A 57,671-nucleotide genomic window follows, 5' to 3' on the forward strand; every position below is an offset into this window, starting at 1 on the left:
TACTGGATTGCCTCGTAGGCCAACAACGGGCCGCAACCGCCAACCAGCAGAATCCAAATCCAATCGGCCGGTGTCATCAACGCGGTGACCCGTGCGGACAGTAGCCGGATCAATCGCCCATGGCGGAACCGGTAAAGCCAGGCGCATCCGGCCGCGATGCCCATGAGCGAGAAGAGCCCGAGGTACAACAGTCTGCCGCCCCATGCGTGGTCGAACAGCCGGATCGGTTTCAACGATTCACCGTCGATCACAGGGGCGGCGTTGGCCTGGCGGGCGAACACAGGCAATATGGTAACCGAGAGCATGTTGCCGTGCTTGTCGGCGAGCTCTTCCAACGCGCTTGAGTCGATGAGCGGTCGTTTCTGGTAATCGGCTTCTATCGCTTCATACAACGGCTCCAGTGATTGTGAGGTTTCGCCCAGATCCAATCTACGGGCCGCCTCCCTGAATGCTCCCACGCAAGCCCTCGTGGTCGCATAGACCGCCAGAATGCCGGTCAGCTCGTTGGAGTCTGCGAGCATTCGCGGATTCAGATCCTTCCAGACCAGCAGGAGATCGTGGAGTTCCTCCTTCTTGTCTTCTTCTGCCAATCGTTGTGCCTGAGGTCCGATGACCTCGATGAGTTTCTGAGACCACAGTCCTGCCATGGGGGCTCTGGCGGCAATCGCAACCCGGTCGATGTAGGAGCCGAAATCGTTCGCGGGCGGAAGCAGCGCGATCCGTTCCGCAAAGCGCTCGTTGGTGTAGGATTCGAAGAGCGGAAGCGAGCGGGCTTTCACCAGAAGGGCCACGGCTTGATCCAAGCCGGCGGGATCGAGAATCTTCCATTGCTTCGGCTTCCGCGCCTTTTTCTCTTCCTCGGTGCGCGGCTCCGCTTTGACCGAACGGCTGGCGAGTATGGTGGCCGCGTGGGCCGGAAACCATCCATTGTCCGGATCGATCCGGGCCGCCGTCTCAAGGTAATCCGGAGGAAGCGTGCCGTGTTCCACCGTGTAGGCGCGCGCGTAGCCGGCAAGGTAGCAGGGGTTGTCCGGGTGACGCTGCCAAAGCTCTTCATCTGCCACCTTTCCCGAGTTGTCCGATGAGGTGCCGAACAGGATCAACCGCTGGTCCATAGTCATTCCTTTTGAAATGCGTTCCCGGATTTCAGCATGAGTCTCCGATCCACCGGAGCCATCAACGAGGGATTCCAGCGTTCCCTTGGCTTTGATAAGTTTTATCAGTCCGGGATAGAAGCAGGTGAAAAACGCGACAAGGATGAGGATCAGGAAAATGAAGCCGGCCTTTCCGCGCCACCATTTCCGATCGTGGTGCTGCAACCGTTCCGCCGCGGAGTCCCATGAGGGATTTTCCGTGGATGCGGGATCGATCCGCTCCTCCAACTCGCGCCGTGCGTGGATCTGCAGCTCCGGATTGTCCGAGAACGGACGGACGGCGGCGTCGAGGAAACGTTCGGCGGGAGAGGGCATGGGGCGCATCGATCTTTCCGTGCTTTCGCACGCTTCTTTCAGAAGAGCCTTTTAACGATCCGGCTCCAGGACGCGGAGTATCCCGAGATTCTGTTCCTTCATCCGTGAGGCGATTTCTCCTTCGTAGCGGGTGAAGGTCGGGGTGGGTTGCAGCAGGATGTCACGCGGTACCCAATAGCGCTCCCGTGCTTTGCAGATGGGAATGAGGACGACCACCGGCAGGAGCAGGAAGATCCATGCCGGAATCAGCAGGCGCGCCACGGTCTGTCTGCCGAGAGCGTGATCGTGGCGGGTGAAGACCGCGCGCATGAGACTGGAGAGCCACCACCACAGCAAAGGCAGCAGGATCACCGCTGCGATCACCGGCCATTCCATCCCGGGTGGCAGCCTGTAGATCTCATCGAAAAATTTCATCTCCACCAGGTCTTCCTCGTGTGGATGCAGGTAGTAGATCCCTGCGATGGCGGAAGCGATGCCACCCAGGATGACTACGATGCCCAGCACCAGTGGTCCGCGGTTGGCGATCGAGGCGCCGGGAAAGCGGCATTGCAGCCTCCAGCGGGCCGCGGCCACCGGGGCTGCCATCGTCATCAGAAGCCACGCTGTCAGTTGAACCGCCTGCGATACCATGCCGGGATTGGCTAGTCCCCAGTCCCGTCCCCCCAGTGGCGTCAAACCATGGAGGCCTGCGAAATAGACCGATGGCAGCAAGGCCGCGGCAAAGATCCACGTCCAGTCTTCCAGTGCTATTGCCTCGACCAATCTGCCCGACAGGCGACGGGCCAATCGTCCGGACCGGAATCGGTAGAGCGCGGCAACCCCGGCGATGAAAAAGACCACGGGGAAAACGGATGCGCAGAGGATGCGGTGGAAGATCGTGTGGTCGATCATGCGGCCCGGCTTCAGTTCGGCGTCTGTCGGCACGGGCGCGTTCTTCACAAGACGGGCCCAGACGGGGAGCATTTGGCCAAGGATCATGCTGCCATGGTTTGCCACCGCTGCCTCAATCATCTTGTCCGTCGCAACAGCGGCCCTGGTTCTCCGGGAATCACTGACGGCCCACGCCATACGGTTGGCTTCCTGGAGGCGGGAGGCTTCCGCGCTGAGACCGAGTCGTTCGGCTCCATCGGCCAGGTTCGGCAACGTGGCGGTGAGGTTGGCCAATGCGATCAGACCGGCGAGCGTACGGTCGTCCGAGCCGGCTTGTTGCCGCATCAGCCGCGTCCAATCCACCATCAGATGTTGGAATGCCTCCTTGTCCCCCTGGTTGGCGAGGAGCCAGGCCTTGGCGGCAACTGCCCGGGAAAGTGCCGGCAAAGAGAGCATTCCCCCGGAACCGTGCGAGGCGAAGTTGAGATTCCGCAGGCGCTCGGCGGTATCCGTGGCGGGCGGCAGCACGGCCAGCTTCTCCCCGGCCAGTTCGGTTGCGTAAGCATCGAAACGTGGAAGGGTGGCCGCCCTGTGCAGCAGTTCCAAGCACTCGGCCAGCCGGGGTTCATCCGATACGTCCCACTCCCTCGGAACATGGGCATCGGATTGGGCTCTGCTTTGCTTCCTCGATTTCACGACTCCGGTCGATTTCACGGCCGCTGCGAACATGGGAAACCAAGCGTTGTCGGGATCGATTCTTTCCGCCGTGGCGAGGAAATCCTTCGGCAGGTCCGACCGCTCCGAGGCATAGGCGTGGGCATACTGGGCGTAGTAGGCGGGTCGATCGGGAAACTTCTTCCAAAGGGCTTCCCACCTTCCGGCAGCGCCTCGTGCGGTTTCGCCGCAGAGAATCAACCGCTGTTCGGGCGAGAGAGACTCCGGGAGTTGCTGCTGGAGGTAATCCTCATTGAAATAACCTCCATAGATCCTGATCGCATTGAACGGATCCGCGCCAAGACGTTTGTAGAAGTATATCTCCCGGGCCATCGGAAGCAGGCAGGCCAGGGAGACCAGCAGCACCGTGAGCCACAGTCCCCATCGCCAGCGCCTCCGCCAGGGATGTTGGTTACCGGCATCCAGGGCTGCGGCGGGTGCGTCCCATGCTTCCGGATCGGTGGTGGTGGATGTCATCCGCTCCTCCATGGCCCGCCGGACGTGGATCTGTAGCTCCGCATTGTCCGAGAACGGACGGGCCAGAATATTCAGGAAGCGTTCGGCGGGTGTGGCCATGGAGCGCATCGATCTTTCCGTGCTTTCGCTACTTCTTCCAGAAGATCCTTCTACCGATCCGGCTCCAGAATCCGGAGGACATCGAGATTTTCTTCCTTCATGCGTGAGACGATTTGTCCTTCGTAGGTGGCGAGGTCGAGCCCGGGTCCCAACAGGGTGTCGCGCGGAATCCAGTAGCGCTCCTGGAGCTCGCAGAGCGGGATCAGCAGCGCCACGGGAAGGAGAAGGAAAGTCCAGGCGGGCACCAGCATGCGCGCCATCATCTGTCGTCCGAACGCATGACCATAGCTGGTGCATGCCGCCCGAAGGAGATGGGAGAACCACCACCACAGCAGCGGCAGCAGGAGCAGCGAGGCGATCGCCGGCCACTCCATGCCGGAAGGCAGGGAGTGGCTCAGGTTCAGGAACTCCACCTCAGCTTCCGGATAGGAGCACAGGTAGTAGATGCCCGCGATGCCGGAGGCGATATAACCCAGAGTGACAAGGATTCCCAAACCCAAGGGACGACGGTTGGTGATGGCGATGCCGGGAAGACGGCATTGCAACCGCCAGCGGGCGGCAACCACCGGTGTCGTCATCGTGAGCAGGAGCCAGGCTGCAAGTTGGACAATCTTGGTTACCCTGCCCGGATTGTCATATCCCCACTCGCGGCCACCCAAAGGAGTGAAGGAGTAGAGGATCGCAAGATGTACAAGTGGCAGGACCGCCGCGGCGAAGATCCATGCCCAATCGGCGGGACCAAGGGCATCGGTCAAGCGTGCGGAAAGGCGGCGCAGCAGGTGCCCGGAACGAAAGCGGTAGAGCGCACAGGCGGAACTCATGAGCAGGGCCACGGGGAACACGGCCACGCACACGATCCGATGAAAACGCGACTGATCCACCATGCGATCCGGCTTCAGCGCGGAAGCGGAAGGCACGGGCGGATCATCCACGAAGGCGGACGTCGGAGTGATGACTTCCCTCGCAAAGGCGCCGCCATGGTTTTTCAACGCCTGCTCCACCTCGGCAGGCGTTTCCCTGATGCGGCGTGGATCGCCAGCGGTCCGCGCTTGCTGAGCCGCGATCTTGAAGCGCGCCGCCTGTTGGCTGAAGCCGAGTCGTTCGGCTCCTTCGCCCAGGTTCGACAACGGGTTGATCAGATCGCTCCGCATGATCACGTTTTCCAGCATGCTGTCGCTCGATTCGGCCTGCCAGTGAGCCACGCGCGTCCAATCCGCCGCCAGTGTCTGGAATTCCTCCTTCTTTCCCTGGTTGGCAAGAAGCCAGGCTTGCGCGGCGACCGCGCGGTGGAGCATCTGGAACGGAATGGTCCCTGATCGCCCTTGTGAGACGAAGGATAGGTTCTGCATTCTCTCCACCGAAGTTGTGGCTGGTGGCAGGAGAGCCAGCTTCTCTCTCTTCAAGCGGGCGGAGTAGGAATCGAAGCGGGGCATCGAGGCGGCCTTGTGCAACAGCTCCATGCATGCCGCCAGCAGCGGGGCATCCAGGACATCCCATTCCTTGGGTGCATGGGCGAGGGTTTGAGCTTTGGTCTGCGCCTTGGAATCCACGGCTTTCCTGGATTTCACTGCTGCCGCGAAAGCGGGAAACCAGGCGTTGTCCGGGTCGATTCTTTCCGCAGTAGTCGTAAAGCCATCGGGCAGCGACCATGGAGCACGCGCGGACGCATACTGGGCGAGGTAGTCGGGGCGGTCGGGAAAGTGCTTCCAAAGGGCCTCCCACTTTTCCGCTCTACTGGTGAACCCACCACCGAAGAGAACCCGCTGCTGTTCCTCGGGGAGGGTTTTGGAGAGGTGCTGTTGGAGCTTTGCTTCGTCGAAGTTGTCCGGGCAATACCCTCGCATGAAAGGGTCTGAGGCAAGGTCCTCGAATTCGTCCATTTTCTCGATCATCGGACGCAGGCAGACCAGCGAGACCAGCAAAACCAGGACTCCCAGCCACCAGCGCCAGCGTCTGCGCCAGAGTTGCTTGTCGTGAAAATCGAGAGTGGTGGCCGGCTTGTCCCACGCGGCGGGATCTCCGGCTGCAGCGGTCATGCGTTCTTCCAATCCCCGCCGGACATGGATCTGGAGCTCTGCATTGTCCGAGAACGGACGGGCCAGAATATTCAGAAAGCGTTCGGCGGGGTCGGACATTAGGGGGAATTGAAAGCAGGAACCAATTGTCGGGTGGTTCGGAGCCTTGCTCCGGAATCCGCCGTTCCAGCTCACAGCAGGAATGCTTGTGCTACTATTTCTCCTCGATCACGAGGTTCTTGAACTCGCCGAGGTCATCGAAGGAGCCGATGCCGATCCTGCCGTGGTCGAGGGTCTTGTCCTTGGCGGTGAGGACGGGCTTGGTCATGTCATCGAACCAGACGGTGATGTCGCCGGTGGCGGTGTCGTGGACGAGCTTCACCTTGTGCCAGGTGCCGGGCTTCCACGGAATGCCGGTGCCGCGGGTGGCGGTGATGGCCTTGCGGTCGGCGTGGTCCACGAGGTGGATCTGGTCATGGACGTCATCGGCGCGGACGCCGAGGTGGGCGTAGTAGAAGCGGCTCTCATCCTGCTTCGCGAAGGCGATGCAGAGGTCGTTGTTGGTCTTGTCGAACTTGGTCAGCCGCGCATCGACGGTGAGGGTGAAGGATTTGAACTCCTTCGGCGTGAACCAAGCGAGGTTGAAGGGGCTGCGGACCTTCGGTTTGAAGTCGGAGGGCGTCTTGAGGGTGAGCACGGTGTCCGCGCCATCCTTGCCCCAGACCCAGGCTGCCTTGTCGCCGAATTCCCACGCGTCGGGTTTGTCGAGCGGCCGGACGGTTTCCCCGGCGAGAGCCGGGATTGCGAAAAGCAAGGCGAGGAGCGGGATTTTCATCGTGAAACGGGTTGCCGCAGGGACGCCCTTCGGTCAATGCTGCATTTGATGAGCAAGGATGGTCAACCCGGCCAAGGCGAGGTGGCGGAACGGATGGTGCTCGCGTTGAAAGCCTCCAACGAGGGGATCTGGGACTGGTACGTGGGGAGGAAGGAAATCTACTACTCGCGGCGCATTCTGGAGTTCCTGGAGTGCCCGGAGATGTCCGCGCCGAACTTGTTCCTGCCAGCCTACGATCATGTGCATCCGGAGGAGCGGATGGCGTTCGAGCGGGCGCTGCGGCAGGCGCTGGACGATGGCGGGCCGGAGAAGCTTTCGATCGATTGCCGCGTGCGCGCCGGCAGCGGCGTGTGGCGCTGGCTGCGCATCCGAGGCACGGTGGTACGCGATCGTGACGGGCACGCCACGCGGATCGCGGGATCAATGATCGATATCAGCCTGCGCAAGACCGCGGAGGCGCAGCTTGAGGAGGAGCGGCATTTGCTCAAGCAGCTCATCGACCACGTGCCCTTGCAGATCTATTTCAAGGACGTGGAGTCCCACTTCGTGCTGGCGAACCGCAAGATGGCGGACTGGATGGGCGTGGGTGATCCGCAGAATCTGGTGGGAAAGCACGACCGCGATTTCTTCAACGAGGCGCACTGGGGGCCTGCCGCGTACGATGAGAGGATGATTCTGGAAAGCGGTCAGTCGATCACCGACAAGCTCGAGCGCGAAACGTGGCGGCAGGGCGAGGAGACGTGGGTTCAGACCTCGAAGTTTCCGTGGCGCGATCATCTCGGGCGCGTGAAGGGAACCTTCGGTGTGTCCGGCGATGTGACCGATCTGGTGGTGGCGCAGAAGGAGGCGGCGAAGCTGGCGGCGGAGCTGTCCGTGCGGAACCAGGCGTATGAAGAGGAACTGCTTCTCGCCCGTGAGATCCAGCAGGCGCTGGCGAGCGGCCAGTTTCCCCAGGTGGAGCATCTCAAGTTCGGCGCGCGATACATTCCGATCTCGGGATTGGCGGGAGACTTCTTCGAGGTGATGCCGATCTCGGAACATTCGGCAGGGCTTTTGATCTGTGATGTGATGGGCCACGGCGTCCGCTCCGCGCTGGTGGTGGCGATGCTGCGCGGCCTGTTGGAGAAGCAGCGCGGTCAGGCGGGCGATCCCGGCGCGTTTCTCACCGGGCTCAATGACGGTCTGTGCTCGATCCTGAACCGCGCGGGCACGACGATGTTCGCGACGGCTTTCTACGCGGTGGTGGATCGCGCGGCGGGCACGCTGGCCTATGCCTGCGCGGGCCATCCGGGGGCGGTGGTTTCGGGCCAGGGTGGTGTCCGCCAGTTGGCCACGGAAAAGGCGGAGCGTGGTCCGGGCCTGGGCTTGATCCCGGCGGCGACCTATCCGGTGGGCAGCCTGCCGCTGGCGGAGGTGGACCGGCTGATCCTTTTCACCGATGGCATCCTGGAGGCGCAGAATGGCAGTGGTGAGGCGTTCTTCGAGAAGCGTCTGATGGAAAACGTGGCGGCTTCCAGCGGCCAGCCGCTCGATGCGATGCTCGATGCCATCCTCGGCAGCGTGCTGGCGTTTTCGGAGAGCCGCCACTTCGATGACGACGTGTGCCTGCTGGGCATGGAAGTGACGGAGTGAAGGCGGCTTTTCCTCCCTTCGTGCCTGTGTTAGACTCGCCGTCGGCCGCATGAATCCCATTCCGTTCATCGTCACCTGCCGGAATATCGCCCGGTTGTGGGAGCGGCACCGTCACACGGACAACGCGGCGGCGCTGGCCTTCTATGCGCTGATCTCGCTGGCTCCGCTGCTGCTGTTCGGGGTGACGGCGGCGGGGGTGGTGCTGGGGGAAAAGGCGGCCCATGGCGAACTGGAACGGCAGCTCAATGCGGTGATCGGGCCGGACGCGACGATGATCGTCGAGGGTATGCTGCAATCCGCGCGCATCGCTCCGCGTTCGCAACCGGTGGCGTTCGCCATCGCCATGTTCACCCTGTTGTACGCGGGATCGCACGTGCTCACGAAGCTGCGGCAATCGCTCAATCTGGTGAACGAGGCGGCTCCGGCCGATCCGGCGCGGCGCTGGCTGGGCAGGCTGCTGTCCCGGGCGTTGTGCGCGTCATTGATCCTGTTCTTCGGCGTGCTGTTGATCGCGGGCAGCGCGATGGAAGGCATCGCCGGCTACGTGACCAGCCAGATGGATTCGCCGTGGGTGGCGAAGTTCAATCTCCAGAAGGAATCACGCTGGCTCACGACCTTCCTGCTGCTCACCTTCGCCTTCACCATGATCCTGAAGATCCTGCCGCGGCGGCGTCCGCTGTGGCGGCATGCGTTTGTGGGAGCCGCGTTCGGCGCGCTGGCGGCGGTGTCGTTGAAAGGCCTGCTCGACCTTTACCTGCGCCATACCCTGTGGGCTTCGATCATCGGCAGCGGGTTGACGGTGCTGCTGTTCCTATTCTGGCTGTTCCTCTCGATCCAGGCTTTCCTCGCGGGTGCGGAATTGTCCGCATGGCTGGGCCGCCGCTCGGGCAGGCTCATTGACCGGCGCGAGCAGGAGACGCCACTGCCTTGAGAATCTCCTCCACTGGTGCCATGCGGCCGATGCCCTGGTAACCGCAGGCGAGATCGCCGGTATCCGGTCCCACGAATTCACATCCGTCCGCGCGCAGTTGCGCGACGTTGCGCTGCGTCGCGGGATGCAGCCACATCTTGCCGTTCATCGCCGGAGCGAGCAGCACGCGGGTGGTGCGTGGCAGTGCGAGATAGCAGGAGGTGAGGGGATCGGGCGCGAGGCCGTGGGCGAACTCCGCGAGCACGTTCGCACTGAGCGGGGCGACGAGGAAAAGATCCGCCGAATCCGCCAGCTCGATGTGGCCGGGTTTCCACGACTGCTTCTCGTCCTCCAGCGTGACCAGCACCGGCTGGCGCGTGAGCGTCTGGAGCGTGAGCGGGGTGATGAACTCGGTGGCGGCGCGGGTCATCACGGCATGCACCTCGTGGCCGGCCTTCACCAGTTGCGAGGCGAGGTCCGCGGCCTTGTAGGCGGCGATGGAACCGGTGATGCCGAGCAGGATTTTCATGGGTGGATGTGCCGGGCGGCGCGCAGACGCTCGGCGAGGAGCAGCGCCTTGAACCGCAGGTAATCTTCCTCGTGGGTGCCGGAGTGCAAGTGGAAGGTGTATTCGTGCTGGTGAGCGATTTCCTCCAGCGCGTTGCGCATGCGCAGGGCGATGACCTCCGCGCTGTCCGTTCCTCGGCCGGAGAGGCGGGCGTGCAGTTCGTCCTCGGTGGCGGGCATCACGAAGATATCCACCAGTGCGGCGCGGATCGCCGGGTCCTCGCAGGCGCGGACCTGGGCGGCTCCCTGGACATCGATGTCCATCACCACATCGGTGCCGTTGGAGAGATAGCCGAGCACTTCGGATTGGAGGGTGCCGTAACTGTTGCCGTGGACGGTGGCGTGTTCCAAAAACTCCCCGGCGGCGACGCGGTGGGAGAATTCATCCGGCGTGAGAAAATGGTAGTCACGGCCGTTCACCTCGCCCGGGCGAGGCGCGCGGGTGGTGCAGGAGATCGAGTAGTGTGCCTCATTCTCGCCGGACAGGCGGCGGCAGAGCGTGGTCTTCCCGGAGCCGGAAGGGCCGGAAACAAGCAGCAGGATACCGGTGCGGGCGGACATGGGAGGTGCGCCAAGGGAACGGAGGAGAGGGGGTTCCCGGCAAGGATAAAGGGTGGGAGTGATGGCCTGCCGACACCGCGAATCCGGTCGATCCCAGCGGTCTGCCGGAGCCTCCAACGAAAAAGCCGCCCGTGGGTCACACGGACGGCCGTTTTCCTTGAGGTGAGAGTTGTCGTTAGAACTTGAAGCGCGCGCCAAGTTCGAGGAGCGCCTGGCTGTCGAAGTCGAGGTCGCTGCTGCCGAAAAGCAGAGGTGTGCTCGGGGCCTCGAAGTCCACATAGATCCAACGGGCGCCGCCGTAGATCTGGAAGTCTTTGTTCACGTTGTAAGCCAGACCGATGAAGGCCTGGGCGGCGAAGGAGGTGTCGCTCTCCTTGACCTGGGCGATGGTGGAGCGGGATTCGAACTCCGTGAATGCCACGCCGAGACCCGCACCGATGAAGACATTGAGGTTGTCGGTGATCGGCCGCTCGAACTTCACGTTCAGGGTGAGCGGGATGACCTGGAGCTCTTCATCGAAGTTCACGAATACCTGCCGCTGGAAGTCGACGAGGCGGTTCGCGCTCTTGTCGGTGTAGCCGAGTTCCAGATAGGTGGCCATGCACCATCCGCCGAGATTGACCGGCAGGTCCCGGCCGAACTGCAGGGTGTACATCGGCTCCTCGAAATCCAGCAGGTAACCGGCGCTGGCTCCGACGAACCAATCGCACAGACAGGAATCCTGCGGCGGCGGGATGGGAGCTTTGGACGAATGGACTTCCCCGGCCCAAACAGGACCGGCCAACGCGATAAGCATGGGGATGGCTTTTTTCATGACAAGTAGCACGTTAGGTGACGTGAGTGGCAGAAAGCAATTCCTTTCTTGAAAACGCCATGGCTTCCAACAGGATGCATATGCCATGAGTAACATGCCACCACCTCCGCCGCCCGCGCCTGTTCAGAAGAAAGGTCTCCCCACGATGGCTTGGGTCGGCATCGGCTGCGGGGGTATCGTCATCCTCGGAATCATCGCCGCGGTCTGCGTGACGATGTGGGGCATCGGCAAAGTCAAGGACATGGCCAAGAACCCTAGCAAGGCCTCTGCGGAACTGATGGTGCGAGCGAACAAGGACTTGGAAAAAGTTTCCGAGAACGACGCCACCGGTGAGATGACCATCCGGGTGAAGAGCACCGGCGAGCAGATGACTCTCAATTACGATGATCTCGCCAAGGGCAGGTTCACCTTCAAGGACAAGGATGGCAAAGTCGTGCAGTTCGGCGGCGGCGATCTGTCCAAGGTGCCTTCATGGGTGCCGCGCTACCCGGGTGTAACGGATGAAACCCTGCCGATGGTCGCGGAGGAATCCACCCAGAACACGGGCATGCTTTCCTTCACCACCAGGGATCCGCTGGAGGATGTGAAGACCTTCTACAAGGCGGAGGCGGACAAGCTCTCCCTCAACTCTTCATCGGATTCTTCATTCGATTTGAATGGCGAAAGGAACCTCGCCATTCATTTCAGCGGCGGGAAGCGTGAGATCACCGTCAATGCCTTCGGCAAAACCGGAGAACCCCTCAACGTGCAGGTGTTCTACGTGGAGAAGAAGTGATGTGATGGCGAGGACCATTCCCTAACGAAACAGCCCGCCATCACCGGCGGGCTGTTTGTTTTTCCAAAGGCTGGTGGAGGTGGATTCAGAACGTGAAGCGCGCGCCGAGGTCGAAGCTGAAGTCGCTGTCGAATTCCAGGTCAAGCCCGGCCGGGGCGCTGTTGTCGGCATCGACATAGAGCCAGCGGGCACCGCCGAAGATTTCGAAGTTCGGGCTGAAGTTGTAGATCAGTCCGGCGAAGACCTGGGCGGCGAACACGGTGTCATCCTGCGAGACATTGAGACTCGGCACCGGTCCCGGCGAGAAGATCGCTGTGGCGGAGAAGTCGGTGAATGCCACGCCGATACCCGCGCCGAAGTAGGCGTTGAGGTTGCCGGTCAGCGGACGCTCGAACTTCACGTTGAAGGTGAGCGGCATGACCTCCAGCTCGGCATTCAGCGGGGCACGCACCACCGCGACGACCACGTTCGGGTCGATGACCGAGGTGCTCTGGTCCTTGTCCGTGTAGCCGAGTTCCGCGAAGAGGGCGATGTCCCAGCCTCCGACCTTCCATGGGGTGTCCACACCGATGTGGCCGGTGTAGTAGGGCTCCTCGAAGTCGACGAGGTAACCGGCGCTGCCGCCGATGAACCAATGCCAGAGATCCGGCTCCTGTGGCGGCGGGATCGGGGCTTTCGATGAGGGGCCGGCCCATGCGGAGCCGGTCAGTGCCAATGCGAGTGCAAGGGATTTCTTAATCATAGCATGCCTAACATAGAGCGAGTTGGGAAAACAGATCAATCATCAAATGGTTCCGTTAAACTCACGATTCGCTTCTTTCTTGAGGCAGGGATTCTCCTGTGGAAAATAGCGTGACGGTGTAGTCCCTCCCAATTCGTAAGATGCAGCCCAAACGTCGGAACAGGTTGGCAATCGTTCGTAGTTTTATCCTTACCATGTTCGCGTGTTCGCTGTTCGGCTGCGGGACATGGATGCTGATTGCCCGAAGTGAGGTTAACAGCCATGCGTCGAAACGCGCCGCAGAGGTGATGATGCGGTTTAATGCCGATCTGGAAAAAATATCGGAGAACAATTGGACCGAACGGATGAAGATCCGGATCAAAAGCCGCAACGAGGTGGCCAGCGTCAGTTATGATGATCTCGCCTTGGGTAGGATCATCCCAAGCGACAAGGATGGCGGCGCGGTTCCGTACTGGGCTGGCGAACTTTCACAGCTTCCGAACTGGGTGCCTCGTTTTTCCCCTGCGGCGGGAGAAATGGCGCTGCTGCAGAGCAGCGGAATTGGCGGGATCTCCGGCGCGTTCACGTTCACCACGTCATCGACTCCCGAGGAAGTGGTGAATTTCTACCGAGCGAGTGCTGATTATCCTTCTTCCTCTTTCTTCTCTTCGGGGGCATCCCCCGCAACCTGCCGGATATCTGCGACCTGCAGTATCCAGCGGCGGGTGATGAACCTGGAGGTGAGCGGAAAGGGCGGGAAACCGACGCTGGTCCAGATAATCTACAAGGAGTCACAGTGATGTGACGTGGCCTCAGAACTGCCCGAACAAATCCATCTGCGGCGGATTCGCCGAAGGCATGTCGGTGGTCTGGCGGGTGTTCTTCGCCTTCGGGCCGCGGGCCTTGGCTTCCGGCTTCACCGAGTGGAGCTCGAGGTGGGAAAGAATCGCCTTGGCGCGTTCCAGCACCGGCTTCGGCAGGCCCGCAAGCCGCGCGACCTGGATGCCATAACTCTTGTCTGCGGCTCCGGGCAGGATCTTGCGCAGGAAGATGATCTCATCATTCCACTCGCGCACGGCCACGTTGAAGTTCGCCACCGCCGGACGCGTCGCTTCCAGATCGGTGAGTTCGTGGTAGTGCGTGGCGAAGAGCGTGCGGCAGCCGGTGATGTCGTGCAGGTGCTCCGCCACCGCCCAGGCGATCGAGAGACCATCGAAGGTGGCGGTGCCACGGCCGATCTCATCCAGGATCACCAACGAGCGTTCGGTGGCGTGGTTGAGAATGAGTGCGGTCTCGTTCATCTCGACCATGAAGGTCGATTGGCCGCGGGAGAGATCATCGGACGCGCCGACACGGCAGAACACGCGGTCCACCAGGCCGACCACCGCGCTTTCCGCGGGCACATACGCGCCGATCTGCGCCATCACCGCGATGAGCGCGACCTGGCGGATGTAGGTGGATTTACCGGCCATGTTCGGGCCGGTGAGGATCTGGAGGCGGGAATCCTCCGGCTCCATGGTGGTGTCGTTCGGAACGAATTTCTCGCCCTGCAAGGTTTGGTCGAGCACCGGGTGGCGGCCATTGACGATCACGAGGCGACCGGATTCCTCCAGCACCGGGCGGCAGTGGCGGTGGAGCTGCGCCGTTTCCGCGAGCGCACAGAGCACGTCGATCTCACCGATCGCAGCGGCGGTCTGCTGGAGCGCGTCGAGGTGGGTGACGACCTGTTTCCGCAGATCGAGGAAGAGTTCGTATTCGAGCTGCTTCGAGCGTTCCTCGGAGCCGAGCACCTTGTGCTCCATGTCCTTCAGGCCGGGCGTGATGTAACGCTCGGCATTGGCCATGGTCTGCTTGCGGGTGTAGTCGTCCGGAACCTTCGCGAGGTGGGTGGTGGTGATCTCGATGAAGTAGCCGAAGACGTTGTTGAACTTGATCTTCAGCGAATCGATTCCCGTGCGCTGGCGCTCCTCCTCTTGCATCCGGGCGATGAAGCCCTTGCCGTCGCGTGAGATCGCGCGCAGTTCATCGAGTTCCGGCGACCAGCCATCGCGGATCATGCCACCTTCCTTGAGATTGGCGGGCGGTTCCTCCGCCAGAGCGGTTTCCAACAGCCGCGTGAGATCGGTGAAATCGTGCAGACGGCTGGCGAGCTGCGGCTGGGAGAGATTCGAAACATCCTCCCGCAGCGCGGGCACATGGCCGAGTGAAACGCCGAGTGCGGAGAGATCGCGGGCATTGCCGGACCCTTGGGCGAGGCGGCCGGTGGTGCGCTCGATGTCGCGGATGCCCTTGAGCGATTCGCGGCACTTCGAGAGCAGGTAGGGCTCTGCCAGAAACGCGGCGATGCAGTCCTGGCGCGCCATCAGCGTCTCACGCTCGCGCAGCGGGTGAAGGATCCAGTCGCGCAGCAGGCGCGCGCCCATCGGCGTGGCGGTGCGGTCGAGCGAACCGAGCAGCGTGTGCGCCTTGCCGGAGCGGGATTCCACCAGGTCGAGGTTCCGCTGCGAGGCGGCATCGATCAACACGTGGCACGCGGACTCGCGCACCCGCAGGTTGCGGATGTGGTCGCAGGAGCGGCGGAGCTGGTGGATCAGGTAGTGCAGCACCGCGCCCGCCGCACCGGTGGCGGCATGAAGGCCGGAGCAACCGTAACCGTCCAGCGAGTGGACGTTGAAATGATCGCGCAGGAACTGCCCGGCGTGATCCGGCAGGAAGGCGTAGCCGTCATAGGGCAGCGAGTTCGCCAGGCCGGGGAATTCGGAAAGCTGGTGGTCCGGGATCAGCAGTTCGGACGCCTGGATGCGCGCCAGTTCATCGGCGAGCTGGCCGCCGTCATCGAACTCGGCGAGGGTGAATTCCCCGGTGGTGTGGTCCACGCAGGCGAGGCCGGATTTTTTCCCTTGGCGGAAAACGGCGGCGAGATAGTTCGGCCGCTGGTCGTCCAGCAGGCTGAGATTGTCGATCGAGCCGGCGGTGAGGATGCGGGTGATCTCGCGCTCGACCAGCTTGCCGGGCTTCGGATCGGAGGTCTGTTCGGCGATGGCGACACGCTTCCCGGCCTTCAGCAGGCGGGCCATGTAGCCCTCCGCCGCGTGGTAGGGCACGCCGCACATCGGCGTGGTGTGGCGCTTGGTCAGGGCGACGTTCAGGATCGGCGCGGCGACCTTGGCGTCCTCGAAGAACATCTCGTAGAAATCCCCGAGGCGGTACATCAGCAGGACATCCGCCGGCAGGGTGCGCCGCATGGCCTGGTACTGGGCCATCATCGGAGTAAGGGAGTCGCCGGACATCGGGCGAAGCCTCCCGGTCCGGCCCGCATCAGGCAAGAGGGAACCGCTCCCACCGCACGCATTTTCGGATGGGCAAACGCCCGCCTTGCGTGCAAATGACAGCCGATGAAACTCCACGCGATCTGCGCAACCATCGCTGCCGCCGTTCTGTCCCTCCACACCGCCCGAGCCGAAGAAAAGCCCGAAACCGAGCTCGGCAAGCAGATGGAGGCCGCCAACGACGCCCTCAAGGCCATGAAGAAGGAGACCGACCCGGTCAAGGGTGCGGCTCTCGCCCGTCAGGTCGAAGCCGCTCTGGTCAAGAGCCTGTCCGAAGTCCCCTCCACCCTTGAGAAAACTCCGGAGCCGGAGAAGTCCAAGGCGCTCGCCAACTACCGCACCCTCATCGCCAAGACCTACGTCACCGTCAGCCAGATCGAGGAAGCCTACCTCGCCAACGATCTGGAGAAGGTGAAGACGCTTTCCGAAGCCCTCCGCCCGGACAAGAAGGAAGGCCACGAGAAATACAAGCCGAAGGACGAACATTGATCGCCCGCTGTCACGGTTGATTCTTTCCAAACAAAAAACCCCGGACGAGCGATCGTCCGGGGTTTTGTTTTGGAAAAGGGAATCGGGTGGAGGTTGTCAGGCGGGAGTCGTCCGTTTGCGGAAGGCCAGCCATCCTCCTAACAGCGCGAGGAGAGCCGCGACACCCGCCGCGATCCTGGGCCACAGGGATTTTTCCGGAGCAACTGCCGTGACATTGCCGTCTGCTGGACTTGCGGCTTTTGCGCCTGTTCCGGTTTGGCCTCTGGAACTTGGATGATCCGCCTCCGGTTTGTCCGTTGCCGGGCCGCTGAGGCTATAGGCGATCGGAGAGCCCTTGAAGCGGAAGGTGCGGGTTCCGGCCTTCACCTGCTGATACCAGAGCCGCCAGGCATCGAGCGCGGAATCGGAAGATGGATTGAGTTTTGCATCATACGGAGGTTTGTCGATGAGCACGGCGAGGGATTTGGCAGCATAGCGGCAGTTCGCATGAGGCAAACGCGAATCACGAACCGGATCGTCGTTGTATTGCTTTCCTCTTTCATCGAAGAGCAGTTCGCCCAGAACCTTCACCGTTTCGGGACTGGGAAGTTGTTGGAGGGTTTCGTATTGCCACCAGCGTTCTGTAGAGTGATATGTGCTTGTCCCTGCTAGTTCGGCTTCGGTGATCGTCCTGATCATGTTGCCAAAATATTCTGCGTGTCCGGGCCGAGAAATCAGCGCATCTTTCGCCGCATGATAAACGGGTCGCGATCCTGTTTCCAAGTTCCAAGATGCGGAGGTTTGGAGCACCCATTTTCCTAATTTTGGGAATGCTTGGCTATCGGGTGCGCCGTTCAAATCTTGGATTGCTTGAAGCATTTTATTCTCCCATGCAGCATACTCTGTTGGGTTCGTCGGGAGATCTGCGTTTGCTTTGGAAAATGATAATATAATCGCAAGGACAATGAGCGACTTTAAAAGTGATTTCATGGTTGTGGGGAATCCAAGTTCGCCTTCATCCATACCTCCGCGGCATCCCATTCCGCTTTCACGATCTGCCGACGTTGGGTGATAGGATCTGTTATATCCATGCCAGTGTGCATGAGCCTCTTGGTCTTATCCGTCAGGGGCAGAGGAGCGACGCCAGATTCTTCATTTGGATGGCCTTTGCCGATCATGACATGTCCGATTTCGTGAGCGAGCGTGCTCAGGAAAGCTGGAAGCGGCTTTGCGGGAGGCAAGGAGTCGGTACCAATCCAACAGGCTTTTAACTCCTGGCTTGAAATACCCGCCAAGGGAAACCCGCCTGAGATGACGCCCTGGGAATTCACACCCCACGGCCACAAACCTCCGGCTCCGCCTACCACGTAGACGTTGATTTTTCCTCCATTCCGCCCGTTGGAGATGGCGGTTTGTTCGGTGGTGGGATTGTCATCGACATCAAACATCCCGTTGCGAGGAGTGACGACCGAGTTGGGATTGTTCGGATCGGGTGGTGGCAGATTCGCTCCGGCATTGTCGGCGATGTCGTAGTCCACATTCTCAGGAGCGTGGAAGGACACGTTGACTGTGAGATTCAACTGCGGCTTGAAGATGGCGTTCAGGAATGTCTCGATTTCCTGCTTCGACGGGAGCGCCGGGCAGGGAACCACTGCCGTGCCGGGAGTGGCCCTGTTGATCGGCCAGAACATTACATTCAGGGTACGGGCCTTCATGATCTTCGCCCGCAGTGGCACCGAGGTGGACTCCACGTTGCCGATCTTGATCTTGACCGGGACGCTGGTGCCGTCCGCGGAAGCTGGAGCGGAGAGCGTCAGCAACTGGTTGCTGGAAGATACCGTCTGTGGATCGGTCGTGATGACATCGCTTCCGAAGATGGCCGGTGTTTGTGAATGGAGAGGGCTTTTGAGCCGGATCACCGATTGTCCACCGGCCGGGACCATGACCCAGAATTCCTTTTTATTTCCGACCGCCATGGCGGCATTGGCCGCGGCACTCCCCATGGTGATCTTCTCTGCGGTCAGCGATACGTCATCCAGCCCTGTGAAGGGCTGGTCATCCTCCAGAAACAACGGCAGGCCGACCGCCGATTCCAGCAAGGGCCCGCCCTGATAACCTTGATAGCGATTCAACAGCGTCCAGCCGCCGGAGGTGGTCTCCATGGCACCGCAAGAGGGCCGGTCATGCCAGATCTCCGGCATGCCGGGTGTGAGATCGTCCAGGAAGACGAGCTTTCCATTGTGCCAGAGAGCGGATCTGCCCTCGACCGCGAATCCCCCGTTCGCGGAGAAACCCACGAAGGAATTCGTCATGGATTTCGCCTCCTGCCAACTCCCATCCTTGAGGATGAGGGGACGACTTGCGGAGGACAGCGCGATCAAATTGCCGGACGGAAGCCGGGCCATGCGCTGGTAAGGCGCCGGGAAATGATGGCCGCCGACATACGGGCCCGGCTCGCCGGGGACCCAGCCCCAGGGCGAGCCGTCCGGCGCGACATAGAGATCGGTCGCCGCCGCCGCCGCTCCTTTGGTGAAGGTCGCGCCTCCGGTGACTTTCCACCGGTTGAAGACTCTTTTCCCGTCCTGGCCGGTGACCGGTATCAGGCGGGTGATGCCGGTTTGCGGGTCGGGGAGATAGCGGGCGGGAGTGGCGACGAACTGCCGGCTGCCATCGGGCTGCAGCGTGACCAGATTGCCCGCATTGACCGGCGTTGGAATGAACCGCTCGTCGGGATGGAGATAGTCGTCGCCGGCGGTGGCTGCGGTGGGAGGTCCTCCGCCGGGTGGCCAGGTGACCACACAGGAACCGTCATCCGCGATCTTCCCCTGTCCATAGATGACGCCATGGTCGTCCATCGCGGAGGCGATGCAGTTCGAAACATTTCCTCCCGCGGGCTCCAGGGCCTTCATTTCTCCTCCGGTCCACAGCTTGTTGGGGGAGAGCAGCACCTCGCCACGATTGTTGATCTGCAGGGGGATTTCGTTTCCGGATCCCGGAGCTGGAAGCGGGAAGGTGGCGTAGCGGAAGACCGGCGTTTTCGCCCAATCGATGAGCGGGTCTTTCGTGTCCGCATCTTCGTCATCCGCGATATTGTCACCATCACTGCTGCGCTGGGCCCCATCCGGAATGCCATCCCTGTCCGAATCGGCATCGAGCGGGTTCGCCGCCGGGCCTCCCACGGTATTGGTGCCCGCTGCCGCCGCGAATATCTGCTGGTACTCCATCCAGTCCGGCGTGCCATCGGAATCGCTGTCGAGGCCCCAATCGCAACGGACCCTGTAGAAGCGGCGCTCTCCCGGAGCGGGAGGGGTGGTGGTCGGGGATTGGTTGCGGGTGATGGAGGCCAGCACGTCCGCGTTCATCTCCGGGAAGGCCGTTTCGAAGGCTGCCAGCATGGCGGCATCCTGCACGGTTGCCATCGGGTTCGCGGCTGGCACCGGCGCGGGCTGGTCCGGGTGGGAAATCAGAAAATACCAGCCACTGAACTGCCGGGCATAGAGAGGAACTTCCGACCAACCGGCCGCGGGCTCCAGCGCGGGAAGGGACCAGACCATCGGACGGCCGTCATCCAGGGATTGCCACGACAGCACGATCCCTCCGCCGGTGGCGGCGGGCTGCATGAGCAACTGGGCCATGACCGGCCGTGGTCCGGGTGCGGGTGGGGCGGAAGGAGGGATGGGCGCGGCAGGCTCGGGAGGGGCCTGCCGCATCAGGACGGTCTGCTGCTGGCCCGCGCCGGGGATGGACTCGACCCATTCCCAGGAATCCAGATCACTGCTGGTCTCGATGGAGTATCCGAGGCCGAGGCGGGCTTGGAATGTGAAGCCATGCCAGCGTGAGCCGTCATTGCAGGTGATGAGGCCGGGGTGGAGTATGGGAGGATTGCCCGGCAGGCTCTCGTCATTGGCGGGCGGGCTTTGGGCCCACACGGAAACCGGTGATAGCAGGACCGCCCACATCAACCACAGCAGGGTGGAGGTTTTCATGGTGTAAAAGAGGAAGGGAACGATTTCCTCCAGGTGGACGGGGAGTGATAAAGCCGCACGAAGACGACCGCGAGGGCCTTTAGCCATCTCCGAAGAGATGACCTGGACATACGCCACCGCCTCCCCGGCCGTTTGGTCGGGTTGGCGGCATCGTTTCGGTCGATGCCGACCGCTTCGTGAGAGGTTTATCAGGCCTCATCCGCCGGGAGGCAGACGAGATGAGTCAAACGAGGGCACGGCGGAAAGACAAGGATCAAGTTGTCATGTGATCCCCTTCACGAAAAAACCCCGGACGATCGCTCGTCCGGGGTTTTGTTTTGGAAAGGGGAATCGAAAAAGGGAATCGGGTGGAGGATCAGTCCTCGACCTTCACCGAGGTGCCGACCTTCACCTTCGAATAGACGATCGGCATCACCGCGCTGGGGCCGCGCACGCAGGCGTGGGAGGCGGGGCGGCGGCGGACCGGACCGATGTGGTGGCCCACGCCATCCCAGGTCAGGCGCATCCAGTAGCGCATTTCCGCGCCTTCGAAGCGGCCGCCTTCCGGGATCGCATCGAGTTGCACATCGGCATTGCCATTGGTCACTTCACCGGCGGCGTCGAGAATCTTGCCGTAGCGGTTGGAGCGCTTGTCCACGACCTTCTCCAGGATATTGTAGCTTCCCGGAGGTGTGGGGCGGCTCGGGATGCCGGAGCAGACCGGATAGTCGATCGCCACGTCTTCACCGTTCATGAGGTAGCCGCGCTGCTTCGACAGCGAGATGAGGACGCGGGAATTGGAGTCATTGGTGCGGGAGAGCACTTCCTCGTTCTTCCACACGCCCTTCCACGCGTCCTTGGTGTTCGGGTTTTTCAGCTCCGCCTGGAAGTATTCGTAGGTTCCCGGCTTGTTGGGGTTCACCCACTTGCCTGAGGCATCGGTCGTGGGCTGCTGGGTTTTGGAGGCCTGGTTGGCACAACTGGAGAGAAACACGACGGCCAGGGCTGCGGCGGCGGTCGTGAGGAATTTGGCTGGATTCATGAGAGGTGGCTGGGGCGGGGAGCCATACGGGATTTCCCCGGCGTTGGCAATGCCCGGATACGGCGGTTAGAAAATGACGCTCAGACGGTTGCGGCGGTTTCCGTTTCTGCCGCCGGTTCGGGGACCACGCCAGCCTTCCAGACGGCCATGAGGGCCTTGAATCCATGCGGCAGAACCGCGACCGGATTGCCGTCTTCATCGGGTGCGGTGGGGATGGTGGTGCCGTCCGCCTGGACGGTGAGGGCCTCCCAGCCTTTCGGCAGGCCGCGGAGCACGAGACGGATTTTCGAGTATCCGGGCGTCCACGAGCCGGTCCACTGGCGGGTCAAGTGCAGGCTGGTGGGCGAGCCTTCCAGGGTGATGGTGGAGTCACGGTAAACGCCTTCCTTCCACGCCTGGCCATCGCCATCGTCCTCGTACCAGCGGCTGGTCTCGGTGCCGTTTTTCCACCATGCCCGCAGCTCCGGCTCGGGGTGGGGGATCTCGCCCACGTATTGCTGGAGCGGCCAATGCGGCAGGACCGCGCCGGCGTGGACGAAGACCGGGATGCGGTCGATCGGGCAATCGACCCAGATGTCCTTGCGGACGGACTTCGGCTTGGCGTCGTCGTAGTAGGAGAACCAGTCGCCGTCCGGAAGGTAGAGGAAGCGGCCTTCCTCGCTCTCGCGGGTCATGGGGATGACCAGCAGGTGATCTCCGAAGAAAAACTCGGTGCTGCGCCAGTAGGCGTCCGGATCGCGGTGGGCCACCAGCGGCATCGGCCGCAGCATCGGGGTGCCGTCGGACACGTATTGCCAGAAGGTGCTGTAGATCACCGGCAGCAGGCGGTAGCGCATTTCGATGGCCTGCTTGACCAGGCTGGTCGTGTCCTCACCGAACGACCATGGCTCCTGATCGCCGTGGTCGCCGGAGGAGTGGGTGCGGAAGAACGGATGGAAGACCGCCATCTGCACCCAGCGGAGGTAAAGCTCCGGCGTGGGGGTCTCGATGAAGCCGCCGACATCCGAGCCGATGAACGACATGCCGGAGATGGCCAGGCGCTGGCATTGCAGGCTGGCGATGTGGAGGTGCTCCCACGAGGCGACATTGTCCCCGGTCCACGCGCAGGCGTGGCGCTGGGTGCCGGCGTAGGCGGAGCGGGTGATGGAAAAGGTGCGCTTGCCATCGCCGAAGCGGCGCAGGCCTTCCTGCGTGGCGCGGACCATCTGCATGCCGTAGACGTTGTGGGCCTTGCGGTGCGAGCAGGGGTGGCCGTCGTAATCGTGGCGAATATCGTGGGAGAAGGTGCCGTCTTCGAAGACCGCGGGCTCGTTCATGTCATTCCACACGCCGCGCACGCCGATGTCCCCGACCAGTTCCTTGAACTGCTCCGCCCACCACTCGCGCACGTCCGGGCGGGTGAAGTCCGGGAAATGGCACAGACCCGGCCACACCGAGCCCTTGGCCAGATTGCCATCCTGACGGCGGCAGAACATGTCCTTTTCGATGCCTTCCCGCCACACGGAGTATTCCGGGTCGATCTTCAGGCCGGGGTCGATGATGACCACGGTCTTGAAGCCGTCTTTCTCCAGATCGGCGACCATGCCCTTCGGGTCCGGGAAACGCTCGGCATCCCAGGTGAAGCAGCGGTAGCCATCCATGTAGTCGATATCCAGATAGAGCGCGTCGCAGGGGATCTGCCGGTCGCGGAAGCCCTTGCCGATCGCGCGGAACACCGCGTCCGGATAGTAGCTCCACTTGCACTGGTGATAGCCGAGCGCCCACAGCGGCGGCATGCCGGGCCGGCCGGTCAGACGGGTGTAGGCCCGGGTGACGTCCAGAGGCGTTTCACCGTGGAAGAAATAGTAGTTCATTTCCCCACCCTCGGCGGAGAAGGCGGTACGGTTCGGCTGCTCCGCGCCGAAGTCGAAGCGGCTGCGGAAGGTATTGTCGAAAAAGATCCCGTAGGTGCCGCCGCGGTGCATCCCGATGTAGAACGGGATGTTCTTGTAGAGCGGATCACTGTCCGGGCCGAAGGCGTAGGTGTCGCTGCCCCACAGGTCGAACCGGCGGCCGCGCAGGTTCAGGTCGCAGGACTTGTCGCCCAGACCATAGAAATGTTCCCCGGGCTGGTAGGTTTTCATCATCTTCACCACCTCGCCGCCGAAGGTCTTGTTATCCTGCCAGTGGAACCCCTTGTCATCCTGACAAAGAGGTTTTCCGGTTTTGGCATCGGAGATAGTGGTTTTGAGGCCGTTGCGAGATACACGAATGGATAATGCAGCCGTGCGGATTGCCACTCCGTCGCCGAATTCCACAACCTCATGCGAGGGTGGTTCAGGATGAAAATCCGGATCCACCGCGTAGGAGAAATCGCTCTCGAAGCGGCCTTCCGGACTGAAGCGGAAACGCACCATGCCCGCCTCGATCACTTGGATGCGCAGCAGCACCTGATTGTCCGTCAAGAGGTCAACCACCCCCTCCGAAGGTCGGGAGATGGTCCGGATCGTGCCGGGAAAAAGATCGGCCCACCCCTCGGAGGGGCGGTGCTTTTCCATGTAGTTGCCGGAGAATTCGTCGGAAGCCATGTGATGAGATCAGCAGGAACATTTAACCGGTTAGCGTCCGGCGTGCCAAGCTTGCGATTTCAACACCTGTGACGACTCCGGCACCTGTTGTGTGACGATCCTTTCTCGACATTGGCCCGCCGTTTGCTTTGGCTTGGGGCGATCATCCGTGCGCCTGAAAATCAACGAAATGTGCTCCGGTTTGATCTACCTCCATATGAAGCGGTTGCGTGTTTTGAAGTTGGGTTGGGAATTTCCTCCATTGATCAACGGAGGGTTGGGGATCGCTTGTCTCGGGCTGTCGAGGGCGCTTTCCAAGCATGTGGACCTCCGGGTGGTGGTGCCTCGCACGGCGCCGGAAGACCACTTCGACGGGTTTACGCTGACCGGCTTGAACAACCTCCGCGTGGAGGACTTGCAGTCGGTGGAAGGCCGCTACCGGTACGAGAGTTTCGCGAAGGTGCAACGCGTGCCGGTCCACCTCGATCCGTATGAGGACGGCGAGACAACGCTGGAAACCCTGGAGCACATCCCGGGCGGGGAGATCCGTTTCTCCCAGACCACCCGCCGCCAGCTTGAGCAATTCAAGATGGGGGAGTTATACGGGGAAGATTTGGGTAACAAGGTGATCGAGTTTTCAAAAATCGCCGCGAAGCTCGCTCTTCAAGATACGTTCGACGTGGTTCATGCCCATGACTGGATGACATTTCTCGCCGGGGTGGAGGTGAAGAAGGCGACCGGCAAGCCGCTGGTCATCCACGTCCACGCCTCCCAATACGACCGCGCCGGTGCCGACGCCCGCGGCTGGATCTACGACATCGAGAAATACGGCATGGAGGAGGCCGACCGGATCATCCCGGTCAGCAACTACACCGGTCAGGTCGTAACCGGCCACTACGGTATCGATCCCTCCAAGGTGCGCGCCGTCCACAATGGCGCGGATCCCGTCGAGGTCTTTTCCACCCACAAGAAATTCCCGGAAAAGCTGGTGCTTTTCCTCGGCCGCCTCACCGCGCAGAAGGGCCCGGAGTTCTTCCTCGAAATCGCCGCCAAGGTGCTGGCTGTGAACAAGGACGTGCGCTTTGTGGTTGCGGGCACCGGTGAAAAGCTGCGCCCGCTGATCGAAACCGGAGCCTTCCATGGTCTCGGTGGCCACTTCCACTTCACCGGCTTCCTGAACAAGGAGAAGGTGAACGAACTGCTCTCGATGACGGATGTCTATTGCATGCCGTCCGTGTCCGAGCCCTTCGGCCTCTCCGCTCTGGAAGCGGCCCAGTTCGGCATTCCCGCGGTCATTTCGAAGCAGTCCGGCGTCGCCGAAGTGCTGAAAGGCGCGCTGAAGGCCGACTTCTGGGACGTGGACCTGATGGCGAAGCACATTATCGACCTGATCACGGATGACGAACTCCGCGAAAAGGTCGTCGAACAGGCGAAGCGCGACATCGAGGCCTCCACCTGGGATGCCGCTGCCGAGAAAGTTGTCGATATCTACCGGGAACTCGTTCCTTGACCCCGCGGGCGTCCGCCCCATGCTCTCCAGTTCCCCCAAATGCCCGACGTTTGCCTCTACTTCCAGGTTCACCAACCGAACCGGCTCATTCCGTACGATTTCTTCCGGATCGGCGAGCACGCCTTCTATGAGGACGATCTGCTCAATGCCCGCATTCTCTCGAAGGTGGCGGAAAAGTGCTACCTGCCCGCGAACCGCATGTTCAAGCGCCTCATCGAGGAGAACGAGGGCCGGTTCCGCATGGCGCTGTCAATCAGTGGCACGGTGATCGAGCAGATGCAGCACCATCGCCCGGACGTCCTCGAGTCCTTCCAGGAGCTCGTGGCCACCGGCGGTGTGGAGCTGCTGGCGGAGACCTATTACCACTCGCTGGCCATCGTCCACTCGCGCAAGGAATTCGAGCGCCAGGTGGAGAAGCATCTCGAATTGCTGGAAGAGGTGTTCTCCGTGCGCCCGCGCGTGTTCCGGAATACCGAGCTCATCTACAACAATGCCATCGCCGCGCAGGCGGAGACGATGGGCTTCGATGGCATCCTCGGCGAGGGTGTGGAATGGGTGCTCAACGGCCAGTCTCCGAACTACCTCTACCGTGCGCCCCACGTCACGCGGCTCAAGACACTGCTGCGGAATCCCGGGCTCTCCGATGACCTCGGTTTCCGGTTCTCCGACAAGAACTGGACCGAATACCCGCTTTCTCCGGAGAGCTTCGCGAGCTGGCTGGCGAAGTCGAAGGGCGATGTCGTGAACTTGTTCATGGATTATGAGACCATTGGCGAGCACCAGTGGGAGGACACCGGCATTTTCGATTTCTGGGAAAAACTTCCCGAGACGCTGCTGGATCTCGGCGGCCAGTGGATCACGCCTTCCGAGGCGGTCGATCTGCACCGCGCGTCCCGCGAGTATGACTGCCATTGGCCGACTTCGTGGGCGGATGCCGAGCGCGACCTCACCGCATGGATGGGGAACGTGATGCAGCAGGAGGCGATCGCGAAGATCCACCGTCTGGAGGAAGAGGTGCTGGCGGCGAAGGATGCGGATCTTTCCCACGTCTGGGCGAAGCTCCAGACTTCCGACCACTTCTACTGGATGTCCACCAAGGGCGGCACCGATGGCGGGGTTCACTCGTATTTCTCGCCCTACGGCGGTCCGTATGATGGATACATTTATTTCATGAATGCCCTCGCCGATCTCCAGATCCGGCTGAAGCGGTTGAAGGAAATGGACGGCTCCAAACCAGCCGTCATCCTCTCGCCTGGATCATGAGCGGAGAAGGCTTCCTGCAGCCTGTTTCCCTGCGGGTCTGGATTGGACCACGAGGGTTTTTCAATTCCCTCCTGAAAAATCCGTAATACCCGGTCGGTTCCGGTCATGGGCCATGCAACGGGTGCGCCACTACGGCGTGTCCCGGTTGCATTGCCAATCCATGAAAATCCTCGCCCCCTTGTTTCTCGCCCTCGTGGCTCCGGCCGGAGCCGCGGTATTGATCAGCACCACCTTCACCGGTGTCACCAGTCCCAGCAGTTCCGTTCTGAACAACATCTCCTGGACCGGTGATTCCCACCTCGGTGGAGCGTCCTCCACCACCGTGTCCGGTGCCCCCAATTATTTTGCCACACCGCTTTCCAACGGCCGGGTGGTGCCGAACGTCAATGTCCAGAATGCCACCGGCACCGCCCCCTTCGCGGTGTGGACCATGGATTTCACGGTCAACTACACTCTCAGCAATGCGGGAGATTCGTTGACGCTGGCGACGGTCGATCTGACCGGGTTCGCCTATAATTCCGGGGCAGTCATTCAGACGGCCGCACGGACCACCGCCTTCTCCGCGAGCATTCTGAATTCCTCGCTGACCACGACTTTCGCCACCGGCTCGCTGCAGCAATCCATCGCGGCGAATGCAGCCAATGGCGCGGCGTTTTCGATCATCCTTGCCGGGGATACGTCGCTGGATGCCACGGATCTCGGCGGCACCACCGGCTCCTTCGTGCTGCGCATCTCGGGCGTCAAACCGACGGTGACGGAAGGCGGTTCCTATGATGGGATCGACAACCTGGCCCTCAATGGCAGCTACGTCGCCGTTCCCGAGCCATCCGCTGCGTTGCTGGGAGCATTCGGGGTCATCGGCTTGCTGCGCCGCCGCCGCTGATCTGCTTCCGACCGTGATTCACATGAGGCGGGGGCTGGTGCTCCCGCCTCTTTTTCCGCCCCCATTTGATGAAGCGTCTGCTTTCCATGTTCTCCGTCTTTCTGGCCACGGCATTGCTCGCGGCGGGAGCGGCGCCGAAGCCCAATGTGATCTTCATCCTGTGCGATGACCTCGGCTACGGGGACATCGGGGTGTTTTACCAGAACCTGAGGAAGGCGAACAACGACCGCTCGGAGCCGTGGCATTTCACGCCGAAGCTCGATGCCGTTGCAGCGGAGGGGCTTCAGCTTCCCCATCACTACTGTCCTGCGCCGGTCTGTGCGCCATCGCGCGCGTCGCTTTTGCTCGGCGTCCACCAGGGGCATGCCAACATCCGGGACAACCAGTTCGACAAGGCGTTGGAAAGCAATCACACGCTCGGCACGGTGCTGAAAGGCGCTGGCTATGCCACGGCTTGCATTGGCAAGTGGGGATTGCAGGGAAGCGGGAGCACGCCCACGGCATGGGCCGCCTATCCCACGAAGCGCGGCTTCGACTACTACTACGGCTATGTCCGCCATGGCGACGGCCACGAGCACTATCCGAAGGAAGGAACCTATCAGGGCGCGAAGGAAGTGTGGGACATGAACACCGAGGTCTCCGCCAGCCTCGACAAATGCTATACCGCCGATCTCTGGACCGCGCGTGCGAAGAAGTGGATCGTGGATCAGCATGCGGCCTCTTCCAGCCAGCCATTTTTCCTCTATCTGGCGTATGACACGCCGCATGCCACCTGCGAGCTCCCGACCATGGCGTATCCCGCGGGCGGCGGTCTGACCGGCGGACTCCAGTGGCAGGGCACGCCTGGTGCGATGATCAATACCGCAGGCGGCACCGTGGATGGCTACATGCATCCGGACTACACGGGCCAGACGTATGACAGCGATAAGAACGCGTCCACCGCCGAGGTCGCGTGGCCGAACGTGATGAAGCGCTATGCCACCACCGTGCGCCGTCTCGACGACTGCGTGGGTGATCTGATCCAGACTCTCAAGGATCTCGGTATCGACAACAACACGCTGATCGTTTTCACCACCGACAACGGCGTCAGCGACGAGTCCTATCTTTCCACGGCCATGCAGCCGTATTTCTTCAACAGCTTCGGACCCTTCGATGGGATCAAGCGCGATTGCTGGGAAGGCGGTGCGCGTGTCGGCGCTCTCGTGCGCTGGCCCGCGGGCATCCCCGGCAACCGCGTGAGCAACCTGCCCAGCCAGTTCCAAGACTGGATGCCGACGTTCGCGGAGTTGGCAGGCGTGCCGGTGCCGGCGCGCGTGGATGGGGTTTCGCTCGTGCCCACGCTGGAGAACATCAGCGGGCAGAAGACCCCGCAGGTTTATACGGAATACTATTTTGCCGGTTCGACGCCGTCGTATTCGGAGTTCGATGTGGCGAAGCGCGGACGCGCCCGCAACCAGATGCAGTTGATCCGCTCCGGGAACTACGTCGGAGTGCGCTACAACATCCAGTCCCACGCGGACAATTTCGAGATCTACGACATCGTGAACGATCCGAAGGAATCGGTGAATCTCGCCTCCACGCTAACCGCGCTCCAGCAGCAGATGAAGGACAAGGTGCTGCGAATGCGCCGATCGGACAGCGGAGCCGCACGGCCGTATGATTCGGAGCAGGTGCCGCCGCTGACTCCCCTGCAAACCACCAGCGGGGTCGAGTGGAAGGCTTACACCGGCTCGTTCCCCTGGCTGCCGGAACTCACGAACCTCACGCCGGTCTCGGGCGGCACGGTTGGCATTCCGTCCCTGGCGATCCGCCCGCAGGACAATGACGTGGCTCTGCTTTTCACCGGTTATCTGAATGTGCCGGGCGATGGTTCCTACACCTTCTACCTGAATGCCGACACCCGTGCCTTCCTGCGCATCCATGAGGCGGCGGTGATCGACGCGGATTTCGGCTATGCCGGCGGCACGGAGAAAAGCGCGGTGATGAATCTGAAAGCGGGCAAGCATCCCTTCCGCCTCTACTATGCCCGTGGTAGTACTGGAACGCCCGCGCTTTCGCTGCAATGGAGCGGCCCGGGCGTCACCAGGCAGGCGATAGCGGCAAGCGCGTTCTCGCGCGACGGTATTGGCGTGAACACTCCTCCGCAGACGGTGGATGATACGGTGCTGATCCAGCAGGATGCCGCCACCACTTTGGCGGTGCTGGCGAACGACAGTGATGATGGCCAGCCTCAGGCACTCTCGATCGCCTCGGTCACGACCCCGCGCTCGGGAACCGCCGTCATTTCAGGAACCCAGATCGTCTATACGCCTACCACGGGGTTTCTCGGCGAGGATTTCTTCACCTATACCGCCACCGATGGCACGTCTTCAGCCATCGCCACGGTGAGGGTGACGGTGGCCTACGCCGATGGCGACTATTGGTTCCCCTTCAACCAGACCTCCGGTCTCACCACCCGTGAAGCGGGCGGCTATCGCGCTGCCACTCTGACAGGATTCACGGTCGATCCCGCGCAATGGGTTGCCGGTCATTCGGACAAGGGGCTGCAATTCGATGGCGTGGACGATTGCGTGGGCGTGGACAATTTCAATGGCATCACCGGCACGAATGCGCGCACCTGCTCCGCGTGGGTGAAAACGACCGGCACCGGACAGATGCCGGTGATCGCCTGGGGGCCGAACTCGACCGGCAACAAGTGGACGTTCCTCATCCAAAGCGGCCAGCCGCGCATCGAGGTCACCGGTGGCTTCCTTCAGGCTGGCCATGCCGTGAACGATGGCCAGTGGCATCACATCGCCTGCACTTTCACCAATGACGGCACGCCGAACGTCACCGATACCAAGCTCTATATCGATGGTGTGCTGGAGACGACTTTCGCCGCCAGCGGTTCCGCGACGGTCAACACTTCCGGCTCCGCGGTGAAGATCGGTGGTGATATCCAGAGCCGCTTTTTCACCGGCACGCTGGATGACGCCCGCATCCATGGCCGTGCTCTGTCCGCCACCGAGATCGCGGCACAGGCCGCGGAGACCAACAATGGTGCGGCGATCTGGCAGCGTCGGTATTTTGGAATCGCATCCTTTGATTGGAATGCGGATGACGATCGTGACGGGCGCAACCGGCTTTTCGAATACGCCTTTGGCACCCAGCCGCGTATCCGGGATTCCACACCGGTGGCGTCCACTTCCCGGGACGATGGCTACCTCCGCATCACCTATCCGCGCCGTCGTGCCGGTTCCCATTCGCTTTCCTATGTGGTGCAGGCTTCCGCGGACCTGATCGACTGGACCACGCTGACGACCGTGGAAGTGTCTTCCGTTCCGGCTGGTGATTTCGATCAAGTCACCAGCCGGACCACGATTCCCGCCCTCACCGAGCGGTTGTTCATGAGGGTCCGCGTGACCGGTCCCTAGAACTACAAACGAGCGGGACAACATGGCTGCTGCATCCTATTTTCCGGAAAGCCCGACACCGTCCCGCCGGTATCCCTCTTCCGAATCCATGGACGAAAGCCAGATCCAGTATCTGCAACTGGTGACCCGCCACCAGCCGGCGATCTATGGCTATATCCGCAGTCTCGCTCCGCAGGCGGATGTGGAGGATATCCTGCAGGAGACGAACCTGGTGCTCTGGAACAAGGCGGACGTTTTCGAGCCGGGCAGCAACTTCAAGGCCTTCGCTTTCCGCATCGCCCATCTCAAAACGCTGGAGGCGCTGCGCTCCGACAGGCGCCGCCAGTGGCTCGTTTTCGACAGCGACCTGATGGAGCAGATCTCCACCCGGCGTTCATCCGCCGAGGCAAATGCGGATGGCCAGCAGGCCGCGCTGCGCGAGTGTATGAAGCAGCTCGATCCGGGCGACCGCGAACTGATCCACCGGCGCTATGCGCTGGGGAGCACCGTCCGCGACATGGCGCGCGATCTCAGGAAGACGGAGGGCTCGCTCCAGCAGTGGTTTTTCCGGATGCGGAACCAACTGCGGGATTGTATCGAGAAGCGGATCAAGATGGAAGGGGGTGCCGCATGAACCGCGAAACCATGGAATGGATCGATGCCTTGCTGGAAGGCTCGCTGCCCGCGGAGCGGTTCGATGAATTGCAACAGAGGCTGCGCGATGATCCCGTGGCGTTCGAGCACTACTGCTCGCAGGCCGAGCTTCACGGACGCCTGGAGTGGGAACTGAGGGATGCCGCCGCATCGGCGGAAGTTCCGGAACGGAAGATTGTTTTCCTCAAGCGCTGGCTCCGTCCCATCGCTGCGGCCGCGGCCTTGGTCGCATTCGGCGGTGTGCTCGGGTATGCGCTCAAGCCCGTGAGGAAGGAGATCCGCTATCTTGAACGTCCGGATGCGGTGGAGATCGGCTATGTCGCTCGGCTCACCCAGGCCACGGGTGCCAAATGGCGCTCCGGCCATCCCGAGGTGGGACAGTGGCTCGCCACCGGCGTGGTGGAACTCACCGAAGGGTCCGCGCAGATCGCGTTCGACTCCGGTGCCAGCGTGCGTCTCCAGGCTCCGGCGCGGCTCGATGTTTCTTCGCCCAACCACGCGCGGCTCGATCTCGGGAAATCCATTGTCGATATTCCGGAACAGGCCGTGGGCTTCGTGATGGAAACGCCGAATGGCGAACTACGCCGCCGTGGTTCGCGCTTCGGTGTTGCGGTGGAGGAAGACGGCCATACGGAAGTGCATGTGCTCGCCGGTGAAGTGGAGTTGAATCCGAAGCGAGGCAACCGCGACTCGCTGAAGCTCTCTCAATCGAAACCGATCCGTCTTGCGGATGCGGGAGTCACCAATGAAGCGCCACGTTATGCCCCGGCCGATTTCGGAAGCGTCGCCCGCACCGACAGCGCGCTGATGCCGAAGACCTATCTCCACTGGAGCTTCGACAGTGTGAACACCACGACCGGAACATTCGATGAAACTGGAGTGCGCCTCGCGGGAGAAAATCCGTTTCCCGCCAGCGTGGTCGAACTCAAGGGTGCCACCCATCCCACGCTTGTAGCGGGGCGTTTCGGCACCGGCGTGAAGCTCGAGGGATTCTCCAGCGTGATCTCCACCCGGTTTCCCGGCTATGCGGGCAATCAGGCGCGCACCGTGGCTTTCTGGGTGATGGTGCCCCAGGGAACTCCGGACACCTTCAGCTACTCGATCCTGTCCTGGGGAAGTGCAAGTCCCGGCAACGGGGGGAAGTGGCAGATCGCCTGGAACAACAGCGTGGACAATACCGGCACGAAGGGGGCACTGCGTGTGGAGGTGCAGGGCGGCGCCAGCATCGGCTCGACCGATCTCCGCGATGGCAAGTGGCATCATGTGGCCGTGGTGTTTCCGGGAGGTCCGCGCAGCAGCACGAACAACATCCGCTACTACATCGATGGAAGGCTGGATTCCTCGACCTATGTGAAGACCCAGGAGGTCAACACCGTCATCAACGGACCGAATTCATTCCCGCTGACGATCGGTCATCGTGTCGATAGTGAGTCGAACTACTCGTTCCGCGGCAGCTTGGATGAGCTCTACGTGTTTCCAGTCGCGTTGCTGCCGGAGAGCATCGAGGCGCTCTATCAGCGCAATACACCGCCGGGGTTGTACTGAAAGGATCGGGCTTTTGCCGTGGGACGGGCGGCAGAGTGGAAGCCGGATCCGATGGAAGCGTCATCATCTGTTAGAGGTTGCACCGAAACCTTCTTCGTCCCGTTGGGACGAAGGAGCTTCAACCGGGGTTTCGATACACCCTGTTAGGGCAACGACGGCGTCTCGCCGTTGATACACTGGGGCTAGTTCGAAACGCATTGACATCAGGGTTGCAAATTTCCTATTGGCTCAATCCTCTGTTTGGATTTGTTGGAAAATGTTGCAATTTATACCCTGAAAAATCCTCATCATGAATACCCGTTCGATTTGTAAAGCCGGCGGCAAGCTGGGATCCGGAGCTTGGTTGTCTCTTCCGCTTCTCTGTTTGGCCGGATCGCTCGAGGCCCAGACCTTCACCACCCTGGATCTGAACGCACCGTCCAGCGTGGTGACCGTCAATCCGGATTCCTCCATCTCGGTTGTGGCCGGCGGCGGCGATACCTATGGGACGGCGGATTCGTTTACGTATCTTTACGAGCAAAGGAGTGGTGACTTTGATGTGAAGGTCCAAGTGCAGGATGTAACCGTGGACAATGCTTCCGAGCAGGATTCCGCGAAGGCTTCCCTCCACCTGCGGGCGAATCTCACGGCAGGCAGCCCGGACATCCAGGTGAGTGCGACGCCCATGGCGGGCACCAATTATGTGGAGACCATCGCCAGAACGGCACAGGGAGGCCAGACCAACGACCCGCCTTCGAATACCCCGGAATTCCGGTATAACGGCGGCCCCTATCCCGGCACCTACCGTCCCGCTTCCGGCAGCCTGATCCCGGTCTGGCTGCGGATGAAGCGCACCGGCAATCTGATCCAGACCTTTTGCAGCCAGGACAATCTGAAATGGGTGGTGCTCGCGGAGTACACGGTGGATCCAGCCGCTTTTCCGGACACGCTGTATCTCGGTCTGGCGTCCGTCGCGCACATCGATTCGAACGAAAATCCTGCGAACCGGGTTCACAACCGCTTCGCGAACTATCAGAATGTGGTCAACCCGCCGGTTCCAAATTCCAATGGCACTCCGGTCGTTGCGGGCAATGCTCCCGGAGTCTATCCCGTGAATTCAGTGACCGCTGTGAACTGGCAGGTGAGCCTTCCGGCTGATGGCATCGGCCGCTCGTCCGACAACAGCCAGAGCGGACAGATCGTTTGGAACAGCGGCGGATTCGGAACCATCTCGCGTGATGTGCTTGTCAGCATCGATGGCCAGCAGGGGCCGGTGCCGTTCTCCATCGGACGCTATGCGACTGGAGCATTCGACTTCGCCATGGGACCGCGCGATCCGGTGGCGGCCCAGCAGAATCTGGGTCCCTACTCCAATCCGAACCGGAGCCGTGACACGCCGCAGGTCACCGCGCCCGCCTCGCAGGCTTGGTTCCCCTCGCCACGCTACGGCGTGCTGATCCCCACCGCCCGCGTGAACGGTCCGATCCAGTGGGCGGACGGAGCCGCGCCCTTCCTGCCGCATGTCTATGAGGCGATCGACTTCTCCAGCGCGAACTACTTCGGCATGGACGATGGCTCCTTCGGCAATGGCGTTTACTACACCCGGATGTCGAAGCTGGGCAATACGGCCGCTCATCCGAATCCGGCCGCCAACAGCGCGGGCGGATTCCAGCGTGCCGCCTTCGATACCTCGGTGGCCTGGTTCCCCTATGCGCAGGGCTGGATGTCCGGCGCATTCGCGAATGCCGATACCGATGGTAAAGCCTATTGGCGGAATCCTGCATCCCACAGCCCCAGTGCCACCAGCGGAACCTACAGCTTCGACACGAACTCCGCGGCGGCCCTGTTGCAATGGAATGATCCCGGTGGCCTGGCCAGTCTCAAGCTGCCGGATGTCGATGCCGCCAATGGCGGGATGATGTTCTTGGTGCCCAATGATGACGGCTCCGTACGTGGCCCACAGATCAACTGCGCGGTGAAAACCGATGGCTCCGGCTGGGATGTCGCCATCCGCGGTGTGGAGGAAAACAAGGGCAATCCCGCCAACTACATCGGCAACTCCAGGACCGAGTTCTCGTTCGTGTATGTGCCCTACGATGCGATGAACCTCGTCGGTGGCAGAATCGCGGGATCGACCGGTGGCAAGATCAACTCGGCCGGCGCCTTCACCGTGAACCGGTCCACCCCCGGACGCTATGAGATCAACATCCCGGGCAAGACCGGTGCGAATGGAATGCTCATCCTCCAGCCCGTCGGCAAGCTGCCGGCGAACACTTCGCTGGTGGACAATGTCACGCTCACCTACAGCTACTCGAACGGGAACTTCGTGGTGGAGTCCCGCGAGGTCGTGCCGAACGGCGCAGGCAGCTTTGACAGCTTCCCGCTTCGCGACAGCGACTTCTACTTCGCGTGGGTGGACTTCGCGAATCCACTCGCCATGCCGTCGCTGGTGCTGCCGGTGCTGAACATCGAGCGCTCCGGAGACATCGCCACGCTCTCCTGGGGACCGGGTGGGCCGCCTTGCACCTTGGAATACTCGATGGATCTCGAATCGTGGACTCCGGTTGAAGGCCTGACCGAGAACTCGGTCACGGTCTCCATCAGCAATTTCGGGCCCAAGGCGTTCTTCCGCCTGAGGCTGATTTCCGGTGGAGCGAGATCAATCACGACCGTCCGGTAGGACGGGGACCAAGGGACGCTCCACCGGGGCGTCCCTGACCCTTTTCAGATTCCTGAGAGCTCGCCCTGCGAGTCACCGAGCCGCGCGGCCTTCACTCCCATGCGGTCGAGCATCGAGAGATAGAGGTTCGTCATGGGAGTGCCTTTCGGAGCCTCGATCACACGGCCCTGCTTGAGGGTGCCATTGCCGTGGCCGGCGATCAGCACCGGCAGGTCGTCGTGGTTGTGGCGGTTGCCATCGGCGATGCCGCCGCCATAGACGATCATCGAGTGATCCAACAGCGTGCCGTCGCCTTCCGGGATCGACTTCATCTTTTCCAGGAACCACGCGAACTGCTCGACGTAATAGCGGTCGATCTCGCCGATGCGGCGGAGCGTTTCCGGATCGCCGCGGTGGTGCGAGAGCCCGTGATGGGCATCCGGGATGCCGATCTCGGGGAAGGTGCGGTTCGAGCCGTCGTGGGCCAGCAGGAAGGAAGCGATGCGCGTGCTGTCCGTTTGGAACGCGAGCACCATGAGTTCGTACATCAGGCGGATGTGGTCGCGGTAGATTTCCGGCACACCGTTCGGGCGTTTTTCCTCCGGCACTTCCTTGCGGAATTGTTCCGCGCGGGAGATGCGGGTTTCCACGTCCCGCACCGCGCTGAAGTACTGGTCCATCTTGCCACGGTCTTCGTGATCGAGGCGGCCTTGCAGGCGTTTCGCATCCTCCAGCACGAAATCGAGCACGCTCTTCTCGTAGGCGCGGCGGCGGGCGTCCTGCTTTTCATCGCCGGAGCCGAAGAGCTTTTCGAACACCAGCCGCGGATCGCGTTCGGCGGGCGCGGGGATGTTCTCGCTGCGCCAGGAGAGGTTGAATTGATACGCGCAGGAATAACCGGAGTCGCACTCGCCGGCGGCGCGCGGTGGATCGGTGGAAAGTTCGAGCGATGGCAGGCGGGTGAGGTGGCCGATCTCATTGGCGGCGAGTTGATCCACCGAGATGCCGAGTCGGATGTCCGCCCCCGCCGTCTTGCGTGCCTGGCAGCCGGTGAGGAAGGTCGCGTTCGCGCGCGCGTGGTCGCCCGCGCCATCACCATTCGCGAAGGCCTTGTGCTGGTCGAGTCCGCGGAAGAGCGAGAAGTGATCACGGAGGGCGGCGAGCGGTTGAAGCGTGGGAGAGAGCAGGCCGCCTGCGGCCGGACGCCATAAGTCGAGATTCACTCCGTTCGGAATATAGACGAAGCCCATCCGCAACGGCGATGCCGGGGCAACCGTCGCCGCACGCAGCGATGGCAGGTAGGGCAGCGCGCAGACCGAGGCGAGCCCTTGCAGGAAGCGGCGGCGGGGTGTCATGGCAATGAGAGTTCGGGGTGGTTCAGGAGGCCCGGCGGTATTGGAAGGGCACGGAGTCGATGACGGCGCGGATGAAAGTCTGGAAGCGGCCGTTGTCCTTGGAAGCTTTGATGGTGATGGCGTCGATGGCGGGGCGGTCGTACCAATCGGTGCCACGGCCCAGCGCGTAGGTGAGCAGTCTGGAAGCCAGCGCGCGTTGGAATTCGTTGCCGTGCTTGCGGAGGATCAACTCGCGGAGTTCCTCCGGATTGGCAAAGGCATCGCCATCGGCCAGCTTGCCAGCGGTGTCGATGCGGTTGCCGCGGTCATCGTTGCGGAACGAGCCGACGGCATCGAACTGTTCATAGGCGAAGCCGATGGGGTCCATGAGCGCGTGGCAGTTCGCGCAGGAGGGATCCTTGCGGTGGACCTCCATTTGCTCGCGCAATGTCATGTTCTTGCCGTGGCCGCCTCCGAGTTGGGGAATATTCGGCGGCGGAGGAGGTGGAGTCATGTCCAGCAGGTTCTGGAGCACGTACTTGCCACGCAGCACTGGTGAGGTGCGGGTGGGGTAGGAGGTGACCATCAGCACCGCGCCCTGGCCCATCAGGCCGCGGCGTGGCGTACCCGCCAGCGAGACCTTGCGGAACTCTTTTCCCTCCACACCCTGGATGCCGTAGAAGCGGGCGAGGTTGCCATTGAGGAACGAATAGTCGGCTTCGAGAAGCGTTGAGATCGGCAGGTTCGAGCGCAGCACGTCGCCAAGGAACAGGTCGGTTTCCTTGCGCATGTCCCGTCCCACCGAGCGGTTGTAGTTCGGAAAGCGTTTCTCGTCCGGCGAGGCGGAGGTGAGGTTGCGGAGCTGGAGCCACTGGCCGCCGAAGTTCGAGATGAATCGCTCGGATTTCGGTGACGCGATCATCCGCTTGATCTCCTCATCGAGCTGCTGGCGGAGTTGGCCCGCATCCGCGAGATCGAGCAAGCGGTCGTCGGGCATGCTGCTCCATAGGAAATAGGAAAGGCGCGAGGCGAGCGCGTGTTCACCGAGCTGGACGATCTTGTCCGACTTGCCGCCGCCCTGCACCGGTTCCTCGCGGAACAGGAACGAGGGCGAGGCGAGCATCGCCTCCAGTGCCAGGCGGATGCCGTGCTCGAGGCTTTGGCCCTGCGACCCGGCCACACCAATGAAACGCAGGTAACGCTCCACCTCGCCGGTCTGCGGTGTGCGGCGGAACGCGTGCCGGGCGAAGCCCGAGAGCACGCGCAGCGCGTAGGCCTTGTCGTCCTCGTTGCTACGACGTTCTCCGTAGATCGCGCGATGGGTTTCCGGCTTCGGTGGCAACGGGCCGTCCATGGGCCCCTGGATCTCCACGCGGTTCACCATCAGGTTGCGATCGCGCTTGGAGGGATCGGGGATTTTCTCGTCCCAGAAATCGTTCGGGAAGGTGACGCCCACGCGGTGCGGGCCTTTGGTGTCGATCTTCACCTCGGCGGTGTACCACTTCGGGGTGTCCATCAGGTTCTTCACCTCCCAGGTGGACACGAGGTTTCCATCCAGCCGCAGTTCCATCTTCGGCGGTTCGTTGCCACCCCAGGTGCCGCAGGCGACTACTTTCAGGAGGTAGCGTCCGGGTTGGTAGAACTCCGGATTGCACACGGCTTCGCCGGCTTTCCATAGATAGTGACCGTCTTCCGAACGACGACCCGGTCCATCCAGTGTGGCCCCGGCGATTTTCCGCTCCGGACGCGGCATCGGATCGGGATGCACCGCGCGGTCGAGCGCCTGACGTGCGGCCGCCAGATAGCGCTCGATGTGTACCGGCGAGAGCGTGAGCACGTCGCCGATGTTGTCGAAGCCGTAGCCCGAGTCATCCGGCGGCAGGATGTTCTCCACCTCCAGATCGACGCCGAGCAGGTCCTTGATCGTGTTGCGGTATTCCTCGCGGTTCAGGCGGCGCAGCAGCACGCGGCCCGGATCAGGATGAGCGGGATCGACCGGGAAGACCGCGGCATCGATCCACGAAAGCAGTTGCTGGCGCTCCTGGTCGCTGGGCTGCTCCTCATCGGCGGGCGGCATCAGCTTGTAGCCGATGTGTTCGCGGATGCGCTTCCAGACATCGCGGTTCTTTTGCATCGCCGCGATGTCCTTGAAGGAATCGATCGCCAGCTCGCCCTTGTGCGAACCATCCCCATGGCAGTCGTAGCAGTAGTTGACCAGCAGCGGCTCGACCTCCTTCTTGTAGCGGGAGGCTTGATCGACGGCTTTTGCAGGAACGGGAGAGGCCGGAACAGCGGGCACGGTTTCCGCGGACACACGCAGGCATGGCCAGGCGAGCCAACCGCCCGCCAAGCCAAGTCCCAAGGAAAGAATGCTGCCGCTGATCCGCCGATCCATTCAAGCGGTCCCTACGCCATCTTCCCGGAATTGCTTGCAGAAAGAAGATGTGCTTTTTGAATATCTATTTGCGCATTCCCTGCATCCATGAGGCTGCGGTGTCCGGCCACAGGGTCCACGGCTTGTCCGGATTGGGCTCGGAGATGCCGAAACCGTGGCCACCGCCGGAGTAGATGTGGAGCTCCGCCTTCACCCCGGCATCGTGCAATTTTCGCCAAAGCTGGGCGCTCGCATCGGCTGGATATTTGTCATCCGCGGCGTGGAAGAAGCAGGCGGGCGGGGACTCTTTCGTGATGGCAAACTCCGGTTTCAAGACTCCGGCTTTGTCCGTGAGGTAGGCGGGATAAATCGCCACCACGAAGTCCGGTCGCTCCGCTCCCGAGGGCATCGGACCATAGGCCGATTCCAAGACAAGATGCCCGCCTGCAGAAAATCCCAGCACTCCGGTTTTGCCGCTGGCGAAACCCTTCGACTTCATCTCGGCGCGGACTTGGCGCAACGCCTCGGCGATATCCTGGCGCGGTCCGGCATCGGCGGCGTCGGTATTCTTTGCGGGAACGCGATAGTGCAGCACGGCCACGGTGATGCCTTCCTTGGCGAAACGCTCCGCCACCTTGTCGCCTTCCTTGTGGATGGCGAGGATCTGATAGCCGCCACCGGGACACACCACCAGCGCGCGGCCATCGGGTTTCTCCGGGCGGAACCAGGTGAGCGTTGGCGCGGCCACATCGGTCATGCGCTCGTCATCATTCATCCGGCCCGTTGGCGCGGCTCCTTCCTTTACGGCGGGAAGATCGCCTGGCGGCTTGTCTTTCCAAAGATGCACTTCCGGAGCGGCACTGAGGACGCCGGGTGCGAGAGTCCATGTCAAGAGCAGATGGCGGAGATGGAGAGGCATGATGTGCATCCATACATGGGCATGATGGAGGATCTAGCAAATTGCGGGTAGTCCAAACGGATGCGGCCGGGTGGGAAACCCCACCCGACCGCATACACTTATTGCATTGTACCCAAGAAAGGGGCTCAGGGGGCTTCCTCAACCTTGGCGCGGAGGAAGACCTTCGAATTCTCCTGCGAATCCGGAACGTAGAAGAAGCGGTTGGTGTAGCCGGTGGGAGCCGGGGTGGCGGCATCGATCAACGGTTGGCGGTCGCCCACCGGCACCTCCGCGGCGGGGATGCTGGTCCAATCCGCGAGATCCAGGCTGGCCTGGATATGGTAGATGATGCCATCGACCGTGGCGGTCAGATCCGGTGAGCCGCTGAACACGGCGCCGTTCCGCACCGGTACGGTGAGTGTCAGCATCTGGAAGGTGTTCACCGTGGCCCTGCGGGCGACGATCCGCTGTCCGGTTGCGCCGGAAAGCGGATCACCTCCGAAGCCGAACTCATGCAGATTGTTCCGCCCGTCGTTGTCGGGGTCCTGATTCTTGCCGTTGTTGGCAACAGTCAGGCCCTTGGTGGCGGCCCATCCCGCGTAGGCATTGGCCGGTCCGGTCACGACCGTCAGCGTGCCCGTGCCGCTGAAGTGAACGTCATCCTGATGGGTGGCGGTCGAGGCGCTGCTGCCCCAGGTGCCGGTGGTTTGCTGGACTCCATCGATGATCAGTTGGTCCACGGTGTCGGAGCCTGCGAAGGTGAGGTCAAGCACGGCACCATTGTTGAGGTTCACCTTCGCGGCATCGGCGAGGGAGGCGGTGCCCAACGAGAGCGTGCCGCCGTTCGCGGTGGTATCGCCGGTGTAGGTGTTGGCACCCGTGAGCGTGAGTTTGCCCGCACCGTTCTTCACCAGACCCGCGCCACCGGTTCCGGCGAGGAGCGCTTGGCCGATGGTGATGTCGAAGCCGTTGCTATCGATGATCGCGCCGCCGGTGTTGATGTTTGCGGCAGTGAGGCCTTGGAGGAACGTCGCGCGGGTGGCGAGCGCCTTCAGTGTGCCGCCGTTGAAGTTGAAGGTGCCCGTACCGGTGCCACGGATGATGTCCTTGGCGGAGGCAAGCGTGCCGCCTGTGGCGAGGTTGATGGTGCCGATGCCGCCATCGCGGCCCAACACCACCCCTGCCGCGCCGCCGGTACCGGAAGCGGAGCTGTTGGCCATGCCCGTGCCAAAGGTGACGGTGCCGCCGCTGTTCACGTTGATTGTGCCGGTCACGGTGGCGACGTTGTTGCCTAGGAAGATGCTCTCGGCATTCTGTGTGTAGGAGCCGGAGACATTGAGCACCCCGTTGTGGTTCGCGGTGTTCTGGCCGATGATCACGTTGAAGCCGGATCCGCCGTTGTAGACCAGTGAGCCGCCGATATTGACGGTGGAGGTCCCCGCCAAAGCACTTGTGGAGAACTGCGATCCTGCTCCGGAAAGTGTGATGGCTCCGGGGATTTCCAGATTGCCCGCACCTGTCTGCTGGACGCTGGTCAGGGTCGAACCGGTGCCGGAGAGGGTGAGCTTGCCCGCGCCCGCATGGGTGAGGCCGCCATTGGAAAGCGTGCCGGAAAGCTCGGCTTCGGAGGCGGTGGTCACCGTCCGGGTGCCTGTACCAAAGCCGGTGGTGCCGGTGAAGGTCAGCTTGCCGTTGTTGGTCGCGTCACCCAGCGTGATGTTGCCACCCACCACGTAGGGATTGGCGAAGGTCCGCGCGGTGGTGTTGCTGGACATCAACGTGGCACCGTTCTGCGTCAGAGTGCCGGAGCCGAAGACGGTATTGCCCGCCGCGCGCACCGCACCGCTGCTACCACCCATGATGGTGGCGGCGGAGGGCGTGTTGCTGTTGTTGGTGACGAGCAGCGTGATGCCGTTCGATGTGCCGAGTAGTTCCAACAGGCCGCCGCTGATCTGACCGGACAGGGTGGCGATCAAACCCGCGCCACCCGCGCCACCGATGCGGCCGCCGCTGGCGTTCATCGTCATCGCGCCGCTATAGGTCACACCGCCTGCGACACGTAGCGCGCCGAAGCCGCCTTCGCCCGGGCCCGCGAGGTTGGTGAAGGTGTAGCCGACGGTCTGGCCGCTGGCGGTGTTGTCCCAGAACTGTCCTCCGTCCGCGACACTGATCTGGGTCGCGTTGGCCATTTGGTTCGCTTTTACCCGCATCACCTGCGTGCCGGAACTGCGGGTGATGTTCACTGCTCCGGCAAACCCGGTGTTCGTCCCGGAGAGGGAGATTTCACGGGTGCCGGTGGCTCCGGCGTTTTCCAAGGCAAGAGTACCGCTGCCACTAAGGCTGCGGCTGAGGACGTAGGCCGTGCCATCCACGCCCGTACCCGCAACCTTCACCCGCAGGGTGGTGGAAGCACCGACTGCGATGCCGCCGGTCGTGCCGGTGAACTGATTCTGCGCACCGGTCGAGGCGGTGTTGTCGAGGGCGAGGGTGCCGCCGGTGAGCGAGATGGCTCCGGTGTTGGAGTTGTTCCCGGTGAGGGTGAGGGTTGAACTGCCGCTCTTGGTCAGCCCCGTCGATCCGCTGAAGCCGCCACCGAGGAAGCTGTAGTTGTTGGTGGTGCTGTTTACCGTGATCGAACTCGGTGCGAAGGTCCCGGCGAGTGTGATCGAGGGATTGGCTCCGGTATCGTTGAAGGTGAGATAGTCACCGTTGAAGAACTGGTCCGCGCCGGAATTCCAGTCGCCGTCCGTACCGCCCAATTCCCAGGTGGTGGTCGCGCCGGTCCATACCAGGTTCTTGTTGCCCGGGTCCAGAGTGACCGACCCGCCGCCGACCACGACCGGAGTCGGATTGCGGAAGCCGGTGCCTACGGAGAAGTTCGCAGCGGTGGCGGTGGTGGTGCCGTAGTTGAGCAGCGTCACCGGACCCGAGCCTGCGGCGATGGGAGTGGTGAGGCTGACGTTGACGGCGCCGTTGACCGCCAGAGCTCCATTGACCGTGAGGGCGGCGGGTGTGGTGGGATCGACAACCAGGGTGGCGCCGGTGGTGGTGCCGAAGGTGGCGCTGGCCGCAGTGCCTTCGCCGCGCAGGGTCGTACCATCGGAAAGGCTGAGAGCCGAGTTCGCGATCGAACCGCTCAGGGTGAGCGAACCGGCGGAGATGGTGGTGGCACCCGCATAGGTGCTCGTGCCGCTGAGCACCGTGGTTCCCGCAATGGCCTGGGTGAAACCGCCGGTGAAGGTGAGGGGGCCGGAGAGGGTGAGTGTCCCGGTGCCGACTGAAGCACGGGAAAGCGAGAAGTTTCCGCTGACCGTACTGCTGATCGTGGCGTTGTCCGAGGTGCCGATGGTGGTATCGGCATTCAGGGTGATGGTGCCCGAAAGGATTGCGCCGGTTTCAAGGCGGAGCGCGCCGCGGTTCTCGGTGTTGCCGGTGCCGCCTACGGTGATCGCGCTGTTGATCAAGGTGGAGGGTGCAAACAAGGTCGAGCCGGTGGTGACATTGATCGCCGCCACATTGGAAAGCGTGCCGGTCGTGGCGAGACTCAGTTTGCCACCCGCGGTGGTGTTGATGTTGATCGCGCTGGCGGTGAGGCTGGCTGCAGGACCGTTGAGAGTCCATTGGCCGGTGCCATCGAATGAGACGGTTCCCGCATTGAGGGCCGCGGCCCCCAGCGTGACGGTTTCGGTCGTGCCCGTGAACAGGGCGTTGTTGCCATTCGTCCAGACGACCCCGGCATCCCAGTTGGTGGCGGTGAGGTCCCAGGTATTGTTGGCGTTGGCGGTCTGCCACGTTTGGGTTGCGGCGGAGGCGGCGTGGGTGAAGGTGAGGCCGAGGGCCAGTAGGTAGATGCAATGTCTGTTTTTCATGGTTATGCGATGCAATGGAGGGAACGGAGAATGATCAGTCCGGCAGCGTGCGGATGACGGCACGGTAGAAGACGCGGCCGCTGCCGGGGGTGATGGGCAGGGTGCCGGTGCCTGCGCTGGTTGTGTCGCGGGTGATGACGTCACTCCACGTTTGGAGGTCCGTGGATGACTGGATCACGTAGCGGCGGTCCTTGATCTCGGACCACGACAGCGTGAGTCCGCCCGGCGAGGGAGTGAGGCTGACGTGCGGATGGGAAGCGCGTGCGCCGGGATCGGTGCCTGCCAGCCATTCGGCATAGGTGCTGAAGCCGTCTCCATCCGCGTCATCCGCACCGGTGACATTGGTGTCGATGGCGTAGGACTGGCCCGGGGTGGTGTTGAAGACGAGGAGTCCGTCGCGCTTGGTTACGGCATTTGTAGTATTTCCTGTCCGGACGAAGGCGCCCGGGCTGGTGATGGTGGCGGGAAGGCGCAATGTGGCGGCCTGGCCGCCGGTGGAGCGCAGCGTGACAGCGGTCGGAGCGCCGCCCTGCCATGAGGCATCCACCTCGTAACCACCCCGGGCGCGCAATCCGGTGAACGATCCGGCGGGCCAAGCGGAAGGCAGGGCGGGAAGCACTGCGATTTCACCGGCATGCGATTGCAGCAGCATCTCGCACACCGCGCCCGGGTAGCCGAGGTTCCCATCGATCTGGAACGGCGTGTGGGTGGTGAAGAGATTCTGCATCGTGTTGTAGGTGAAGAGACCGCGCACCATGTCGTGGGCGTTCTCCGCATTTCCGAGGCGCGACCACAGTGCCGCGCGCCACGGCCACGTCCAGGAGCGGCGGGAATCCCCGGTGGTGCCGCGGTCCAGCAGCGAAACCGCGGAGGCCGTCACATACTGCGGCGTGTCCACCGGATTGAACTGGAAGCCGGGATAGGCGGCGTAGAGATGCGAGGTGTGGCGATGGCCCTCGTGCTCCAACGTTGGACGCTCGGTGGTCCATTCCATCACCTGGCCCCATGAGCCGATGCCGGGCAGCAACAGCTTCGAACGCAGGTCGATGAGCTGGGCGCGGAACGTCGGCTCGATGTCGAGGACTTGCGAAGCCGCGATGGTGTTCGTGAACAGATCCCAGATGATCTCCTGGTCATAGGACACGCCGTCCTCGGTGGGGCCGTGTTCCGGTGACCAACCGTTGGGCGAGACGAGCTTGCCATCGGCCCGCGTCTTCAGCCGGGCGATCCAGAATTGGCAGATCTCCTTCATCGTCGGCCATGCCGTATTCTGAAGGAAGGCGGTGTCTCCGCTGTATTGGTAGTGCTCCCAGTAGTGGCGGGCGAGCCATGCGGAGGACGGGGTGTCCCAGTTCCAACCGTGGCCGCCGAAGGGGTTCACGGAGGTGCGCATCGTCCAGCCCGGGATGGTGCTGCCGAAGCCCGCTTTCGTGGCCGTGCGGCTCAGCGGTTCGATGGCCTCCAGGAAATTGAACAGCGGTTCATGGCACTCCGGCAGGTTCGCCGGTTCCGCCATCCAGTAGTTCATCTGGAGGTTGATGTTGGTGTGGTAGTCGGAGAACCACGGCGGGTTGTTGCTGTTGTTCCACAGTCCCTGCAGGTTCGCGGGCAGGGAATCGCGCGAGGAGGAGATGAGCAGATAGCGCCCGAACTGGAACATGAGGCTCTCCAGATGGTTGTCGGTGCCACCGGCCTGATAGGCACTGAGACGGGAAGGCGTGAGCGTTTGCGCGGGCGGCGCGCCGAGATCGAGCGAGACGCGGTTGAAGAGCGATTGGTAGTCCGCGATGTGGGCGGCCTTCAACGCGGCGTACCCGGCTGTCTGCGCCGCATCCAGCCGCGCGTTCACGGTGGTCATGGGCAGGATGCCATTCCGGAACGCGGGAGTCGTGGCGGCATCCATTGCATAGTCCGTCGCCGCCGCATGCAGCAGCAGCAGTGAATCGCAGTTGGTAGCTTGGAGCGTGTTGCCGGAAACCGTCAGCGTGCCACCGGTGGCGATCACCCGCACTTTTGTGGCGTAGCGCAGGCTGTTGTTCGACAGCGTGCCGGAGAAAGAGACCTCATTGCCGCTGGCGGCGGGTGTTTCCGAATGGCCGCCTGCCAGGCGGATCACGGTGTTGATCTTGCCGCTGGAGTCGGCACTGATCCGGGTGGCGATCACCTGTCCCGGACGGGAGGCGAAGGTCTCGCGGTTGAAGTTCGTGGTGCCTTGTGTCCACGCCACCGTGTGGACGGCGGTGGTCAGATCGAGCGCGCGCGAGTAGTTCGTCGGCAGGACCGCGGCGGGTGCGCCGGTGAATCCGATTTCCGAAAGCTGGAAGTGTGGCACCGCGCTGCCGTTGGTCGGATCGGTGGTGTTCGGTGTGAAGACGAACCGGTAGCGCGTGAACGAACCGGTGGAAGCGGGTGTGAAGGACACCTTTTGCCTCCGCGATGGGAAGGGCCAGACAGGTGAGGAGGAGGTGCTGAGCGCGCGGCTGTCCAGCGTGGTCCAAGTGGTGCCGTCATTCGATCCCTGGAAAGTCCATGTACGCGGATCGCGGGCAGGGACGTCATCGGCGGAGGTGATGGAGTAGCCAGTGAGGGTGGCGGAGGTCGGGAAAACGATCTGCCAGATGATCGTCTTGCTGTTGTGGATGATGCACCACTTGGTGTTGGTGCTGCCGTCGTAGCTCTTGTCCACCGTCTGGCCCGCGGACCCCGCGGTATGATCGGCGATCGTCGGATTGCTCACCACCGGCGCACCCACACCCGGTGTGTCCAGATACAGATCGCCGAAGGTCTGGTAGGCGCCGAATTGATTGATGTCGTAGCCTCCGGAGAGGTTCGCTCCGCCGGTCCACAGGCTGATCTCGTTGAACTGCATGCGCTCCGCCGCGGCATCCCCGTAGATCATCGCCCCCATCCGGCTGTTTCCCACCGGCAGGGCTTGGGATTCCCAATCGGTGGCTGCGGTGTTGAAGCGGATTTCGAGCGGCCCGGAAGCCGAGGCCACCAGCGACGTGGCGAGAAAGAATGACGATATTTGTGTCTTAAATGACTTCCTGATAAGAGGATGGCGGGATGCGTCGCTTTGCGATGATTGGTTTTTCGGGCAAATCGGGCTGATCATTCCCGGATTGCGCCGTTTGTCGCCGATCAAGGCGGAGCAATTCTCCAAAACAGAGCATGATTGGTTGCAGCCAATAAAATAGCGCAGCCAAATACTGTGGAGAATGTTTGGGCAGATGCTCAAAGAAGTCGGGGGTTTTCACAGAAGAAAGGGTTGTCTTCCGTTGGGTTTATCCGTGCAATATTGGATAATTTAAGCTTCCTATCGCGTAGAGTCCATGTCCTCAGATGCCCAGAAATGTATCCTTTTTTGATCTCCGGGAGAGAAACCGCGGGGCCTATGACAATCCGGCATCCGGGGTAGGGATCGTGTACTCCCCCTTGGGAGCACCGCCGACGAAGGATCAGATCGTGATCCATGAGGTCGGCTATCTGGCGCGGAACTACTGGTGGGTTTTTCCCAACACGGTCAGCCCCTTCTGGCGGCTCTATTACAATTCACGCTCCGGCCACAAGATGGTGATCGGCGATCGCGAGGTGGAACTGGAGCCCGGCCATCTGGTCATCATCCCGGACCACGTGTTGTTTCATCCTTATGGCACGGAGGCGGTGCCGCATTTCTGGATCGCGTTCTCGCCCGGACTGCTCCTCGCGAAGCCGGGGCCGCTGCTTCTCCCGGTAAGTCCGGAGGAGAGGGGATTGGTCGAAAGGATCTGCGGCAAGTTCACCGGTCCAGCGGAGGGTGACCGTTTCGCCATCTATCACCAGAGCGCCGCTTTGCTGCATTTGGTGGTGAGCCGTGAGGAGATTGGTTGGAACGATGCGGAACGATCGCCTGTGCTGGTGAAAGTGACCGATTACATCGCGCGGAACTTCGTCTCGCTGCCGGACGTTCCGGTCCTGGCGAAGATGGCGGGCGTTTCCGCACGCACGTTGTCCGCGATGTTCCAGCGGGAATATCATGTCAGCCCCACGCGCTTCATCGCGCGGGTGCGCACCAGCGAGGCCGCGAAGCTGCTGGCGGAGACAAGCTTGAGTCTGGACGAGATCGCGGAGAAGACCGGTTTCCCGAACCGCTATTATCTCACGCGGGTCTTTACCAAGCTCACCGGAAAATCCCCGGCCCGCTTCCGCAAGGAAAGCCATGCGGCTGCGATGGGGAAAGAAGAGCCGTGAGGCTTCCGCTTCGCGGCCACGATGGACGGGCAATCACACCACGCCGCGCTTTTTCAGGAACGGCACCAGCTCGTCCACGCCGAAGTCCGCGAGCACCTCGCCATGCCAATCCATCGTCGGAGCCTTTGATTGGCCGGAGAGATCCACCATCTCCTGCATCGCCTCGCGGTTGCCGCTGACAACGATCGTCTCAACCTCGATCTTCTTCTTGTCGAGATACTCGATCACATCATCGCACCACGGGCAGCCGGTTTTGATATAGAGGATGGGAAGTTCGGAGGCCATGGGATGCAGATGGATTAGATGAAACGGACCGCGTGCTTCTTCGAGAGTTTCAGCACGTCGCCCGCCTGCACCGATACGGCGGCGGAGGGATCCGTCAATTTCTCTCCATTGAGCTGGACCGAGCCGGTGGTGATGAACTGCTTGCGCAGCTCCCCATTCGACTTCTCCACTTCGAAGGCGATCTTGAAGCAGTGGGCCGAGAGTGTAAGCACGTTCGCATCCGCTGGCAGATCAGCGAGTGACAGTTCCGGGAGATCGGCGGCGGCGAGATCCTTTTTGGAAAAGCGGGTGTCCCAATCCGCGCGCGCGGCGGTGCCAGCCTCCGCGCCGTGGTAGCGCGAGGTGAGCTTTTCCGCGAGGGCCTTCTTGGCCTCCATCGGATGAACGTCCGGTGAAAGCGTTTCGCCCAACAGGAGCTGGTAGTAGCGCGCCATCAGGGTGTCGGACACGCTCATCAGTTTGCCGAACATTTCCTGCGGCGGGTCGTTCACGCCGACGTAGTTGCCGTAGGACTTCGACATCTTCTTCACGCCATCGAGACCTTCCAGCAGCGGCACGACCATCACCACCTGCTGCGGCTGGCCTTCCTCCTTCTGGAGATCGCGGCCGACGAGGATGTTGAAAAGCTGGTCGGTGCCGCCGATCTCGACATCGGCGCGGATCTCCACGGAGTCCCAGCCCTGCATGATCGGGTACTGGAGTTCGTGCAGGCGCACTTCCTGGGCGGAATCGAGGCGGTTGCGGAAGTCCTCGCGCTGGAGCATCTGCTGGAGCGTCACGCGGGAGTTGAGCTTCAGCACCTCCTCATAGGTCATCTTGCGGAACCAATCACCGTTGTAAACGACCTCGGTTTTCTCCGGATCGAGGATTTTGAAAGCCTGGGTGGTGTAGGTCTCGGCATTGGCCAGCACTTCATCGCGGGTGAGCGGCGGGCGGGTGACGGAGCGGCCGGACGGATCGCCGATGGTGGCGGTGAAATCGCCGATCAGCAGCACGGCCTGGTGGCCGAGTTCCTGGAACTGGCGCAACTTTTCGAGAGCGACGGTATGGCCGAAGTGGATGTCCGGGGCGGTCGGGTCCACGCCGAGTTTCACGCGCAGCGGGCGGCCGAGCGCGAGTTTGTCGGCGAGTTCCTTTTCCGAGAGCACCTTGGCGGTGCCTGCGGTGAGCAGACGGAGTTGTTCGGCGGCCGGGAGCGACATGCGCGGGACGCTAGAGGCGGCGGGCGGGCGAGTCCAGAGCGCAGACGGGGGGAGTTTCAGGGCGGGTGGAAACAGCCCTGTAAAACGTGGATTGCATATTCTCCAACAATCTCCTACAACGTTAACCCCCCAAAAATCTTTTACCCCGCTTTCCCATGAAGACGAAATTCGTTGGTCGTGGTTTGTGGTTTCCTTCTCCGGTCCTGATTGTGGCCGGTCTGCTGGCCGCCAGTGGCAACGCCACCGCCGTCATCTACATCAAGGCGAACAATACGATCGCCCTGAACACCACTGGGAGCTGGACCACCGCGGGTTCACCCGGGTCCCTCGATGTGGCGCTGTGGAACAACACCGTCGCCTCCGGAAACGTCACCGCCTCGCTCGGCGCCAGCATGTCGGTGGCCGGCATCCAGATCGGGGATGGTGGCAATCCCGGCGGCAATATCGTCATCAATGGCGCGGCCGGCCAGACCCTTACGCTCGGTGCGAACGGCATCGTCGCACTGGGTACCGGTTCCAGCCCGAGAGGACTCACGATCAATGCGGACACGGTGATCAGCGCCGATCAGATCTGGGACATTGGTTCCGGCGTGGTCACGGCTCCCACCGTCTTTTTCAACCAAACCGGAGCGATGTCCGGAGACGCCGCGCGGATCCTGACCAAGTCCAGTTCCGGAGCGGCCACGATTTCGTCCCTCGCCTCGACTTACGCCGGGAAATATGTGGTCAACGGTGGAACCCTGGGCATCAGCGGAGACCTCGCGCTGGGGCCGGTGCCGGGCGTGCTTACGTCCGACTATCTCACGCTCAATGGCGGCATCCTGGCGAACATGACCGGAGCCACCTCCAGCACCGCGTTCACCTCCGGATTTGATATCACTCTTGCGATCAACCGCGGCATCACGCTGGGAGCGGGGGGAGGCAGTCTTCAAACCGGGTTCAATCGTACCCTCACGGTTCCCGGTGTCATCACCGGTGCGGGAGGGCTGACGAAGACGGACATCGGCACGCTCGTTCTTTCCGGTGCGAACGACTACACCGGAGCCACGACCGTCAATCCCAACGGTGGCACGTTGAAGCTCACCGGCTCGCTGACTTCCAATGCCAGCGTCGGATCGGGCGCCACCATCACGGGCAGCGGCAGCAGCACCGGCTCGCTTTCATTGCTCAACAATTCCAACCTCCTGGTCGGCTTTCCGGTGCTCACCTTCAACGGTGTCAATGTCTCGGCCTCCGCGAACATCGTCCTGGCCAATCCCTCGCCGGTGGTAGGGACGAAGAATGTCGATCTCATCAACTATGGGCCGGGCGTGGCGACAGGCACCGGCAATTTCAACATCGCGGGTTTCCGCAACGCTTCCGTCATCAATGACACATTCAACGCCAAACTGGTGCTCCAGTATGATGTATCTCTTCTGACATGGGAGACGGCGAACACCACTTGGAGCACCGGCGGGGCCTTTGCTCCGGGACCGCTGACCTTCCAGTCCGGGGATTCGGTTGTTTTCGACTCGCCGGATGCGGTGACACTTTCCGGAACGATGTACCCCTCGTCGGTGCTGGTGAACAACACCGTGGGCACCTTGTCGATGACCGGCACGGGTTTGATCGCCGGGGGCACCATCGTGACAAAGGACGGCGCGGGCACGTTCCTGTTCTCCACGCCGAATACCTATCTCGGCCAGACGGTGGTGACGGCGGGAACCCTCCAGATCGGAAACTCCAATGCGCTGGGGGCCTCGGGCAGCGGGAATGAAACCATCGTCGAGGATGGGGGCACGCTGGACGTGAACGGCATCGCGCTTTCCACGACCAATGTGGCGGAGCTTGTCCAAATCGCCGGAGCGGGAGTGGGTGGCAATGGCGCGCTGGTCAACAACAGTGTCACCGCCCAGCAGAACGCGCTGAACAATCTCACGCTGACCGCGAATGCGACCGTGGGAGGAGTTTCCCGGTTCGATCTGCGCAGCGCGGGTACCGGCACGCCCTCGACCTTTCTCAACATGGGTGGCTTCACCCTGACCAAGGTCGGGGCGAACCAGTTCAGCATCGTCGGCACGCCCATTTCGCTCGGGAGCATCGTCATCAATGCGGGTACGCTGAGCCTGGAAACCAGCACCACCACCGCGGGAGCGGGCACGATCACCATCGCCAGCACCGGCACGCTCGGGTTGTGGGCGAATGGCGCCGGTAACATCACCTGGCCGGTGACTTCGAATGGCGGGACGATCAATAATCTCGGATCGGCAGGCACACTGAGCAGCACCATCGCCCTGGCCACCGGCACGACCACCACGTTGACCGGCAGTGCCGCCACTACGTTGCCTTCGGCCATCACCGGTTCGGGAGATCTCGTGAAGACCGGCTCGAGTTCCTACACCTTCACTTCCACCGCGAAGACCTTCACCGGCAAGCTGGCGATCAACCAGGGGACGATCGTGCAGGACTCGGGTGGAACTCTGGGCGGGACACCGGCCAGCTTCGTGGCGGATGGCCTCAGCTTCAATGGCGGCACGATCAGCAACAGCGGGGGAGTCATCGCCAACTTCAGCGTGGCAACCAACCGGGGAGTGACGGTCAATGCCGGAGGAGGCACGTTCAATGGCGACAGCACTTCCGGCAATATCGGCATCACGGTGGACAGCATCATCAGCGGCACCGGGCTCCTGACCAAAACCGGCGGCGGTTTTCTCCGTTTGAACGGGGCGAATACCTGGAGCGGAGGCTTCACCGTCACCAACGGTTCTCCGTCCACCAACGGAAACGGTGCCCTCATGCTCGGCCATGTTTCGGCCCTGGGGACGGGCAACGTCACCTACACCAACAGCGGCAATATCACCGGGATGAGATTCCTGGTTTCGCCGACTCTCGCCAACAATATCACTCTGAGCTCCGGAGCGGTCACGAACCGCTTCCTGATCGATGCGTCGAAGAACGTGGTCCTGCAGGGAACGATCGCCGGAGGCAATGCGGGTGGCACCTGGCAGCTCGACATCGACGCCACCTCCACACTCACCCTGTCCGGCAACAACACCTATGTGGGCACCACCAAGCTCAATTCCGGCAAGCTGCTGGTCTCCACCAACAACACCGTTCTGGGGACCAGCACCTTGTCCGTGGCGGGAAACTCGACCTTGTCCACCGTCGCTCCGGACAGCCCGCGCAATCTGGCGAATGCCGTCTCGATTGCGACGGGGATCACGCTGACTCTCGACAGCAGTCCTTCGACGCTGACCTTGAGCGGGCCGGTCAGCGGCGCGGGTTCGATCACTCATCCCAATACCGCGAACCTCACCCTTTCCGGTGCCAATGCTTCGTTCACCGGAACCAGCACCTTCAATGCCGGGGTGCTCAACCTGGACTACAACACCCAGAACAACTCCAAGCTGGCGGATGCGGCATTGCTGACTCTCAATGGCACCGCCCTGGTGTTGAACGGAGGTTCGCACAATGAACTGATCGGCGGACTGACATTCAGCGGATTCGCCTCCATCTCGCGCAACAGCGGTTCCTCGACGCTCTCGCTCGGCACCATCACCCGCACCAACGGACAGTTGGATATCGGTGGCCTGGGATTGGCCACGACCACCTCCGCCAACGTCAACGGCCTGCTGCCGGGGGTGATCCTGAACGGTTCCACGCTTTCGATGAATGACGGCAGCGGCAACATCGTGCCCTTGAACGTGTTCTCCGATCTGGTCCGGCTCGGCGGCGTGGTGGCGAATGATGGCTCGTTGAACCAGCGGATCATCGAAGGCGGTGTCTCCGGAAATGTCACTCTCGCGGCGGCGACGACCGATACGAACACGCTTACGGTGAATTCAAACGGCGGTCTGGCCACCATCAGTGGTTCGACCACGCTGCGGCTTGGTGCGGTGGGCACCCTGTTGGCTACCTCCGCCAGCAGCGGCGTCACGGTCACCGTGCCGAACCTCACCGCGGGCGGCCCGCCCACCAACACGGCGGGAGAGCTGGTCCTGAACAACTCCCAGGTGACCGTGCCGATGAGCATCAGCTCGTTGCTTGTGGATAATGGCACCGGTGTCGTGAAGGTGGTCAAAGTGGGAGCGGGGAAAACCATCCTCACCGGAGTGAACACCGCGACCGGCGGGTATGCCATCGGAGCGGGATCGCTTCAGGTCGGAGATGGCACGGGTACCGGCACCACCGCAACCTTGGGAGCGGGTTCGGCGGTGGCGATCTCCAGCGGAGCCGGGCTGATGTTCAATCTCAAGACCGTCATCAATACGAACGTGGACGGCGCCGGGGCGATCAGCGGGCTGGGCAGCGTGGTTTACAACGGCCTCAACGGTGCGGCTCCGAACGGCGGCCTGAGTGTCTATGCGGTGAACAACGCGAGCACCTACAGCGGCGGCACCACGATCAACAACGCCCGCACCAACGTTGGCAATTCCACCGCATTCGGCACGGGCCCGGTGACCGTCAATGCGGGCGGGCAGATTTATGTGAACACCAACAGCCTCACGATCGCCAATGCCCTCGACATCAAAGGAAACGGTTGGTTTGAAAATGGCACGGTGAGCGTCAATGGCGCTCAAAACGGAGCGATCCGCGTTGATGGAACCAGCACCGTTTTTTCCGGATCGGTGAACATGTCCGCGGATGTCCGCATCGGAGCCGGGTCTTCGGTATCGCCGGTGTTTTCCGGAGTGGTCGCGGGAGTGGGGAATCTTGAGATCAACGGCGCGGCGAATGTCAGCGGCACGATCATCTTTTCCGGTAACAACACCTACACCGGCACCACCACCATCACCACCGGTGTGCTCCAGATCGGGAATGGCGGTACCAGCGGGACATTGGGCGTGGGTGGTCCGGTCACCAACAACGCGACCCTGCGCTTCAACCGCACGAATGCGCACACGGTTGCCAACAATATTTCGGGCACCGGCTCCGTGGTTCACACGGGAACCGGCACGACGACGCTGGCAGGCAGCAACACCTACTCCGGAGGAACCACCCTGACCGCCGGTACCTTGTCGCTTGGGTCGAGCACCGCCATCGGCACCACCGGCACGATCAGTTTCGGAGGCGGAACCCTGCAGTTCAATGCCATCAACACGACCGACTATTCCGCCCGGTTCTCCCAAGTCTCCGGACAGCAGTACAAGCTGGACACCAACGGCCAGGCCGTAACCCTCGCGACCGCCCTGACCGGCCCTGCGGGCAGCCTGACGAAGATCGGGCAAGGGACCCTCAGCCTCACCAATGCGTCCAACCTGCTGGGCAACGGCATCACCATCTCGGACAACGGCGGATCGCTGCTGGTGCCGAACACGGGTGCGCTCGGAACGGGCACGATCACCCTGAGCAAACAAGGGGTGAACACCGGCATCCTCGTACTCCAGCTTTCGGGAACGAATACGATCGCCAACAACTTCAACTCCGCGTCCTCCACCACCCTCAGCGGCGGGGGCACGCCGGGCATCCAGAACGTCACCGGCAATACCAAGATCACCGGCAATCTGACGGTCACCAGCACCGGCGGGAACGGATTCAACATCCAGTCCGATGCCGGTGTGGGCAACTTCCTTGAATTGTCCGGCACTCTTGGGGTGGGGGCCGCCATCACGACCCCTCGCACGAATTCCCTGGGTGGGGCGGGCAATGGCTTGGTCAGTGGAGTCATTCAGGACAGCACCACCACTCCAGCGGCCACCATGGCGCTCTCCAAGGCCGGGTCGGGCACTTGGACACTCACCGGTGCGAATACCTACACCGGCAATACGACGGTCAACGGCGGCGTGCTTTCCCTGACCACGCCGTACCTGGCGGATGCGTCCTTCATCACGATCGCCACCAGCGGTGCCACGCTGGATCTCAACTACGTCGGCACGGATACCGTGGGACAGTTGTTCTTCGGCGCGGTCCAGCAGCAGGCGGGAACCTGGGGTTCCCCCACATCGGCCGCCGCGCATAAGACCACCCGCATCACCGGCACCGGCATTCTCAACGTGTTGACGGGGGCTCCATCAACCCTTTACGACACATGGATGTCCCTCTACGGCCTGACCTATGGCCTGAACGACGCCAAGAACCAGGATCCGGACAACGATGGCTCCAACAACCTCGCCGAGTTCGCCTTCGACAGCAATCCCCTCTCGGGAGTCGCTAGCGGGAAGATCATCGTGAAGGTGGCGACCATCGGGCCGGACCAGGTGCTGACCCTCACCCTGCCGATCCTCACCGGGGTCGCCTTCAGTTCGCCGGACGGCATGGAACTGGTGTCCACGGTAGCGGTTGAAGGCGTGATCTACCACATCCAGGGCAGCAGCGATCTGGGCACCTTTGATGAGGTCGTCTCCGAGCTCAATCCGATCGACACCGCCGCCGTTCAGGCGACCCTCACCTTACCGACGATCGATAGCGGATGGACCTACCGGACCTTCCGGACCGCTGGGACGGTGGCGACGGATACAAAGAAATTCATGCGTGCGAAGGTGAATGAATGAGGGAAAAAGGCCAGTTGACCAAAAAAAGTAGGCAGAAATCCCAACGAATGTTGCTTGCAATCTGGATGTTCGAGCGTATTTAATGGCGGCGATTCGATTGCGCGCAATAAATGCAAGTTTCGGATCCGGGCTGCTTGGGCAGACCTGACGATTTTCTTGGGTACATGCAATGAACGAAAAAGATGGCCGGGTGGGAAACCATCCGGCCATCTTTTCTTTTTGAAAGCCAGTCGGTTAGTTGATGCCCGCGTGTTTCCGGAGGATGCGGATCACTTCCTGCCCTGCTTCCTCATTGCTGGGAACTCCGTGGCCGCTGGGAACGATCTTTTCGCTCTCCACGTGGTCGAGGTGGGATGACCAGTAGGGCACGATGCCGTCGCTGCTGTTCGGTGTATCGCCCCGGCCACGATCACCGATGATCGAGTGGAGATGCAGGCGGGAGGGCAGGTGGGTCTTTTGGAGAGCCTGCACGCTGGGATCGTTCGGGGACAGGTTGTCGATGGCGGTCGGCAGGTGGCCGGATTCAGGAAGCAGCATGTTGCCGGCGTTCCGCATGGCGATGTCTACCATTTCCACCGTGAGGGTTTTCGGCAGGCGCACGAGGCGGGACAGCCAGGTGAAGATGACGCGTTCCGCCAGCGGGCTGCCCTGATGAGGCACCGCCATGAAGACGATGCGGTCCGGGAAGGTGATGGGATGGTAAAGGATACCGGTTTCGATCATCTGGCGTCCCTGCGGGCTCAGGTTGAGTTGGTCGATGGGTTTCTTGAAGAAACCGTCATAGAAGCACTGGCCCGGTTCGCTGACGGCGGTGCGGGTGATGAGGCCGCCCATGGAGTGTGCCACGATTACGGTCTTGTTGATATTGCCGCGGTCGCCGTGGGCCTTGGCGTAGGCCGCAGCGGCATTCATATAGCTACGGAAGCGGGCCGCACTGAGGATCCACGGATTGCCGGTGGGGTAGTTGAAAAGCCAGACCTGGTATTTTTTACGAAACCATTCCTCACCGGCCAAGGTGTTGATCAGATGCTTGAAGGCGGCGGGACTGGAATTGATGCCGTGGATGAAGACGAGCGGGATGCGATCCGGATCGTAGGGCTGTCCGAAGTAGAGGCCGGTTTCCTCGGTGAAGCGGTCGGGGAGGATCACCTTCAGCGCATCGAAGTCGTCCAGGTCGCTCATGTGCCAGTAGAAGGCGTGGCTGGCGGACCAGTCGGTGTTGTATTTTACGGTCCGTCCTCCGATCTCGGTGCTGTCCTTCTGAAGGGGCGCGCCGAACTGCCAGGTCGGCTGGCTGCCGCGGTCGAAACGCAGG

36 protein-coding genes (2 of these 36 cut by a window edge) are annotated in these 57,671 nt (G+C 62.1%); 14 read left to right on the forward strand and 22 right to left on the reverse strand.

Annotated elements, in window-relative coordinates:
* The 4 genes from KBB96_RS19855 to KBB96_RS19870 form a co-directional block, all read right to left on the reverse strand.
* Positions 1–1,469, reverse strand: the 5' portion of a protein-coding gene (locus KBB96_RS19855) for a hypothetical protein (protein WP_211631236.1). 580 nt of this gene lie to the left of the window's left edge; 1,469 of the gene's 2,049 nt are visible here — the first part of the coding sequence; the start codon lies at positions 1,467–1,469; its stop codon lies beyond the left edge, outside the window.
* A gap of 51 nt (positions 1,470–1,520) precedes the next feature.
* Entirely contained in the window at positions 1,521–3,629 is a 2,109-nt protein-coding gene (locus tag KBB96_RS19860) for a hypothetical protein (RefSeq protein WP_211631237.1), read from the reverse strand.
* Between the two features lie 50 nt (positions 3,630–3,679).
* On the reverse strand, positions 3,680–5,764 hold the full coding sequence (locus tag KBB96_RS19865) for a hypothetical protein (protein WP_211631238.1): 2,085 nt from the start codon (positions 5,762–5,764) through the stop codon (positions 3,680–3,682).
* A gap of 94 nt (positions 5,765–5,858) precedes the next feature.
* The gene (locus KBB96_RS19870) at positions 5,859–6,479 is read right to left on the reverse strand and encodes a LamG domain-containing protein (protein WP_211631239.1); all 621 of its coding nucleotides are present in this window, start codon (positions 6,477–6,479) and stop codon (positions 5,859–5,861) included.
* A gap of 48 nt (positions 6,480–6,527) precedes the next feature.
* Here KBB96_RS19870 and KBB96_RS19875 point away from each other — a divergent pair, with 48 nt between their 5' ends.
* Positions 6,528–8,111 carry a SpoIIE family protein phosphatase gene (locus KBB96_RS19875; protein ID WP_211631240.1) on the forward strand — a complete coding sequence of 528 codons (1,584 nt, stop codon included), beginning with the start codon at positions 6,528–6,530 and terminating at the stop codon, positions 8,109–8,111.
* 49 nt (positions 8,112–8,160) lie between these two features.
* A complete protein-coding gene (locus KBB96_RS19880) occupies positions 8,161–9,042 on the forward strand; it encodes a YihY/virulence factor BrkB family protein (RefSeq protein WP_211631241.1) in 882 nt (293 codons plus the stop codon).
* Here KBB96_RS19880 and KBB96_RS19885 read toward each other — a convergent pair.
* The 3 genes from KBB96_RS19885 to KBB96_RS19895 all read right to left on the reverse strand — a co-directional run bounded on the left by KBB96_RS19885 (position 9,005) and on the right by KBB96_RS19895 (position 10,963).
* On the reverse strand, positions 9,005–9,550 hold the full coding sequence (locus tag KBB96_RS19885; protein ID WP_211631242.1) for a flavoprotein: 546 nt from the start codon (positions 9,548–9,550) through the stop codon (positions 9,005–9,007). The genes KBB96_RS19880 and KBB96_RS19885 overlap by 38 nt on opposite strands.
* A complete protein-coding gene (gene gmk / locus KBB96_RS19890; RefSeq protein ID WP_211631243.1) occupies positions 9,547–10,149 on the reverse strand; it encodes a guanylate kinase in 603 nt (200 codons plus the stop codon). Before gmk ends, KBB96_RS19885 begins: the two co-directional genes overlap by 4 nt.
* 175 nt (positions 10,150–10,324) lie before the next feature.
* Positions 10,325–10,963: an outer membrane protein gene (locus KBB96_RS19895; RefSeq protein WP_211631244.1), complete on the reverse strand. Its 639-nt coding sequence runs from the start codon at positions 10,961–10,963 to the stop codon at positions 10,325–10,327.
* A gap of 94 nt (positions 10,964–11,057) precedes the next feature.
* Between KBB96_RS19895 and KBB96_RS19900 the strand changes: the two genes are divergently transcribed.
* A complete protein-coding gene (locus tag KBB96_RS19900; RefSeq protein WP_211631245.1) occupies positions 11,058–11,738 on the forward strand; it encodes a hypothetical protein in 681 nt (226 codons plus the stop codon).
* Between the two features lie 85 nt (positions 11,739–11,823).
* On the opposite strand, the gene KBB96_RS19905 is transcribed toward KBB96_RS19900, so the two are convergent.
* Entirely contained in the window at positions 11,824–12,480 is a 657-nt protein-coding gene (locus KBB96_RS19905) for an outer membrane protein (protein WP_211631246.1), read from the reverse strand.
* Between the two features lie 194 nt (positions 12,481–12,674).
* Here KBB96_RS19905 and KBB96_RS19910 point away from each other — a divergent pair, with 194 nt between their 5' ends.
* A complete protein-coding gene (locus KBB96_RS19910) occupies positions 12,675–13,259 on the forward strand; it encodes a hypothetical protein (protein ID WP_211631247.1) in 585 nt (194 codons plus the stop codon).
* Positions 13,260–13,271: 12 nt separating this feature from the next.
* Here KBB96_RS19910 and mutS read toward each other — a convergent pair whose 3' ends face one another.
* Positions 13,272–15,749 (reverse strand): DNA mismatch repair protein MutS, encoded by a 2,478-nt coding sequence (gene mutS, locus KBB96_RS19915; protein WP_226373593.1) that lies wholly within the window; start codon positions 15,747–15,749, stop codon positions 13,272–13,274.
* A 105-nt stretch (positions 15,750–15,854) separates the two neighbouring features.
* On the opposite strand from mutS, the gene KBB96_RS19920 reads away from it, so the two are divergent.
* Positions 15,855–16,277, forward strand: a complete 423-nt coding sequence (locus KBB96_RS19920; protein WP_211631248.1) for a cytochrome b562 — start codon at positions 15,855–15,857, stop codon at positions 16,275–16,277.
* A 96-nt stretch (positions 16,278–16,373) separates the two neighbouring features.
* Here KBB96_RS19920 and KBB96_RS19925 read toward each other — a convergent pair whose 3' ends face one another.
* From KBB96_RS19925 to KBB96_RS19940, 4 genes are all read right to left on the reverse strand, one after another.
* Positions 16,374–17,246: a hypothetical protein gene (locus KBB96_RS19925; protein ID WP_211631249.1), complete on the reverse strand. Its 873-nt coding sequence runs from the start codon at positions 17,244–17,246 to the stop codon at positions 16,374–16,376.
* Positions 17,243–20,242: a hypothetical protein gene (locus KBB96_RS19930; protein ID WP_211631250.1), complete on the reverse strand. Its 3,000-nt coding sequence runs from the start codon at positions 20,240–20,242 to the stop codon at positions 17,243–17,245. The genes KBB96_RS19925 and KBB96_RS19930 overlap by 4 nt, the downstream gene beginning before the upstream one ends.
* Positions 20,243–20,597: 355 nt before the next feature.
* A complete protein-coding gene (locus KBB96_RS19935) occupies positions 20,598–21,263 on the reverse strand; it encodes a L,D-transpeptidase (RefSeq protein ID WP_211631251.1) in 666 nt (221 codons plus the stop codon).
* Positions 21,264–21,343: 80 nt separating this feature from the next.
* Complete coding sequence (locus KBB96_RS19940; protein ID WP_211631252.1) at positions 21,344–23,830, reverse strand: glycoside hydrolase family 31 protein; 2,487 nt, start codon at positions 23,828–23,830, stop codon at positions 21,344–21,346.
* 196 nt (positions 23,831–24,026) lie between these two features.
* On the opposite strand from KBB96_RS19940, the gene KBB96_RS19945 reads away from it, so the two are divergent.
* The 7 genes from KBB96_RS19945 (at position 24,027) to KBB96_RS19975 (ending at position 35,715) form a co-directional block, all read left to right on the forward strand.
* Positions 24,027–25,319, forward strand: a complete 1,293-nt coding sequence (locus KBB96_RS19945) for a glycosyltransferase (RefSeq protein ID WP_211631253.1) — start codon at positions 24,027–24,029, stop codon at positions 25,317–25,319.
* A gap of 39 nt (positions 25,320–25,358) precedes the next feature.
* On the forward strand, positions 25,359–26,582 hold the full coding sequence (locus KBB96_RS19950; RefSeq protein WP_211631254.1) for a glycoside hydrolase family 57 protein: 1,224 nt from the start codon (positions 25,359–25,361) through the stop codon (positions 26,580–26,582).
* A gap of 160 nt (positions 26,583–26,742) precedes the next feature.
* Positions 26,743–27,465, forward strand: a complete 723-nt coding sequence (locus tag KBB96_RS19955) for a PEP-CTERM sorting domain-containing protein (RefSeq protein WP_211631255.1) — start codon at positions 26,743–26,745, stop codon at positions 27,463–27,465.
* A gap of 68 nt (positions 27,466–27,533) precedes the next feature.
* Positions 27,534–30,878: a sulfatase-like hydrolase/transferase gene (locus tag KBB96_RS19960; protein WP_211631256.1), complete on the forward strand. Its 3,345-nt coding sequence runs from the start codon at positions 27,534–27,536 to the stop codon at positions 30,876–30,878.
* Between the two features lie 88 nt (positions 30,879–30,966).
* Positions 30,967–31,491 (forward strand): sigma-70 family RNA polymerase sigma factor, encoded by a 525-nt coding sequence (locus tag KBB96_RS19965; protein WP_211631257.1) that lies wholly within the window; start codon positions 30,967–30,969, stop codon positions 31,489–31,491.
* Positions 31,488–33,056, forward strand: a complete 1,569-nt coding sequence (locus tag KBB96_RS19970) for a LamG-like jellyroll fold domain-containing protein (protein ID WP_211631258.1) — start codon at positions 31,488–31,490, stop codon at positions 33,054–33,056. Before KBB96_RS19965 ends, KBB96_RS19970 begins: the two co-directional genes overlap by 4 nt.
* A 289-nt stretch (positions 33,057–33,345) precedes the next feature.
* A complete protein-coding gene (locus tag KBB96_RS19975; RefSeq protein ID WP_211631259.1) occupies positions 33,346–35,715 on the forward strand; it encodes a hypothetical protein in 2,370 nt (789 codons plus the stop codon).
* 44 nt (positions 35,716–35,759) lie between these two features.
* Here KBB96_RS19975 and KBB96_RS19980 read toward each other — a convergent pair whose 3' ends face one another.
* The 6 genes from KBB96_RS19980 to KBB96_RS20005 form a co-directional block, all read right to left on the reverse strand.
* Positions 35,760–37,049 carry a DUF1552 domain-containing protein gene (locus KBB96_RS19980; RefSeq protein ID WP_211631260.1) on the reverse strand — a complete coding sequence of 430 codons (1,290 nt, stop codon included), beginning with the start codon at positions 37,047–37,049 and terminating at the stop codon, positions 35,760–35,762.
* Positions 37,050–37,071: 22 nt separating this feature from the next.
* Complete coding sequence (locus KBB96_RS19985; protein ID WP_211631261.1) at positions 37,072–39,423, reverse strand: DUF1592 domain-containing protein; 2,352 nt, start codon at positions 39,421–39,423, stop codon at positions 37,072–37,074.
* A gap of 64 nt (positions 39,424–39,487) precedes the next feature.
* Positions 39,488–40,321 (reverse strand): alpha/beta hydrolase, encoded by an 834-nt coding sequence (locus KBB96_RS19990; RefSeq protein ID WP_211631262.1) that lies wholly within the window; start codon positions 40,319–40,321, stop codon positions 39,488–39,490.
* A gap of 125 nt (positions 40,322–40,446) precedes the next feature.
* A complete protein-coding gene (locus KBB96_RS19995; protein WP_211631263.1) occupies positions 40,447–44,169 on the reverse strand; it encodes a beta strand repeat-containing protein in 3,723 nt (1,240 codons plus the stop codon).
* A 34-nt stretch (positions 44,170–44,203) separates the two neighbouring features.
* A complete protein-coding gene (locus KBB96_RS20000; protein WP_211631264.1) occupies positions 44,204–47,167 on the reverse strand; it encodes a glycosyl hydrolase family 95 catalytic domain-containing protein in 2,964 nt (987 codons plus the stop codon).
* Between the two features lie 37 nt (positions 47,168–47,204).
* Positions 47,205–47,426: a hypothetical protein gene (locus tag KBB96_RS20005; RefSeq protein WP_211631265.1), complete on the reverse strand. Its 222-nt coding sequence runs from the start codon at positions 47,424–47,426 to the stop codon at positions 47,205–47,207.
* A gap of 166 nt (positions 47,427–47,592) precedes the next feature.
* Between KBB96_RS20005 and KBB96_RS20010 the strand changes: the two genes are divergently transcribed.
* The gene (locus KBB96_RS20010; RefSeq protein ID WP_211631266.1) at positions 47,593–48,399 is read left to right on the forward strand and encodes a helix-turn-helix domain-containing protein; all 807 of its coding nucleotides are present in this window, start codon (positions 47,593–47,595) and stop codon (positions 48,397–48,399) included.
* A gap of 33 nt (positions 48,400–48,432) precedes the next feature.
* On the opposite strand, the gene KBB96_RS20015 is transcribed toward KBB96_RS20010, so the two are convergent.
* A complete protein-coding gene (locus KBB96_RS20015; RefSeq protein WP_211631267.1) occupies positions 48,433–48,684 on the reverse strand; it encodes a glutaredoxin family protein in 252 nt (83 codons plus the stop codon).
* 14 nt (positions 48,685–48,698) lie between these two features.
* On the reverse strand, positions 48,699–49,886 hold the full coding sequence (tyrS, locus tag KBB96_RS20020) for a tyrosine--tRNA ligase (protein ID WP_211631268.1): 1,188 nt from the start codon (positions 49,884–49,886) through the stop codon (positions 48,699–48,701).
* A 155-nt stretch (positions 49,887–50,041) separates the two neighbouring features.
* Between tyrS and KBB96_RS20025 the strand changes: the two genes are divergently transcribed.
* On the forward strand, positions 50,042–56,356 hold the full coding sequence (locus tag KBB96_RS20025; protein WP_211631269.1) for an autotransporter-associated beta strand repeat-containing protein: 6,315 nt from the start codon (positions 50,042–50,044) through the stop codon (positions 56,354–56,356).
* 234 nt (positions 56,357–56,590) lie between these two features.
* Here KBB96_RS20025 and KBB96_RS20030 read toward each other — a convergent pair whose 3' ends face one another.
* Positions 56,591–57,671: the 3' portion of an esterase/lipase family protein gene (locus tag KBB96_RS20030; protein ID WP_211631270.1), read on the reverse strand. It continues 497 nt past the right edge of the window; only the last 1,081 of its 1,578 coding nucleotides appear in the window; the start codon falls outside the window, past its right edge; its stop codon occupies positions 56,591–56,593.

The organism is Luteolibacter ambystomatis (assembly GCF_018137965.1).
Taxonomy (GTDB): domain Bacteria; phylum Verrucomicrobiota; class Verrucomicrobiia; order Verrucomicrobiales; family Akkermansiaceae; genus Luteolibacter; species Luteolibacter ambystomatis.

Excerpts from the sequence above, each read along its gene's own strand:
- mutS (WP_226373593.1), bottom strand. The coding sequence starts at position 15,749 with ATGTCCGGCGACTCCCTTACTCCGATGATGGCCCAGTACCAGGCCATG.
- KBB96_RS19985 (WP_211631261.1), bottom strand. The coding sequence starts at position 39,423 with ATGGATCGGCGGATCAGCGGCAGCATTCTTTCCTTGGGACTTGGCTTG.
- KBB96_RS19935 (WP_211631251.1), bottom strand. The coding sequence starts at position 21,263 with ATGAATCCAGCCAAATTCCTCACGACCGCCGCCGCAGCCCTGGCCGTC.
- KBB96_RS19990 (WP_211631262.1), bottom strand. The coding sequence starts at position 40,321 with ATGCCTCTCCATCTCCGCCATCTGCTCTTGACATGGACTCTCGCACCC.
- KBB96_RS19960 (WP_211631256.1), top strand. The coding sequence starts at position 27,534 with ATGAAGCGTCTGCTTTCCATGTTCTCCGTCTTTCTGGCCACGGCATTG.
- KBB96_RS19885 (WP_211631242.1), bottom strand. The coding sequence starts at position 9,550 with ATGAAAATCCTGCTCGGCATCACCGGTTCCATCGCCGCCTACAAGGCC.
- KBB96_RS20025 (WP_211631269.1), top strand. The coding sequence starts at position 50,042 with ATGAAGACGAAATTCGTTGGTCGTGGTTTGTGGTTTCCTTCTCCGGTC.
- KBB96_RS19910 (WP_211631247.1), top strand. The coding sequence starts at position 12,675 with ATGTTCGCGTGTTCGCTGTTCGGCTGCGGGACATGGATGCTGATTGCC.
- tyrS (WP_211631268.1), bottom strand. The coding sequence starts at position 49,886 with ATGTCGCTCCCGGCCGCCGAACAACTCCGTCTGCTCACCGCAGGCACC.
- KBB96_RS19925 (WP_211631249.1), bottom strand. The coding sequence starts at position 17,246 with ATGAAATCACTTTTAAAGTCGCTCATTGTCCTTGCGATTATATTATCA.
- KBB96_RS19920 (WP_211631248.1), top strand. The coding sequence starts at position 15,855 with ATGAAACTCCACGCGATCTGCGCAACCATCGCTGCCGCCGTTCTGTCC.
- KBB96_RS19970 (WP_211631258.1), top strand. The coding sequence starts at position 31,488 with ATGAACCGCGAAACCATGGAATGGATCGATGCCTTGCTGGAAGGCTCG.
- KBB96_RS19980 (WP_211631260.1), bottom strand. The coding sequence starts at position 37,049 with ATGACACCCCGCCGCCGCTTCCTGCAAGGGCTCGCCTCGGTCTGCGCG.
- KBB96_RS19965 (WP_211631257.1), top strand. The coding sequence starts at position 30,967 with ATGGACGAAAGCCAGATCCAGTATCTGCAACTGGTGACCCGCCACCAG.
- KBB96_RS19895 (WP_211631244.1), bottom strand. The coding sequence starts at position 10,963 with ATGAAAAAAGCCATCCCCATGCTTATCGCGTTGGCCGGTCCTGTTTGG.
- KBB96_RS19880 (WP_211631241.1), top strand. The coding sequence starts at position 8,161 with ATGAATCCCATTCCGTTCATCGTCACCTGCCGGAATATCGCCCGGTTG.
- KBB96_RS19900 (WP_211631245.1), top strand. The coding sequence starts at position 11,058 with ATGCCACCACCTCCGCCGCCCGCGCCTGTTCAGAAGAAAGGTCTCCCC.
- KBB96_RS19945 (WP_211631253.1), top strand. The coding sequence starts at position 24,027 with ATGAAGCGGTTGCGTGTTTTGAAGTTGGGTTGGGAATTTCCTCCATTG.
- KBB96_RS19870 (WP_211631239.1), bottom strand. The coding sequence starts at position 6,479 with ATGAAAATCCCGCTCCTCGCCTTGCTTTTCGCAATCCCGGCTCTCGCC.
- KBB96_RS19975 (WP_211631259.1), top strand. The coding sequence starts at position 33,346 with ATGAATACCCGTTCGATTTGTAAAGCCGGCGGCAAGCTGGGATCCGGA.
- KBB96_RS19860 (WP_211631237.1), bottom strand. The coding sequence starts at position 3,629 with ATGGCCACACCCGCCGAACGCTTCCTGAATATTCTGGCCCGTCCGTTC.
- KBB96_RS19865 (WP_211631238.1), bottom strand. The coding sequence starts at position 5,764 with ATGTCCGACCCCGCCGAACGCTTTCTGAATATTCTGGCCCGTCCGTTC.
- gmk (WP_211631243.1), bottom strand. The coding sequence starts at position 10,149 with ATGTCCGCCCGCACCGGTATCCTGCTGCTTGTTTCCGGCCCTTCCGGC.
- KBB96_RS19955 (WP_211631255.1), top strand. The coding sequence starts at position 26,743 with ATGAAAATCCTCGCCCCCTTGTTTCTCGCCCTCGTGGCTCCGGCCGGA.
- KBB96_RS19875 (WP_211631240.1), top strand. The coding sequence starts at position 6,528 with ATGAGCAAGGATGGTCAACCCGGCCAAGGCGAGGTGGCGGAACGGATG.
- KBB96_RS19940 (WP_211631252.1), bottom strand. The coding sequence starts at position 23,830 with ATGGCTTCCGACGAATTCTCCGGCAACTACATGGAAAAGCACCGCCCC.
- KBB96_RS19930 (WP_211631250.1), bottom strand. The coding sequence starts at position 20,242 with ATGAAAACCTCCACCCTGCTGTGGTTGATGTGGGCGGTCCTGCTATCA.
- KBB96_RS19950 (WP_211631254.1), top strand. The coding sequence starts at position 25,359 with ATGCCCGACGTTTGCCTCTACTTCCAGGTTCACCAACCGAACCGGCTC.
- KBB96_RS20015 (WP_211631267.1), bottom strand. The coding sequence starts at position 48,684 with ATGGCCTCCGAACTTCCCATCCTCTATATCAAAACCGGCTGCCCGTGG.
- KBB96_RS19905 (WP_211631246.1), bottom strand. The coding sequence starts at position 12,480 with ATGATTAAGAAATCCCTTGCACTCGCATTGGCACTGACCGGCTCCGCA.
- KBB96_RS19995 (WP_211631263.1), bottom strand. The coding sequence starts at position 44,169 with ATGAAAAACAGACATTGCATCTACCTACTGGCCCTCGGCCTCACCTTC.